At 72.0% G+C, this 54814-nt stretch carries 60 protein-coding genes and 1 pseudogene (1 of these 61 cut by a window edge); 23 read left to right on the top strand and 38 right to left on the bottom strand.

Annotated features, from left to right (window positions below; all coding sequences use genetic code 11):
* Positions 1–367 carry the 5' portion of a hypothetical protein gene (locus AB0F61_RS27190; RefSeq protein WP_357815016.1) on the bottom strand. Its footprint begins 344 nt before the window's first position, so only the first 367 of its 711 coding nucleotides appear in the window; the start codon lies at positions 365–367; the stop codon falls past the left edge of the window.
* Between the two features lie 260 nt (positions 368–627).
* Here AB0F61_RS27190 and AB0F61_RS27185 point away from each other — a divergent pair, with 260 nt between their 5' ends.
* On the top strand, positions 628–1446 hold the full coding sequence (locus AB0F61_RS27185) for an MOSC domain-containing protein (protein ID WP_357815013.1): 819 nt from the start codon (positions 628–630) through the stop codon (positions 1444–1446).
* 147 nt (positions 1447–1593) lie between these two features.
* A complete protein-coding gene (locus tag AB0F61_RS27180) occupies positions 1594–2694 on the top strand; it encodes a beta-eliminating lyase-related protein (RefSeq protein ID WP_357815010.1) in 1101 nt (366 codons plus the stop codon).
* A gap of 210 nt (positions 2695–2904) precedes the next feature.
* Here the strand turns inward: AB0F61_RS27180 and rox are convergent, their stop codons facing one another.
* Together rox and AB0F61_RS27170 are read right to left on the bottom strand one after the other, a co-directional pair.
* A complete protein-coding gene (gene rox / locus AB0F61_RS27175) occupies positions 2905–4329 on the bottom strand; it encodes a rifampin monooxygenase (RefSeq protein WP_357815076.1) in 1425 nt (474 codons plus the stop codon).
* Between the two features lie 258 nt (positions 4330–4587).
* A complete protein-coding gene (locus AB0F61_RS27170) occupies positions 4588–5316 on the bottom strand; it encodes a TetR/AcrR family transcriptional regulator (RefSeq protein WP_357815008.1) in 729 nt (242 codons plus the stop codon).
* 85 nt (positions 5317–5401) lie between these two features.
* Here AB0F61_RS27170 and AB0F61_RS27165 point away from each other — a divergent pair, with 85 nt between their 5' ends.
* Entirely contained in the window at positions 5402–6265 is an 864-nt protein-coding gene (locus AB0F61_RS27165; RefSeq protein WP_357815006.1) for an NmrA family NAD(P)-binding protein, read from the top strand.
* A 116-nt stretch (positions 6266–6381) separates the two neighbouring features.
* On the opposite strand, the gene AB0F61_RS27160 is transcribed toward AB0F61_RS27165, so the two are convergent.
* Positions 6382–6984 (bottom strand): TetR family transcriptional regulator, encoded by a 603-nt coding sequence (locus AB0F61_RS27160; protein ID WP_357815003.1) that lies wholly within the window; start codon positions 6982–6984, stop codon positions 6382–6384.
* A gap of 95 nt (positions 6985–7079) precedes the next feature.
* On the opposite strand from AB0F61_RS27160, the gene AB0F61_RS27155 reads away from it, so the two are divergent.
* The 3 genes from AB0F61_RS27155 to AB0F61_RS27145 all read left to right on the top strand — a co-directional run bounded on the left by AB0F61_RS27155 (position 7080) and on the right by AB0F61_RS27145 (position 8378).
* Entirely contained in the window at positions 7080–7499 is a 420-nt protein-coding gene (locus AB0F61_RS27155; RefSeq protein ID WP_357815001.1) for a nuclear transport factor 2 family protein, read from the top strand.
* A gap of 116 nt (positions 7500–7615) precedes the next feature.
* The gene (locus AB0F61_RS27150) at positions 7616–8092 is read left to right on the top strand and encodes a tetratricopeptide repeat protein (protein WP_357814998.1); all 477 of its coding nucleotides are present in this window, start codon (positions 7616–7618) and stop codon (positions 8090–8092) included.
* Between the two features lie 115 nt (positions 8093–8207).
* Positions 8208–8378: a hypothetical protein gene (locus AB0F61_RS27145; RefSeq protein WP_357815078.1), complete on the top strand. Its 171-nt coding sequence runs from the start codon at positions 8208–8210 to the stop codon at positions 8376–8378.
* Between the two features lie 72 nt (positions 8379–8450).
* On the opposite strand, the pseudogene AB0F61_RS27140 reads toward AB0F61_RS27145, so the two are convergent.
* A pseudogene (locus tag AB0F61_RS27140) lies at positions 8451–8561 on the bottom strand (MarR family transcriptional regulator); the annotation flags it as partial.
* A 222-nt stretch (positions 8562–8783) separates the two neighbouring features.
* On the opposite strand from AB0F61_RS27140, the gene AB0F61_RS27135 reads away from it, so the two are divergent.
* The gene (locus tag AB0F61_RS27135) at positions 8784–9422 is read left to right on the top strand and encodes an NAD(P)H-binding protein (protein WP_357814996.1); all 639 of its coding nucleotides are present in this window, start codon (positions 8784–8786) and stop codon (positions 9420–9422) included.
* Positions 9423–9502: 80 nt separating this feature from the next.
* The gene (locus tag AB0F61_RS27130) at positions 9503–10207 is read left to right on the top strand and encodes a hypothetical protein (RefSeq protein WP_357814993.1); all 705 of its coding nucleotides are present in this window, start codon (positions 9503–9505) and stop codon (positions 10205–10207) included.
* Positions 10208–10300: 93 nt separating this feature from the next.
* Here the strand turns inward: AB0F61_RS27130 and AB0F61_RS27125 are convergent, their stop codons facing one another.
* From AB0F61_RS27125 to AB0F61_RS27115, 3 genes are read right to left on the bottom strand one after another with little or no spacing between them, the layout of a single operon-like run.
* Positions 10301–11083, bottom strand: a complete 783-nt coding sequence (locus AB0F61_RS27125; protein ID WP_357814990.1) for an ABC transporter permease — start codon at positions 11081–11083, stop codon at positions 10301–10303.
* A gap of 31 nt (positions 11084–11114) precedes the next feature.
* Positions 11115–11873: an ABC transporter permease gene (locus AB0F61_RS27120; protein ID WP_357814986.1), complete on the bottom strand. Its 759-nt coding sequence runs from the start codon at positions 11871–11873 to the stop codon at positions 11115–11117.
* A 14-nt stretch (positions 11874–11887) separates the two neighbouring features.
* Complete coding sequence (locus AB0F61_RS27115; RefSeq protein ID WP_357814983.1) at positions 11888–12865, bottom strand: ABC transporter ATP-binding protein; 978 nt, start codon at positions 12863–12865, stop codon at positions 11888–11890.
* A 115-nt stretch (positions 12866–12980) separates the two neighbouring features.
* Between AB0F61_RS27115 and AB0F61_RS27110 the strand changes: the two genes are divergently transcribed.
* Positions 12981–13556: a maleylpyruvate isomerase N-terminal domain-containing protein gene (locus tag AB0F61_RS27110; RefSeq protein ID WP_357814981.1), complete on the top strand. Its 576-nt coding sequence runs from the start codon at positions 12981–12983 to the stop codon at positions 13554–13556.
* Positions 13557–13558: 2 nt separating this feature from the next.
* On the opposite strand, the gene AB0F61_RS27105 is transcribed toward AB0F61_RS27110, so the two are convergent.
* The gene (locus AB0F61_RS27105) at positions 13559–14101 is read right to left on the bottom strand and encodes a GNAT family N-acetyltransferase (protein ID WP_357814977.1); all 543 of its coding nucleotides are present in this window, start codon (positions 14099–14101) and stop codon (positions 13559–13561) included.
* Between the two features lie 41 nt (positions 14102–14142).
* Complete coding sequence (locus AB0F61_RS27100) at positions 14143–14628, bottom strand: DUF1992 domain-containing protein (protein ID WP_357814974.1); 486 nt, start codon at positions 14626–14628, stop codon at positions 14143–14145.
* A 226-nt stretch (positions 14629–14854) separates the two neighbouring features.
* Here AB0F61_RS27100 and AB0F61_RS27095 point away from each other — a divergent pair, with 226 nt between their 5' ends.
* Positions 14855–15505, top strand: a complete 651-nt coding sequence (locus AB0F61_RS27095) for a LysE family translocator (protein ID WP_357814971.1) — start codon at positions 14855–14857, stop codon at positions 15503–15505.
* An 8-nt stretch (positions 15506–15513) separates the two neighbouring features.
* On the opposite strand, the gene AB0F61_RS27090 is transcribed toward AB0F61_RS27095, so the two are convergent.
* Positions 15514–16314 carry a glucose 1-dehydrogenase gene (locus AB0F61_RS27090; RefSeq protein WP_357814968.1) on the bottom strand — a complete coding sequence of 267 codons (801 nt, stop codon included), beginning with the start codon at positions 16312–16314 and terminating at the stop codon, positions 15514–15516.
* Positions 16315–16401: 87 nt separating this feature from the next.
* On the opposite strand from AB0F61_RS27090, the gene AB0F61_RS27085 reads away from it, so the two are divergent.
* On the top strand, positions 16402–17253 hold the full coding sequence (locus tag AB0F61_RS27085; RefSeq protein ID WP_357814966.1) for a helix-turn-helix transcriptional regulator: 852 nt from the start codon (positions 16402–16404) through the stop codon (positions 17251–17253).
* A 22-nt stretch (positions 17254–17275) separates the two neighbouring features.
* Here AB0F61_RS27085 and AB0F61_RS27080 read toward each other — a convergent pair whose 3' ends face one another.
* The 3 genes from AB0F61_RS27080 to AB0F61_RS27070 are packed head-to-tail and all read right to left on the bottom strand — an operon-like array spanning position 17276 to position 20195.
* Positions 17276–18112 carry an SDR family NAD(P)-dependent oxidoreductase gene (locus tag AB0F61_RS27080; RefSeq protein ID WP_357814964.1) on the bottom strand — a complete coding sequence of 279 codons (837 nt, stop codon included), beginning with the start codon at positions 18110–18112 and terminating at the stop codon, positions 17276–17278.
* Positions 18109–19491, bottom strand: a complete 1383-nt coding sequence (locus AB0F61_RS27075; RefSeq protein WP_357814961.1) for an NAD(P)-binding domain-containing protein — start codon at positions 19489–19491, stop codon at positions 18109–18111. Before AB0F61_RS27075 ends, AB0F61_RS27080 begins: the two co-directional genes overlap by 4 nt.
* A 56-nt stretch (positions 19492–19547) precedes the next feature.
* Complete coding sequence (locus AB0F61_RS27070) at positions 19548–20195, bottom strand: TetR/AcrR family transcriptional regulator (RefSeq protein WP_357814958.1); 648 nt, start codon at positions 20193–20195, stop codon at positions 19548–19550.
* A gap of 57 nt (positions 20196–20252) precedes the next feature.
* Between AB0F61_RS27070 and AB0F61_RS27065 the strand changes: the two genes are divergently transcribed.
* From AB0F61_RS27065 to AB0F61_RS27055, 3 genes are all read left to right on the top strand, one after another.
* Complete coding sequence (locus AB0F61_RS27065; protein ID WP_357814955.1) at positions 20253–21626, top strand: MFS transporter; 1374 nt, start codon at positions 20253–20255, stop codon at positions 21624–21626.
* 29 nt (positions 21627–21655) lie between these two features.
* Entirely contained in the window at positions 21656–22831 is a 1176-nt protein-coding gene (locus tag AB0F61_RS27060; RefSeq protein WP_357814952.1) for a hypothetical protein, read from the top strand.
* 192 nt (positions 22832–23023) lie between these two features.
* A complete protein-coding gene (locus AB0F61_RS27055) occupies positions 23024–23365 on the top strand; it encodes an RNA polymerase-binding protein RbpA (RefSeq protein WP_091398247.1) in 342 nt (113 codons plus the stop codon).
* Between the two features lie 61 nt (positions 23366–23426).
* On the opposite strand, the gene AB0F61_RS27050 is transcribed toward AB0F61_RS27055, so the two are convergent.
* The 9 genes from AB0F61_RS27050 to AB0F61_RS27010 all read right to left on the bottom strand — a co-directional run bounded on the left by AB0F61_RS27050 (position 23427) and on the right by AB0F61_RS27010 (position 33639).
* A complete protein-coding gene (locus tag AB0F61_RS27050; RefSeq protein ID WP_357814948.1) occupies positions 23427–23945 on the bottom strand; it encodes an FxsA family protein in 519 nt (172 codons plus the stop codon).
* Positions 23946–24012: 67 nt separating this feature from the next.
* The gene (locus AB0F61_RS27045; RefSeq protein ID WP_357814945.1) at positions 24013–24822 is read right to left on the bottom strand and encodes a polyprenol monophosphomannose synthase; all 810 of its coding nucleotides are present in this window, start codon (positions 24820–24822) and stop codon (positions 24013–24015) included.
* 34 nt (positions 24823–24856) lie between these two features.
* The gene (gene lnt, locus AB0F61_RS27040; RefSeq protein WP_357815073.1) at positions 24857–26458 is read right to left on the bottom strand and encodes an apolipoprotein N-acyltransferase; all 1602 of its coding nucleotides are present in this window, start codon (positions 26456–26458) and stop codon (positions 24857–24859) included.
* A gap of 536 nt (positions 26459–26994) precedes the next feature.
* Positions 26995–28332, bottom strand: a complete 1338-nt coding sequence (locus AB0F61_RS27035) for a glutamate mutase L (protein WP_357814942.1) — start codon at positions 28330–28332, stop codon at positions 26995–26997.
* A complete protein-coding gene (locus AB0F61_RS27030; protein ID WP_357814941.1) occupies positions 28329–28721 on the bottom strand; it encodes a hotdog domain-containing protein in 393 nt (130 codons plus the stop codon). Before AB0F61_RS27030 ends, AB0F61_RS27035 begins: the two co-directional genes overlap by 4 nt.
* The gene (locus AB0F61_RS27025) at positions 28718–29467 is read right to left on the bottom strand and encodes an OAM dimerization domain-containing protein (RefSeq protein ID WP_357814938.1); all 750 of its coding nucleotides are present in this window, start codon (positions 29465–29467) and stop codon (positions 28718–28720) included. Before AB0F61_RS27025 ends, AB0F61_RS27030 begins: the two co-directional genes overlap by 4 nt.
* Positions 29464–31023, bottom strand: a complete 1560-nt coding sequence (locus AB0F61_RS27020; protein ID WP_357814935.1) for a lysine 5,6-aminomutase subunit alpha — start codon at positions 31021–31023, stop codon at positions 29464–29466. Before AB0F61_RS27020 ends, AB0F61_RS27025 begins: the two co-directional genes overlap by 4 nt.
* Positions 31020–32585 carry an amidohydrolase family protein gene (locus AB0F61_RS27015; protein ID WP_357814932.1) on the bottom strand — a complete coding sequence of 522 codons (1566 nt, stop codon included), beginning with the start codon at positions 32583–32585 and terminating at the stop codon, positions 31020–31022. Before AB0F61_RS27015 ends, AB0F61_RS27020 begins: the two co-directional genes overlap by 4 nt.
* 4 nt (positions 32586–32589) lie before the next feature.
* On the bottom strand, positions 32590–33639 hold the full coding sequence (locus AB0F61_RS27010; RefSeq protein WP_357815071.1) for a zinc-binding alcohol dehydrogenase: 1050 nt from the start codon (positions 33637–33639) through the stop codon (positions 32590–32592).
* 153 nt (positions 33640–33792) lie between these two features.
* Here AB0F61_RS27010 and AB0F61_RS27005 point away from each other — a divergent pair, with 153 nt between their 5' ends.
* Complete coding sequence (locus AB0F61_RS27005; protein ID WP_357814929.1) at positions 33793–35184, top strand: lysine 2,3-aminomutase; 1392 nt, start codon at positions 33793–33795, stop codon at positions 35182–35184.
* A 51-nt stretch (positions 35185–35235) separates the two neighbouring features.
* Here AB0F61_RS27005 and AB0F61_RS27000 read toward each other — a convergent pair whose 3' ends face one another.
* Positions 35236–35793, bottom strand: a complete 558-nt coding sequence (locus tag AB0F61_RS27000; protein ID WP_357814926.1) for a helix-turn-helix domain-containing protein — start codon at positions 35791–35793, stop codon at positions 35236–35238.
* A 103-nt stretch (positions 35794–35896) separates the two neighbouring features.
* Here AB0F61_RS27000 and AB0F61_RS26995 point away from each other — a divergent pair, with 103 nt between their 5' ends.
* Positions 35897–36841 carry an NADP-dependent oxidoreductase gene (locus tag AB0F61_RS26995; RefSeq protein ID WP_357814923.1) on the top strand — a complete coding sequence of 315 codons (945 nt, stop codon included), beginning with the start codon at positions 35897–35899 and terminating at the stop codon, positions 36839–36841.
* 7 nt (positions 36842–36848) lie between these two features.
* On the opposite strand, the gene AB0F61_RS26990 is transcribed toward AB0F61_RS26995, so the two are convergent.
* The 3 genes from AB0F61_RS26990 to AB0F61_RS26980 form a co-directional block, all read right to left on the bottom strand.
* Positions 36849–37523 (bottom strand): polysaccharide deacetylase family protein, encoded by a 675-nt coding sequence (locus AB0F61_RS26990; protein WP_357814920.1) that lies wholly within the window; start codon positions 37521–37523, stop codon positions 36849–36851.
* Positions 37524–37871: 348 nt separating this feature from the next.
* Positions 37872–38213, bottom strand: coding sequence for a YnfA family protein (locus tag AB0F61_RS26985; protein ID WP_357814917.1), 342 nt, complete (start codon positions 38211–38213; stop codon positions 37872–37874).
* A 73-nt stretch (positions 38214–38286) separates the two neighbouring features.
* Positions 38287–38481: a CsbD family protein gene (locus tag AB0F61_RS26980; RefSeq protein WP_357814914.1), complete on the bottom strand. Its 195-nt coding sequence runs from the start codon at positions 38479–38481 to the stop codon at positions 38287–38289.
* 156 nt (positions 38482–38637) lie between these two features.
* Here AB0F61_RS26980 and AB0F61_RS26975 point away from each other — a divergent pair, with 156 nt between their 5' ends.
* A complete protein-coding gene (locus AB0F61_RS26975) occupies positions 38638–39249 on the top strand; it encodes a histidine phosphatase family protein (RefSeq protein WP_357814912.1) in 612 nt (203 codons plus the stop codon).
* Here the strand turns inward: AB0F61_RS26975 and AB0F61_RS26970 are convergent.
* The 3 genes from AB0F61_RS26970 to AB0F61_RS26960 form a co-directional block, all read right to left on the bottom strand.
* A complete protein-coding gene (locus AB0F61_RS26970; RefSeq protein ID WP_357101411.1) occupies positions 39179–39685 on the bottom strand; it encodes an Lrp/AsnC family transcriptional regulator in 507 nt (168 codons plus the stop codon). The genes AB0F61_RS26975 and AB0F61_RS26970 overlap by 71 nt on opposite strands.
* A 104-nt stretch (positions 39686–39789) precedes the next feature.
* Positions 39790–40932, bottom strand: a complete 1143-nt coding sequence (locus tag AB0F61_RS26965; protein ID WP_357814908.1) for an acyl-CoA dehydrogenase family protein — start codon at positions 40930–40932, stop codon at positions 39790–39792.
* The gene (locus AB0F61_RS26960; RefSeq protein ID WP_357814905.1) at positions 40929–42038 is read right to left on the bottom strand and encodes a Xaa-Pro peptidase family protein; all 1110 of its coding nucleotides are present in this window, start codon (positions 42036–42038) and stop codon (positions 40929–40931) included. The genes AB0F61_RS26965 and AB0F61_RS26960 overlap by 4 nt, the downstream gene beginning before the upstream one ends.
* A gap of 201 nt (positions 42039–42239) precedes the next feature.
* Between AB0F61_RS26960 and AB0F61_RS26955 the strand changes: the two genes are divergently transcribed.
* Positions 42240–43607, top strand: coding sequence for a glycosyl hydrolase family 18 protein (locus AB0F61_RS26955; protein ID WP_357814902.1), 1368 nt, complete (start codon positions 42240–42242; stop codon positions 43605–43607).
* A 37-nt stretch (positions 43608–43644) separates the two neighbouring features.
* Here AB0F61_RS26955 and AB0F61_RS26950 read toward each other — a convergent pair whose 3' ends face one another.
* From AB0F61_RS26950 to AB0F61_RS26930, 5 genes are all read right to left on the bottom strand, one after another.
* Positions 43645–44532 (bottom strand): winged helix-turn-helix transcriptional regulator, encoded by an 888-nt coding sequence (locus AB0F61_RS26950; protein WP_357814899.1) that lies wholly within the window; start codon positions 44530–44532, stop codon positions 43645–43647.
* 139 nt (positions 44533–44671) lie between these two features.
* Complete coding sequence (locus AB0F61_RS26945) at positions 44672–45325, bottom strand: hypothetical protein (RefSeq protein WP_357814897.1); 654 nt, start codon at positions 45323–45325, stop codon at positions 44672–44674.
* A 14-nt stretch (positions 45326–45339) separates the two neighbouring features.
* The gene (locus AB0F61_RS26940; RefSeq protein WP_357814894.1) at positions 45340–46230 is read right to left on the bottom strand and encodes a WXG100 family type VII secretion target; all 891 of its coding nucleotides are present in this window, start codon (positions 46228–46230) and stop codon (positions 45340–45342) included.
* Positions 46227–46553 (bottom strand): type VII secretion target, encoded by a 327-nt coding sequence (locus AB0F61_RS26935; RefSeq protein WP_357814891.1) that lies wholly within the window; start codon positions 46551–46553, stop codon positions 46227–46229. Before AB0F61_RS26935 ends, AB0F61_RS26940 begins: the two co-directional genes overlap by 4 nt.
* Entirely contained in the window at positions 46550–46972 is a 423-nt protein-coding gene (locus AB0F61_RS26930) for a YbaB/EbfC family nucleoid-associated protein (RefSeq protein ID WP_357814889.1), read from the bottom strand. Before AB0F61_RS26930 ends, AB0F61_RS26935 begins: the two co-directional genes overlap by 4 nt.
* A gap of 185 nt (positions 46973–47157) precedes the next feature.
* On the opposite strand from AB0F61_RS26930, the gene AB0F61_RS26925 reads away from it, so the two are divergent.
* Positions 47158–47385, top strand: a complete 228-nt coding sequence (locus tag AB0F61_RS26925) for a hypothetical protein (RefSeq protein ID WP_357814886.1) — start codon at positions 47158–47160, stop codon at positions 47383–47385.
* A 58-nt stretch (positions 47386–47443) separates the two neighbouring features.
* Positions 47444–48370: a 5'-3' exonuclease gene (locus AB0F61_RS26920; protein WP_357814883.1), complete on the top strand. Its 927-nt coding sequence runs from the start codon at positions 47444–47446 to the stop codon at positions 48368–48370.
* A gap of 109 nt (positions 48371–48479) precedes the next feature.
* On the opposite strand, the gene AB0F61_RS26915 is transcribed toward AB0F61_RS26920, so the two are convergent.
* Both AB0F61_RS26915 and AB0F61_RS26910 read right to left on the bottom strand, forming a co-directional pair.
* Positions 48480–49196, bottom strand: a complete 717-nt coding sequence (locus tag AB0F61_RS26915) for an isocitrate lyase/phosphoenolpyruvate mutase family protein (protein ID WP_357814880.1) — start codon at positions 49194–49196, stop codon at positions 48480–48482.
* A gap of 42 nt (positions 49197–49238) precedes the next feature.
* Positions 49239–49778 (bottom strand): GNAT family N-acetyltransferase, encoded by a 540-nt coding sequence (locus AB0F61_RS26910; RefSeq protein ID WP_357814877.1) that lies wholly within the window; start codon positions 49776–49778, stop codon positions 49239–49241.
* On the opposite strand from AB0F61_RS26910, the gene AB0F61_RS26905 reads away from it, so the two are divergent.
* The 3 genes from AB0F61_RS26905 (at position 49671) to AB0F61_RS26895 (ending at position 53886) form a co-directional block, all read left to right on the top strand.
* On the top strand, positions 49671–50366 hold the full coding sequence (locus tag AB0F61_RS26905; RefSeq protein WP_357814875.1) for a DUF1223 domain-containing protein: 696 nt from the start codon (positions 49671–49673) through the stop codon (positions 50364–50366). The two genes, AB0F61_RS26910 and AB0F61_RS26905, sit on opposite strands and share 108 nt — an antisense overlap.
* A gap of 40 nt (positions 50367–50406) precedes the next feature.
* Positions 50407–50814, top strand: coding sequence for a hypothetical protein (locus AB0F61_RS26900; RefSeq protein ID WP_357814872.1), 408 nt, complete (start codon positions 50407–50409; stop codon positions 50812–50814).
* 156 nt (positions 50815–50970) lie between these two features.
* Positions 50971–53886, top strand: coding sequence for a glycosyl hydrolase (locus AB0F61_RS26895; protein WP_357814870.1), 2916 nt, complete (start codon positions 50971–50973; stop codon positions 53884–53886).
* An 88-nt stretch (positions 53887–53974) separates the two neighbouring features.
* Here AB0F61_RS26895 and AB0F61_RS26890 read toward each other — a convergent pair.
* Positions 53975–54814 (bottom strand): endo-1,4-beta-xylanase (locus tag AB0F61_RS26890; protein ID WP_357814867.1); only part of this gene is annotated, 840 nt, incomplete at its 5' end.

Genomic DNA, 54814 nt, shown 5'->3' with positions numbered 1-54814 from the left:
CATCGTTCGGGCGTACCGGCCAACCGATCAACACCACGTTCTCGCCGCTGACCACGAAGGACCGTTCGTACGGTCGACGCCCCCGGCTGCGCAGCGGTTGGTCCCGGTCGAGGAAGCCACCGAACTGCGCCACCACGTCGGCTCGGTCGAGCGAGGTGCCGACATGGTCGAGGAAGCGCCGCATCTCGTCGAGCCCGACCACGCGGGTCGGGGTCTCCAAGCCGATGACTGTGGCATGGACCTCCGGCATCGGGCGGGCGACGAAACCGGGTAGGAGCGACGCGGTCCGCTCCTGGACGCCCCGGATCGTTGACTCCAGCGCCCTCGGCTTGTCCCCGTAGAAGGCCACCAGGGTCGTTCGCTCCATGAGGACCAGCCTAGTTCCGTGGCGCGGCGTGCCCGGGGCACCGAATAGCCGCCACGCGGGCCGACACACCATCTTGATTCCTTACGCCCAAGAACTGTCATTATGGTGCACGCACCTTTCGTCCCTTTTGTAGGGTCGATTTATCGAATTACTGTTACTGGCAAACCAGTAATCCTTGAAACCGAGCCGCCGGTTGATGGGAAGGGCCGGAACGCGGACAGGAACGCGGTCTGGTCGGCAAGTGAGGCACCATGACCGTCATGCAGACGGTTGTCGCACTCCGGCGTTACCCGCTCAAGAGCGCCCGGGGTGAGGTTCTCACCGCCGCCGACGTCGAGCAGACCGGTCTGCGCGGCGACCGGACGTGGGCCTGCATCGACCGCGTCGACGGGACGGTCGGCAGCGCCAAGAACCCACGACGGTGGGGTCGCCTGCTCGATGTCGGTACGAGCGGGCGGGATGACGGCCCGGAGACGATGCTGACGCTGCATGTCGACGGCACATCGGTGCCGGCCGGAAGCGCCGCGGCAGATGCCGCACTCAGCAACCACCTGGGCCGCCCGGTGCGGCTGAGCCGCGAACTGCCGCCCGACGCGAGACTGCACCGGACGTTGCCTGATGACGTCGGCATGGTGCCGGATTGGATGGGCGATGCCCGGCCCGGTCAGGAAACCGTCACGGCGATCGCCGGCGCGGCGCGGGTCGGCCGGTTCGTCGACTTCGGCGCCGTTCACATCGTGACCACCGGTGCGCTGTCTCTGCTGGGAGAGCGCATGGGAGGTGTCAGCGTGGCCGCGGCGCGGTTTCGCCCGAACCTGGTCATCGACGCACCGCGTGACCCCGAACCGGGGCAGGAACTACGCCTGGGTGATGTCGTGCTCCGGGTGGTCCTGCCCACTCCGAGGTGCATCGTCCCCGGACTCGCCCAGGCCGAACTGCCGGCCGACCTCTCGGTGCTGAGCGCCCTGGCCCGGCACCACCGCATCCCGGTGGCCGAGCTCGGGCGGGCAGCCTGCTTCGGGACCTACGCCGATGTCGTCCAGCCCGGCCGACTCCGACTGGGGCAGCTCGTTCGCTGAAGACCGGGAGCTGGTCGCCGACGGCCTCTGTCACGCGGATGCGGTCGTCGTAGCGACCGCCCGGTGGAAACGTGACTGCGCGACGCTGATCGCCTGCCGCCGGAAAACCGATTGGCCCCTGTTGTGGTGACCTGCGACGATCCGCCGATGTCCCACAACACCAGGCAGCGTCGGCTTGCCGCGCTGCGTGCCTGCGACCAGATCCTTTCCGGCATCCTGCCCACGACGATGAGGGAGCGGCTCGCGGCCATGGACGCAGGCGGTGACCTGGACGGTCAGCCCGACTTCTACGGCGACGGTCCGGTGCACAAGCTGGAAGAACGCGTGGCAGACCTACTGGGAACCGAGGCCGCCGTCTTCTTCCCCACCGGCACGATGGCCCAGCAGGTCGCGCTGCGCCACGGCGCTGACCGCACCGGGCACCCGACTGTCGCTCTCCACCCGCTCGGCCACCTGGAGGTGGACGAACGGCACGCCTACGCCCACCTGAGCGGCCTGCGCAGCACCTGGCCGACCACCGCGCCCCGCAACCCCACCGCCGAGGAGATCACCGCCCTCGCCGAACCGGTGAGCACCGTCGTCATCGAACTCCCGCTGCGCGACGCCGGCTTCGTCCTCCCCTCCTGGGACGAGCTCACCGCCGCATCCGCCGCGGCGCGCGCCATCGGCGCCCGCGTACATTTCGACGGCGCCCGGATCTGGGAATCCACCCCACACCTGGCACACACCCTCAGCGAGATCGCCGACCTCGCCGACAGCACCTACGTCTCGTTCTACAAGACGATCGGCGGTATCAGCGGGGCGGCGCTCGCGGGCACCACGCAGCTCGCCTCCTACGCCCGTATCTGGCGGCACCGCTACGGCGGCGAGGTGTTCCAGCAGTGGCCAGCCGCTCTGACCGCACTCGCCGGCCTCGACAGGGAGCTACCACGCATCCCCGAGTATGTGCGGCACGCGCGAACAGTCGCCGCTGCACTCACCGCGCTTCCCGGCGCGCGGGTGTATCCAGAACCTCCGCACACCCATCGATTCCGCCTCTGGCTGCCCCATTCGGCGCAGGCGCTCAACGACGCCGCGCTGGCACTCGCCGAGGAGGACAAGGTGTGGTTTGTCGCCGGATGGCAGGAAACCGCAGTGCCGGGCATGGCGATGACCGAGGTCACCGTCGCCGCACCCGCCCTCGAATGGACCGCCGAGGACATCACCGAGGTTGGTGAACGCTTCCTCGGCCGCGTCGTCGACCATTGACCTTCAGGGTGCCTGCCACAGCGGGCGCTCGGCGAACGCGTCAATCACCGACCGGCAACCGCTGACGAATTGGCCCCGGCCCGGTCGAGCGCGGTATCCGCGCTCGACCAGGCCGGCGGTAACCCGTGACCGCTGTCCCCTGCGGTCACCGGTCGGCCTCAACCGCTTCCGTCACCGACCGCCCGGACTACCGGTCCACCTCCGGTGGGATCAGTGGGCGGGCTCGCCGAACCAGCGAGCGAGGTGCTCGTCCAGCTCCTGCTGATCGTCGCCGACCCAGGCGACGTGGCCGTCGGGGCGCAGCAGGGCGCACGGCGCATCCAGCTCCGCGCTGGGATCGGCCAGGTGATCGACCCGGTCTGACCAGCCGCCGACGGTCAGGCGTTCGGTGCGGTCCAGCAGCAGGCCCCGGCCGCGATGCAGCAGACCGTAGAGGTTGCCCTCTTTCACGGCGATGTCGCGCAGGCGGCGGCCGAGCAGGTCGGGACCGGGGCCGAAGTCGTAGCGGATGCCGACCGCGGTGATCTTCTCGATCAGGTGGCGGTTCACCTCGTCGAAGTCCATCAGTTCGGTGAGCAGCCTGCGTACGGCCCGCGGGCCCGGTTCGGTGGACAGCAGTTCCGTCTGGGCGCGGGTGTTGTCCAGTACGTCCTCGGCGACCGGATGACGTTCGGCCTGGTACGTGTCCAGCAGAGTCTCCGGCGCCCAGCCACGGACCTGTGCGGCCAGTTTCCAGCCGAGGTTGACCGCGTCCTGAACGCCCAGGTTGAGGCCCTGCCCCCCGATGGGCGGGTGGATGTGTGCGGCATCGCCGGCCAGGAGCACCCGACCGACCCGGTAACGGTCGGCCAGCCGGGTGGCATCCCCGAACCGGGACAACCAGCGCGGCGAGTGGACACCGAAATCGGTTCCCGCGACGACGCGCAACTGTTGTTGGAAATCCTCGAGGGTGGGCGGCACCTCGCGGTCGGTGACTCCCGCGGCGGGGACCACCACGCTGTAGACACCGCTGCCGAAGGGCCGGAGCCAGAAAGGGTGATGGGTTTCGCGGAACTCGGCCACCTTGGCGGCGATCTCCTCCGGCGGCGCGCCCACTTCCATCTCGCCCATCAGCGTTTCGCTGCGGGTGGGCTCGCCGGGGAAGCCGACGCCGAGCAGTTTACGTACCGTGCTGCGCCCGCCGTCACAGCCGACGAGATAGCGCGATCGCAGCCGCTCCCCGTCGGCCAGCTCGACGGTCACGCCGTCGTCGTCCTGCTCGATGCCGGCGACCGCGCAGCCGCGCCGGACCTGCGCGCCCAGTTTGATGGCATGGTCTTCGAGCAGGTCGACGATGACCGGCTGCGGGATGCCCAGCAGGTAGGCGTACGCGGAATCCAGGCCCTTGGGCACGGGTTTGGCGATGGCGGCGAAGAAGCCGGCGGCCGGACGCCGCCTTCCGTGCGGAAGGATGCGATCCAGCAGTCCGCGCATCGCCATCAGCTCGAGACTGCGAATGTGCAGACCGACGATGCGGACGAACGAGGCGGGCGCGGTTTCCCTCTCCAGAACGAGTACCCGCACGTCGTGCAGCCGTAGTTCGGCGGCCAGCATGGCACCGGTCGGCCCGCACCCGGTGATGATCACATCGAAGATGAGCGGCGGGCGATCGGGGCGGTCGTTCGACGGCTGGTCGGCTGTGGATTGCGCAGAACGCATAGGTGTTGCCCTTCGAGAGTGCCTTGTTGGCGAGGCGCTCCCGGCGACACCTACGTCAGTCGCCCGGCCATGACGGGAGGGGGAGCACCCACATCGATGCAGCGTTCATGGGTCTCACCTCCTCGGGTGGTGTCACGGTCAGCCGCAAATTACCGGCCGGGCATCATCGTGTCCAGTGCTTTTGTCGCCACGTGCTCACGCGTTCCCGTGCGGCGAGGTCAGCGATCGGTGGAGCCACTCCGTCATGAGCGCGCGTTCGGCGTCGGTGAGCCCCGGAAGGTCGGGCACCACAGTGGCGAAGGTGACCGCCACCGCGTTCACCGTCGGGTCGGGTGTCGCCGGTGCGCTCGCGAGGATGCTGCTGAGCACGGCGTCGAACATGGCGTCACCCAGACCGGGGTCGCGCTTCTGCGGTGGCGTCGCCAGGAGGGCGAGCACTGTGCCGTTGCCGGCCGCGTGGATCATCATGAGTGCCCGCTGCTCGTCGACAGCCAACAGGCCGGCCGCGGCGAGTCGCCGTACGCGGGTGCGCAGCACCTCCATGCCCGCGGCCGTCGCCGGTGACGGCCCGCCGGCCCCCCGGCCGGCGAGGAGCGCGTACAGCTCGGGATTCGCCAGTCCGAACTCGATGTGCACCCGCCATCCGAACCGCAGGTCCGCTACCGGATCGCCCTCGGCGGCGGCGTGCACCACTGTGGATTTGGCGGCGACGTAGGTGGCCATGACGTGTTCGGCGACGGCATCGATCAGGCCGTTCTTGTCACCGAAGAGGCGGTAGATGGTGGGCGCCTGCACACCGGCTGCCTGGGCGACCGCTCGTGTCGTCACCGCGTTCGAGCCCTCCTCGCGCAGCAGCCGGCTGGCTGCCGCGACGATGCCGAGCCGCACCTCGTCCCGGGATGACGTGTCCTGCGCCGCAACCATGAATCAATGCTAACAGCGGCTTGTTATCTTCATGCTATCGCTGCTAACGTTCCGGCGATAACACCGATAACAGGGAGTGGTCATCATGTTCGTCATCACCGGCGCCACCGGTCAACTCGGCTCCCGGATCGTCGATCGGTTACTCGAGCGGGTGCCCGCCGAAACCGTGGGCGTCAGCGTGCGCGACGTGACCAAGGCCGCGGGTCTCGCCGCGCGCGGTGTACGGGTTCGTGCCGGAGACTTCACCGACCCGACCACGCTGCGACACGCCTTCGAGGGCGCCGAAAAGGTCCTCGTCGTGTCCGCCGCCATCCGCGGCAGCGGCGCGGTCGCCGCGAACCGCGCCGCCATCGACGCCGCGTACGCCGCCGGGGCCAAGCGCGTGCTGTACACCAGTCACCAGGCGGCGGCCAGGGACTCGCTCTTCCCCGCCCAGCTCACGCACGCCGAGACCGAGGAGCACCTGGCCGGGCTGGGTGTCCCCTTCACCGCCCTGCGCAACGGCTTCTACGCGAGCACGCTCAGCTTCGCCATCGGCGCGGCCCTGGAGACCGCTGTGCTCGCGGCGCCAGCGGACGGTCCGGTCTCCTGGACCGCACACGCCGACCTCGCCGAGGCCGCCGCCATCGCCCTGGCCGAGGACGGCGCTCTCGACGGGGTCACGGCCCCGCTGACCGCGCCGGACATGCTCGACCTCGAGGCGGTGGCCGGCATCCTCAGTGCCGTCACGGGCCGCACCATCAGGCGCGTCGTCGTGGACGACGACGAGTGGCGGGCCGCCACCATCGCGAGTGGTGTCCCCGCGGCAGCAGCCGACTTCACTCTCGGCATGTACCGCGCGGCCCGCCGTGGCGAGTTCGCCGTCACCGACCCGACACTGGAGGCCCTCCTCGGTCACCGTCCGACGTCCGCCCGTTCGGTGCTCACGGCCATCGCCGCCCGGGCCTGAGAGGCACAAGCTCACCGGGGGTGTCTCAGCGGCTCACGGTTGGGCGGCCCGGCCCCGTCCTTCGTACGGGCGGCTGGGCCGCCGGCCAGCGCGGTGCCCACCTGACGGATCGCCGCTCAACTCGCGCTGGCGGGCCGGACCGTCGACGGCGGCATCTCGGCCGCGGCCAACGTCTGGAAGCACGGACGAAGCAGTTCGATGATCTGGTCGGGCGAGGCGTCCGCGAGTCGGCCGAGGCGAAGCAGGTAACGCTCGATGATCACACCGTGGACGATCGCGCTGAGCAGGCTGGCGCGCAGTGCGGCGTCCTCGGTGGGAATAGCTGTGGTGATCTGGCTGAGCTGGGGCTCGGCGGCGGCTCGGTACCGCTCGGCGGCGTCGGTGTTGGTGAGCATGGACCGCAGGACCGCCAGTGAGGCGACCGGTTCGCCGTCCAGGCGGCCGGAGAGCGAGGCGAGCAGGACTTCGACGATCTCTTCACCGCCGCCGCTGGGCAACTCGTCGGCCGGCAGGTCGGCGGCGCGGGAGAAGAGGTTGTCCTTGCTGTCGAAGTAGTGCATGACCAGGCCGGCGTCGACCCCGGCCGCCCTGGCCACGGCACGGATCGTGGTGCGCTCATAGCCGAGTTCGGCGAACATCTGCCGGGCCGCCGTCAGGATGCCCTCTTCGGTCTGGCGGCGTTGTTGGGCTCGAGTCAACCGCGGGCTCGGTTCGGTCACCTGGTCATTCTACGGTTGTTGACCGGCCCACTCATTCGTTCTACGCTCGTTCAATCAACGCTTGTTGAACCACTGCTGGCCGCCTGGAGGTCGCGATGACAATCTCGTCCCGCACGGTCGTCGAGAAGGTGCTGCGGGCCGGCCGCGAGGTCGACATCGACACGTTCGTGGAGTTGATGGCGCCGGACGGATACATCGAGTGGCCGTACCGACCGGCAGGCGTGCCCGGCCGACTGCGGGGGCGTGCGGAGATCCGCCGTCATCTCACGGAGACAGCAGGCACCCTCGTCACGTTCGACGAATACCGCAACCTGGTGCTGCACGAGACCGCCGACCCCGAGGTCATCATCGTGGAGTACGAGGCGTGTGGCAGCGTCGTCGCCACGGGCAGGCCGTTCGAGCAGACGGTGATCGCGGTCATTCGGGTCCGCAACGGTCAGATCCTGTCCTACCGCGACTACATCAACCCCCTGCCTCTGGTCGAGGCGCTGGCCGGCGTCAGCGCCGCAGACTGACACTGGCCGGCACGTCGACAGGACTCCCGACGACCCTCAACAGGGGACGGTGGCGCACCACCGCCACCACCGGGAGATTTGACCCTCGACCGGGTCGAGGCCCGAGCATCGGCGGCATGGACGACCATCCGGCACCCGACCCGACAATGACGCGCATCGGCGAGGCGGTGCAGCTCGGCCGATCGGGGCAGAAGGGCGCTGCCCGCGACGCCCTCACCACGTTGTGGGACGAGATCGGCCCCACCGGCGACCCCTTCCACCGCTGCACCCTCGCCCATTACCTCGCCGATCTCCAGGACACCACCGAGGCGGAGCTGAGCTGGGACGAGCGTGCCCTGGCCGCCGTGTCCGACCTGACCGACGAACGCGCCAAGCGCTACCTGTCGTCGCTCCGGGTCCAGGCGTTCCTGCCGTCGCTGTACCTGAACCTGGCCGACTGCCACCGACGTCTGGGCAACCCCGCCCAGGCCCGCGAGCACCTCGCTCGGGCCAGCGAACACCTGGTGTACCTGCCGGACGACCCGTACGGCGCGGCCATCCGCGCGGCCATCCGTGACTTCGCCGAGGACGACCCGACCGACGCTCGACGGTAACGGTCGGCGAGGGCCGAAGCGCCAGACCGAGCCGCGCGGTCGAACCCATCGGGCATGAGCGCTGCCGTACCGCTGCGAGAGTGAGTCGCTATGCGGTACCCGATGAGCCGTCGGGGTGGCGAGAACGGGCGGCCGGCTGGTGCAGGCCCGGGTGGACGCCGGCCGGGTTCCCGGTGTGCTCGGCGAGCCGTTGCAGGACAGCGACGAGCTGGGCGCGTTCGCCGGCGTCGAGCGGGGTGAGGATCTCGTCCTCGTGCTGGTCAGCGACCCGGCGAGCGCGGGGTAGTAGCTGGCGCGCGGCTTCGGTCAGGTGGATGGCGTGGGCACGACGGTCGCTGGGATGCCGCCGACGTTCGACCAGATCGCGCCGCTCGAGGTCGTCGAGCAGGCCGACCATGACCTTGCGGTGGATGCCCAGCGCGTCAGCGAGCTGTTGCTGGGTGTTGCCTTCACTTCGCTGCAAGTGCATGAGCAGCCCGAAGTGGTTCGGCGCGATGCCCAGCGGCCCCAGCCGTGCGGCGAACGTCTGCGCGACGTGGAAGCCGAGCTGTGACAGCAAGAAGTTGGCCCGGCCGACCAGCGGCCGGTCCGTGCCAGGTTCGGAGTCGTCGAACACCTCGACATTGTACGTCCTCGTTATTGTCCGCTACGGTAACAGTTACCGCCGATCCGTATTTGGAGGAGGATGAGGATGAGGATGACCGTCTTCGGTGCGACCGGCGGCATCGGCAGCCACGTCGTGCGCCAGGCACTCGACCGCGGCTTCACCGTGACCGCGGTCGTCCGCGACCCCGTCCGCCTCGACGTGCGACATCCGTCACTGGAGGTCACGACGGTCTCGACGCTCGACGACGCCGACGCACTGGGTCCCGTGGTACGGGGCAGCGACGCCGTCCTGTCCGGCGTGGGCCCGCGCGGGCGCCACGACGGGCCGGTCGCCTCCACCGCCACGCGCGCGATTCTGGGCGCGATGCACGCCGAAGGTGTCCGCCGACTCGTCGCGGTCAGCGCCGCTCCGGTCGGCCCGACACCGGAGGAGGACAGTTTCCTCAACCGCCGCGTTGTTCTGCCGGCCATCGGCGCCCTGCTCAGAGACCTGTACGCGGACCTGCGTGCCATGGAGCACGCGATGGCAAACAGCCAGGCGCAATGGACGGTGCTACGGCCGCCGAAGCTGGTGAACAAACCGATGACCGGCCGGTACCGCACCACCATCGGCGGCAACGTCGTTCGCGGCTACACGATCTCGCGGGCCGACGTGGCCGACGCCATGCTCGCCGCCGTAGGCGACCCCGCGACGATCCACCGGGCGATCGGCATCGCGTACTGACCGATCACCGTCACTCGCCCTGCCGGCCATCCACCGGCTCGTCCACGCGTCGGCGTCATGCTCGATCGAAGGAGACTTCCGTGAGCTTCCCTCGTCTTGCCGGCATCGCCGGCATGGGTTTTGTCGTCATCCTCATCGCGGCGAACCTGCTGCTGACCGAGGCGGGCTTCCCCACCCCGTCCGAAGCCGCGTCCCTCGACGAGATCACCACGGTCTTCGCCGCCGGATCCGGATCACTGCGCCTGGCATCGGCCCTGCTGCCGATGGCCTGGTTGCTGGCCACGGTCTTCGCCGTCGGGGTGTGCGTCTGCCTCCGCCGCGACGAGCGGACCCGGACGGACCCGTGGTCTCTTGTCGGTCTCGCCGGAGTGCTCATGCAGTCGGTCGTGTTTACCAGCGTCGAGGCCACCCGCCTCGCACTGATCTCCGTAGCCCCGCACGACAGTGGCAGCGTCGCCGGCCTCTGGGGCTTGCACACCGCCCTGTTCGGCTTCAACCAGGTCTTCCTGGCGACCGCACTCCTCGGGTTGTCCCTGTTCGGCATCCGCACCGGCGCCATAGCCCGATGGCACGCCGGCACCGGCCTCCTCGCCGCGACGCTGCTCTTCGTCACCGCGACGACCAGTCCGTACGGCGTCGGCAGCGTCAACCCCCTCGCCCTACTCGGCCTCACCGGCTGGCTTCTCTGGCTGGTCTGGATCGTGGCATACAGCGTCATGCTGATCCGCCGTGCGCCCACGCGTTCCGGCATACCCGACACGTCCGCCGCATCCACCGACACCTAGCAACACCAGGACCGAGGATCCGCCGGGACAAAGTTCCCGCGTCGTCTGTGCCGTCACTGTCCGTCGTCGGTGGCGCCAGCGTGCCGCTCCCGCTCAGCGCAGCATCGCCCGGGTCATTCGGCGGGTGGCGACGGCCATCGCGATCGAGCCGAACGCGAGCAGGTAGACCACTGGGATGAGCAGGTCCCAGCCGAGCCGGCCCAGCGCCGGTTCCCGAACCAGCTCGATGCTGTGGTAGAGCGGCAGCGCCTGGATCAGCGGCCGCACCGCCTCCGGGTAGACCGACAGGGGGTAGAACGTCGTCGCGAACAGGTACATCGGCAGCATGAAGAGCTGGATGTACTGGAAGTCGGGGAAGTCGCGCAGGTACGTCGTGACGGCCAACCCGCCCGCGGCGAACGCGTACGCGATCAGCACCGACGCGGGTAGGGCCAGCAGCACCCAGGCCGAGGTGACCAGCCCGCCGACCGCCATGAGGGCGAGGAATCCGATCGACGTCAGCAGCGCGTTGACCATCGCGCTGGTGACCTCGCCGACGGCGATGTCGGTGACGGACAGCGGTGTCGGCAGGATCGCCTGGTAGGTCTTCTCGATCCTCATCCGGGTGAAGACGCCGAAGCTGGTCTGGTTGAACGCGGTGTTCATCGCGGTGGTGGCCAGGATCGCCGGGGCCACGTACGCGGCGTAGGGGACATCGACCCCGGGTACGGTGCCGACGAGCAGCCCGACGCCGACGCCGATCGACAGCAGGTACAGGATCGGTTCGACGAGCGCGTTGAGCAGCGGCGTGACCGACCGACGGTAGATCATGAAGTTGCGTTCGACGAGCGCGAGAGCTCGGCGTCTCGTCCAGGCGGGAACGGCGACGGTGCTCATGCTGCCTCCACTGGGCTCGCTGGGTGGGCCGTCACGGGTGCAACCGTCGGCGGTAGGTGATCCGGGCGACCAGGAAGCCGCCGACCGCGAGCGTCAGCAGGTAGGCGATGTGGACGCAACTGCCGGTGATCGTCGCCGTGCCGAGGCTGAGGGTGCGGCACAGCTCCACCCCGTGCCACAGCGGCAGCAGGTAGGACACCGGGCGGATCCACTCCGGTAGCTGGGAGACGGCGAAGAACGTGCCGGAGAACATGTACAGCGGCATGATGACGAAGCGGAACACCGTGTCGATGTGGCGCAGCTTGCGTACCCCGACCGCCCACGCGGCGGCCGGCGCCGCGAACGCGACACCGGTCAGTGTCGCGCCGAGCAGGGCGCCGAGCGCCCACCAACCCCCGACCAACCCGAACGCGGCCATCACCGCGACGAAGGCGCCGCTGGCGATGAGCACCCGGAACGTGATGAAGAGCAGGTGCCCGGCGGCGAGTTGCTCCGGATCGAGTGGCGTCGGGGTGGCGCTCCGGTAGGCCCCGAAACCCGCCGCCCGCGCGACTCCCCCGGACCCCTCCAGGAACGCGTTCTGCATCGCCGCGGCGGCCAGCATGCCCGGGGCGAAGAACGCCGCGTAGGAGACACCGGCGATCTGGGCCGGCGCGTTGTCGTCGACGAGGGCGCCCAGGCCGGCGCCGATACCGACGAGGAACAGCAACGGGTTCAGTACGTTGATGACGATCGAGCCACGCCAGGTGCGCCGGTAGCGCATGAGCCAGTATCCGAACGCGTGCAGCACCGTGGTCTCCCCTGCTACTCGATGAGCGATCGGCCGGTGAGCGTGAGGAACACGTCCTCCAACGTCGCGCGACGGACCAGGGCGGTGAGCGGGGTGAGCGACATGGCGTGCACCGCGGCGAGGGCGGCCTCGCCGTCGGCGGTGTAGACGAGCACCCGGTCGGGAAGCGACTCGACGCGGCCGTCGGTGTCGTTGCCGCCGGTGGCCAGGGCCGAGGTCCGCAGCTTCTCCGCGACGGTGTCCCGTTCGTCGAGGCGGAACCGTAGCTCCAGGACCTCTCGGGTGGCGTACCTGGCGATCAGGTCCCGGGGGGAGCCCTGCGCGACGATCCGGCCGTGGTCGACGACGACGAGCCGGTCGCAGAGCTGCTCGGCCTCGTCCATGTAGTGGGTGGTGAGGATGAGTGTGACGCCCTCCTGTTTGAGCTGGAAGAGCCGGTCCCACAGGATGTGCCGGGCTTGCGGGTCGAGGCCGGTGGTGGGTTCGTCGAGGAGCAGGATGTCGGGTTCGTTGATCAGGGAACGGGCGATGGTCAGCCGTCGGCGCATACCGCCGGAGAGCGTCTCGACCTGGTCGCCGGCCTTCTCCTGGAGTTGGGCGAAGTCCAGCAGTCTGGTCGCGCGGTCCCGGATGACGGCCCGCGGCAGGCTGAAGTACCGCCCGTAGATGTGCAGGTTCTCCCGGACGGTCAGCTCGTTGTCGAGGTAGTCGTCCTGCGTCACGACGCCCAACCGGGCGCGGATCTCCGGCCCCTGTCGCATCGGGTCCATGCCGAGCACGCGCAGGCTGCCGCCGCTGATCGGCGACGTCGCGGCGATCATCCGCATGGTGGTGGACTTGCCGGCCCCGTTGGGGCCGAGCAGCCCGAAGGACTCCCCCCGCTGGACCTCGAAGTCGATGCCGTCGACCGCGCGGAACTCCGCTGTGGACCCGCGCGGCGGATAGATCTTGGTCAACTGTCTCGCGTGGACCAGGGGCTCTGCGATCACCATGGCAGCCTACGGAAATTCAACAGCGGACTGCAAGATCTGAGCATGCCATTGGAATTTTCGAGGCAACGATGGATTGTGGTTGCTTCGCCGGGACCAGCACTGCGAGAGTCGTCGGATGTCAGCAGTGACCGGTGCCGACCTGCTCCAGGCGGCCGACGAGATGACCAGGGTGTTGCACCCGCACCGCGAGCGCGACTGGTCCGTGCCCGCCGGCCCGCTGACCTGGAGCTGCTGGACCACCGCCGCGCACGTCGCGCACGACCTGCTGGGGTACGCCGGCCAGGTCACCGGCCGCCCCGAGGACGGCTACCTGCCGTACGACCTGCGGGTCTCCCCCGACGCGAGCCCGGCGCAGACCCTCACCGTGGCGCGGGCCTGCGCCGGGCTGCTCGCCGCCGCCGTCGACGCCGCCCCGCCGGACACGCGTGCCTGGCACTTCGGCCCCTGCGACCCGGCCGGCTTCGCCGCGATGGGGGTGGCCGAGACCCTGCTGCACACCCACGACATCACCGTCGGTCTCGGCGTGCCCTGGCAGCCGCCGCGGCGGCTGAGCACGGCGGTGCTGCGGCGGCTCTTCCCGGACGCCCCGGACGGCGTCGCGCCAGAGGTCCTGCTGTGGATGACCGGCCGCGGTGACCTGCCCGGCCGGGCACGACGCACCTCGTGGCGGTGGCGGGCGGCGGTGGACTGACGCTAGCCGGCGCTCAGCGAGTGCCGGTGACCGTCCAGCGGGAAGGGCGGCCGGGCCGGCAGCACCTCCTGGAACACGTAACCGCTCTTCTGCGCCACCCGGCAGGACGCCACATTGTCCACCTGGTGCAGCAGGTCGAGGCGCTCCAGCGCGGGGAACTGGTCGAACGCCCACCGGCTGAGCGCGGTGACCGCCCGCGGGGCGACGCCACGGCCACGCGCCCACGCCGCCGTCCAGTACCCCACCTCGGGCGCGGGCCAGTCCGCGCTCACCTTCTTGAGCACCACGTTCGCCACCAGCCGGGGCTCGTCCGCGTCGTCCTCGACCACCGCGAAGCTGTACCGCCGGCCGGCGTCCCAGTCCTGCCGCGTCCGCTTGAGCCACAGCCGGCCCTCGGCCGGGCTGGTCACCGGCAACCGGGTCCACCGGCGCAACACCGGGTCCCGGTACGCGTCCAGCAGGGCGTCCAGGTCGTCGTCGGCCCAGGGGCGCAGGGCGAGGCCCGGCGTCGAGGAGGTGCCGGACGCTCGTAGGTCGATCACCATCCGCACAGTCTGCCGGTGCCGGGCACGGCCGACCAGACGGGTCAGCGCGACCGGCGGCGCCACGGCAACCACCAGGCGCGACGCGGTTGGCGGGGCGCAACGACTGTCACCCGGTCGGTCGTCGGGGTCGGGAGGCTGGGCGCGGTGTGCTCGGCGCGCCAGCGGCGTACCACCTCGTCGGCGTTCACCGGACGCACCGCCACGCGCGGCCCCTCGGGGTTGCGCAGCCACGCGACGATCTGCGCGTTCAACTGCCCCACGAAGTCACGTACAGCCTGTTCGGTGGGCAGGTCGCGAACCTCGTCGGGGACCTGCTCGACGCGTCGGCGCAACTGCAACGGGGTGGGCAGCAGCAGGTCGCTGGGCAGTGCCTCACGCTCCAGGAAGCTCTTGATCCACCACGACTCGTCGTACGGCGCTCCCCGGCCGGGGATCGGCTTGCCCATGCCGGGCAGGTCGTCGAACTCGCCGCGTTGCACGGCTCCCCGGATCTGCGCCTCCACTGCCGCTTCCCACGCCTCGGTCACCCTGCGGCACCTCCCCCGGCCACCGTAACGCGCCGCCTCCGACCGGCGACACGAGCTTCGTACCGGGTCAGCGTCCCCACGGCGGTGACCATTCCCGGCGGGACCGGCCGTGGGGGTTTCGGCCCCGGGTGACCGGATCCAGGGCCACCATGTGTCAGGTGGCCCTGGGCCGGCCCGGTCACCCCGGCCTACGGTCGGTGCGGGGCTGCCGAACGGGGGGATCGTCATGGTGAGCACGGGGGCACTGCTGGGCATCACGCTTGTGGCGTTGGGGCTGGTGCTCACGCCCGGCCCGAACATGGTCTACCTGGTGTCCCGCTCGGTGGCGCAGGGCCGCCGCGCCGGGCTGATCTCACTGTTCGGGGTGGCCGCCGGTTTCGGGGTGTACCTGGCGGCGGCGGTCGCCGGCCTGGCCACCGTCTTCGTGCTGGTGCCGACCCTGTACGCCGTGGTGAAGCTGGCCGGGGCCGGCTACCTGCTCTGGCTGGCCTGGCGGACGCTGCGTCCGGGCGGCCACTCGCCGTTCACCCCCGCGCCGCTGCCGCCGGACCCGCCCCGGCGGCTGTTCACCATGGGTCTGGTCACCAACCTGCTCAACCCGAAGATCGCCATCCTGTACGTGTCGCTGCTACCGCAGTTCATCGACCCGACGCGAGGACACGTGGCGACGCAGAGCCTGCTGCTGGGCCTGACCCAGATCACCGTCGCGTTGAGCGTCAACGCGCTCATCGTGTTCACCGCCGGCGCGCTGGCCGGGTTCTTCGCCCGCCGACCGGTGTGGCTGCGGGTGCAGCGGTGGGTCACCGGCACGGCCCTGGCCGCGCTGGCCGTCCGGATCGCCGCCGACCGCAGCCGCGCCGCGGTCGCCACCCCCTGAGCCGGCGTTCAGGCCCGCGCACCACCGTCGACGCGCAGGACCGCCCCGGTGACGAAGGAGGCCCGATCACTGAGCAGCCAGGCAGCCGCCTGGGCGATTTCGGTGGGATCGGCAGCGCGGCGTAGCGGCGTACGCGCCACGAGTCGCTGGCCCAGACCGGGCGAGTGGGCCTCCCAGGTGCGAATCATCTCCGTCAGCGTGTGGCCGGGGGCGATCGCGTTGACCCGGATGCCTTCCGGGCCGTAGGTGATGGCGGCCGACTCGGTGAGGCTGTTGAGGGCCCGCTTCATCGCACCGTAGGCGGGCAGCTCGGGGTTGCCCATCAGACTGCCGACGCTTGAGTTGTTGACGATGGCTCCCCCGCCGGTGGTCTCCCGCATCGCGCCGACCTCGGCGACCATGGCCAACCACGGGCCCTTGAGGTTCACCGCGTAGACATGGTCGAAGTCAGGCTCCCGTACCTGGTCCATCGGGCCTGGCGGCACGAACGTCGCACCGTTGTTGAAGGCGACGTCCAGACGGCCGTGTAGCTGCACAGCACGGTCGACGGCGGCGCGCACGCTGACGGCGTCGGCCAGGTCGCACACCACGTGATCGGCGGTGCCGCCCGCTGCCCGGACCTCCTCGGTCACCGCCCTCAACTGCTCCTGGGTCCGCGCCGCGAGCACGACCCGGGCGCCCTCGGACGCGAACAGCCGTGCCGCGGCGGCACCGATACCGCGCCCGCCGCCGGTGATGAAAGCGACCTTGTCGGCGAGCAGACCCACAGGGGCGTGCGGCGTCCGGTACGTGTTCGAGGTGTTGTCCATGACAGTGAGCCTGGGTCCGTTCGGGGAGCCGATCCAGGCACTGGCGGTACCTGGATCGGTGCCGCGGATCTCGTGGACACTGGGCTGGTGGATCGACGAGAGCTGGCTGTCTTCCTGCGCAGCAGGCGTGAGCGGATCACCCCTGCCGAGGTGGGTCTGCCCGCCGGGCCGCGCCGCCGCACCCCGGGGCTGCGCCGCGAGGAGGTGGCGCAGCTCGCGTTCATCTCGACCGAGTACTACACCCGTCTGGAGCAGGGCCGCGCCCCGCGCCCGTCGCGTGAGGTGCTGGCCGGGGTGGTCCGCGCCCTGCGGCTGTCGAACGCCGAACGCGCCCACCTGCACCACCTTGCCGGTGCCACACCGGGGCCACCACCCGGCCCCGCCCGCGAGGTACGGCGCAGCGTGCTCGACCTCCTACAACGGCTGCCGCAGGCCGCCGCGATCGTGACGTCCGCGGCGTACGAGGTGCTCGCCTGGAACGACCTAGCCGCTGCCCTGATGGAGGACTTCTCCGTGCTGCCGCGGCGCGACCGCAACCTTGTGCGTCAGGTCTTCCTGGGGCCATTTCCGCAGGGGCGGCGCCTGTACGGAGTGTCGGACGCGGACGCGTTCGCCCGCACCGCGGTCCGCCGCCTGCGCGCCACCGCGGCCCGCTACCCCGACGATCCCGAGGTGCGAAGGCTGGTGCGTGACCTCCTCGCCGGAAGCGAGGACTTCGGCCGGCTGTGGGCCGCCCACGACGTGGACGCGGAGCGCACCCTGTGCAAGACCTTCCAGCACCCGCTGGTCGGGCCCGTCACCGTCAACTGCGACGTCCTCGACATCAGCGACCAGGACCAGCAGGTCGTGATCTACACCGCCGTGCCCGGCTCACCGTCGGACGAGGCGCTGAGGCTGCTGTCGGTGATCGGCACACAGCGCATGGAAGTGGACCACTAGGCGACCCTTGAGCAGCCGACGGTCAGCCGGCATCACGGTGGCGGCGGACCATGCCGGCGGCCAGCGGCGCGGCGTCCAGGTCACCGGCGGCGAGCCGGGCGGCGAGGGTACGACGGACCAGCCGGTCGGCGAGCGCGGGCGCGTGCCGGCCGACGGCCATCTCCAGCCGGCCGCGCGTCGTGGTCGCCACGTCACGGGGCGCCCGTCGGGCGGTGGCGGCGCGCAGGATCGCCGCGACCACACCTTCCACCGGCTCGGGGCGGGACACTCCCCGCAGGGACAGCCCGGCCTCGGCGGTGCTGTGGTGGATGGGCGAGGCGACCATGCTCGGGTAGACGACGCTCACCCCGACGTGGGTGCCGACCTCGTGGCGCAGCGCGTCGGCGTACGCGACGAGCGCCCGTTTGCTGACTCCGTACGCGGCGGCGAGCGGGAGGGGCAGCACCGCCATCCGACTGGACACGAAGATCACCCGTCCTCGTGCGGTGAGCAGCGGTGGCAGCGCCGCGGCGGTGGTCCGCCAGGCGGCGAGCAGGTTGACCTCCAGTTGCCGGCGAACCACCTCGTCGGGTGGCAGCTCGGCGGGGGCGGGCCCACCGACCCCGGCGTTGTTGATCAGCAGGTCCAGTCCGCCGAGCCGGTCGACCGCGGTTCGCACCGCGGGTGCCACGGCGTCCGGGTCGGTCAGGTCGCAGCCGAGCACCGGCAGGTCGCCGTCGGGACGCGCGTGCAGGTCGAGCCCCACCATCTGAGCGCCGGCGTCGGTGAACGCCGCGCCGAGATGCCGGCCGAAGGTTCCGCTCGCGCCGGTCAGCAACACCCGACGGCCAGCCAGCCCGCCGGCTGTCCGAGCCCTCACCGCTGCACCCCGACCGAGGTGGCCGAACCGCCGCCACCGGTTGCGCGGGCCGCAGCGGCACCGGTCGCGCCGGAACGGGCACGGCGGGTTCCGGCGCTCAGCTCACGGGCCAGGTCGGCCAGGTAGACGTCGAAGTCCACGCGCATCGCCGGGCGGCGCTGGCCCCAGCGGGCGGTCGCGGCCCGCAACTCGGCCCGGCACGCGGCCCGCTGTCGGTCCGGGTCCGGCAGCGCGTACCGGCCGGCGAGGTGCGCGGCGATCAGCTTGGCCTGCGCCTCGACCAGGGGGAACGCGCTTCCGGTGGACTGCATCAGCCCGACGAAGCTCAGGCCGGGGGCGTCGGTGTGGAACACGTGCCGGTACAGCGGCAGGGTGTCGGCGCCACCGCCGAGCAGCGCCGGGTCGAGGAACGGGATCTCCACCCGGTAGCCGGTGCACCAGATGATCAGATCGACGCGGTCGCTGCGGCCGTCGGTGAACTCGACCCGGTCGCCGTCGAGGGCGGCGACGCCGGGTCGGGCCTCGACGTCACCGTGGGTCAGCCGGGACAGCAGCCCGTCGGAGAGCGTCGGGTGATCCTGCAGGAAGCCGTGCGTCGGCGCGGGCAGCCCGTATCGGGCGGGACTGCCCACGGCGGCGCTCAGCGTCGCCTGGCTGATGCGTTGGCGCAGTCGCCACGGCAGCCGGCGGGCCAGGGCCCCGTTCAGGGTGTCCGAGGGGCGGCCCAGCAGGTACTTCGGCACCACCCAGACGCCCCGGCGCAGCGACAGCAGGGTGCGGGTGGCGGCGTACGAGGCGTCCACCGCGATGTCCATCGCGGAGTTGCCGCCGCCGACGACCAGGACCCTCCTGCCGGCGAGTTGCTCCGGGCCCCGGTAGTCGTGGCTGTGGAGCTGCTCGGCGGTGCACCTGCCGGGGTACGGCGGGTCGGGCAGCCGGGGCACCCGGTTGTGCCCGTTGGCGACGACCACGGCGTCGACGGTGACGGTGACCGGCCCGTCCGGTCCGCTGGCGGCGACCGTCCAGGTGCCGGTCGGGTCCTGGATGACCCGCTCGACGGTGTGCCGCAGCCGGATGTCCTCGCTCAGCCCGAAGCGGTCGGCGTAGTCGGCGAGGTAGCCGGCGACCCGGCGGTGGTCGGGGTAGTCGGGCCAGTCGGTGGGCATCGGGTGGTCGGCGAACTGGGTGCGCCCCCGGCTGGTGTTCAGATGCAGCGTGCGGTACGCGGGCGAGTCGGGCGCCCCGTACACCCAGAGGCCGCCGACCTGGTCGCCGGCCTCGAAGCCGATCGCCGGCACCGCGGCGTCGCGCAGTGCCTTGACGGCGGCGAGCCCGGCCGCGCCAGCGCCGATCACCGCCACCTGAGGTGGTACGCCCATCGCCGCCCCCACTTAATCCAACGTCTGATGGATAATCGTCGGGCGGCGGCGACGCGTCAAGGGGTCGACGGCCCGTACAACCCGTCGAGCAGGCGATGCACGAACGCCCGGAACTCACGCCGCTCCCGCGCGCCCGGCGTGCCCGCGGCCAGTGCCACCACGTGCCCGTGGGTCGCCCACACCAGGCTGCGGACGGTGATGTGCGGGGTGGGTTCCACCAGCGCCCCGGCCGCCGCCGCGGCGGTGAGCAACTCCGCGACCAGCCGGTACAACGGTTCGGCGTAGCGCGTGTCGAGGTCGGCGTGCCGGCGCGGCTCCAGCCAGCGGCGCAGCCACAGCGCGGTGGTCTCCGGGCGGTCCTCCAGGAAGTCGACGAAGACGTCGACCAGCTCGTGCAGGGCGCGCCGGGCGGCGTCCGGCCCCGCGTCGAGGGCCGCGCGGGCCTGCTCGGCGGCCCGGGTGAGCACCTCCTGCTCGGCGGCGAAGACCCGGGCGAAGCAGGCGTCGTAGAGCGCCGCCTTCGTACCCGTGTGGTGCGCGACAGTGGCGACGTCGACCCCGGCGGCGGCGGCGACCTCCCGCAACCCGACGGCGTCGAAGCCACGCTCGGCGAACAGCGCGGTCGCCGCGGTGAGCACCACCTCGCGGGTGGGCCGGGTCTCGTCGCGGCGGGGCCGACCGGGACGGCGTCGGGGCATGGTCATGCCCGCCATTCTGCCCCTAGAATCCAGCAACCGTTGGATTACCGAGAGGGTGCGGCGATGACCGGGCTCGACCGGCGGCCGGTGGCCGCCACCGACGCGACGCTTGCCCGCGGCCCCCTCGCCGGCTTCGCGGCCGGCTCGCTCGGCATGGGTGTCTGGGTGACAGTGCCCGGCCTGCTGCTGCTGTACTTCCTCACCGACGTGCTGGCGGTCGGCCCGTGGCTGGCCGGTCTGGCGCTGCTGCTGCCGAAGATCGCCGACGTGCTGCTGCACCCCTGGGTGGGGCACCGCGCCGACGTCGAGCAGACCCGCCGGGGCGACAGGCGTCGCCTGCTGCTGCTCGGCTGCGCGCTGCCGGTCGCGTTCGCCGCGCTCTTCGCGGTGCCCGGCGGGCTGACCGGCGGGCCGGCGGCCGCGTGGGTGGCGGTGTTCTTCGTCGCCGGCAACCTGCTCTTCGCCGCCTACCAGGTCCCCTACCTGTCCACCCCGGCCGACCTGCGGATCGGTTATGACGAACGCACCCGGCTGATGGCGTTCCGGATGGTCGTGCTGACCCTGGGCATCCTGCTCTCCGGGTTGCTGGCCCCGCTGCTCACCGGCGGTGACACCGCGACCCGGGGCGGCTACCAACGGATGGGCGTGATCCTCGCCGTCGGCATGCTGGCCGCCATGCTGATCGGTGTCGCCGGCATCGCCCGGCTGCGCGGCGGCGCGGCGGACCCCACCCCGGCCGGGCACGGCGGGTGGCGGGCACTGCGCACCGCGCTTCGCGACCGACAGTTCCGCTGGCTGGTGACCGCGTACCTGTCCATGTCCACCGCCACCCACCTGGTGCTCGCCGGGGTGCCCTACTACGCCGAGTACGAGCTGCGCGCACCCGGACTCACCACCGTGCTGGTGGCCGCGTTCGTGGCCCCGGCGCTGCTGGTGACCCCCGCCTGGCTGGTGGTGGCGCGCCGCGTCGGTAAGCAGCGGGCGTTGCTCGGCGCGCAGGCAGCGTTCGCCCTCGGCTCGCTGGTGCTCGCGGTGGGCCGCCCGGCCGGACTGCCGGTGCTGATCGGCGCGGTGGCGGTGCTCGGGGTGGCGTTCGCCGGTATGCAACTGCTGCCCTTCTCGATGCTGCCCGACGTGATCCGCGCCGCCGCCACCGACGTCGCGGCGGACGGGACCGTCACCGGTGCCGGCACCTACACCGGGGTGTGGACGGCCACCGAGGCCACCGGCGCGGCCCTGGGCCCGTACGCGTACGCGCTGTGCCTGGCCGTTGGTGGTTTCGTGGCCTCGACGGCCGGTGAGTCACCGGCGCAGCCCGACGGGGCGCTGGCGGCGGTCCGCTACGGCTTCGGGGTGCTGCCGGCGGTGGCGATGCTCGCGGCGCTGCTGCTGCAACGCCGCTACACCCTGGACGCGAGCGCCCGCGCCGCGAGCTGACCCCGGCGCGGCACTAGACTGCCACCTCGATGGACGCCCAGCCCACCACCACTGAGACCCGCCCGTGCGCCCACTGTGGACAGCCGGTGCCGCAGCGTGTCGGCGCGGGCCGACCGTTTCGCTACTGCCGGGACAACGACGGCGCCTGCCAGCGAGCCTCCCGCAACAGCCGGATGCGCCACCGCAACGCCCCCGGCCTGCCCGGGCAGGTGGCCCGCACCTGGGAGGCGGTGGACCGTCTCGACCAGATCGTCGAGACGTTGACCGAGTCCCTGCACGCCGAGTTGTCCCCGGTGGGTGTGCAGCGCCAGATCGCCCAGGCTCGCGCGGAGGCGGCCACCGAGGTCGCGGCGGCGCAGACCGAACGCGACGAGGCCCGCGACGACGCCGAAACCGCCGCCGCCGACGCGGCGCGTGCCCGTGAGCAGGCCCGCACGGCTCGCGCCGAGGCCGACGAGGCCCGGCGACGCGCCGAGCAGGCCCAGCAGCGCGCCACCGCCGCCGACGAACGGGCGAGCCACGCCGAGGCCGCCCGCGACCAGGCCCGCCACGACGTCAGTGCCGCCGAGGCGTTGCGCGCCCAGGCCGAACGCGACCGGGACCAGGCCCGCGTCGAGGTGCGGGACCTGCGCGCGCAACGCGACGCCGAGCGGCAGCGGGTGGCCGACCTGACCGGCGAACGCGACGCGGTCCGCGCCGACGCCGAGCGGGCCGCCCGGGTCGCCGCCGACGCGACCGAGCGGGCCGGGCGGTGGCAGGCCGAGGTGCAGGACGTGCGACGCCAGATCGAGCAGGCCCGCGCCGACGCCGCGCGCGCCCGCGCCGAGGCCGCCGACGCCACTCGCGCCCGGGAGCAGGCCGACCGGGCCCGCGACCGCGCCCAGGTCGCCGCCCGTCAGGTCGACGACGCCCGGCAGGAGGTCGCGGAGGTGGCGGCGCGGCTGCGCGCGGAGTTGGCCGCCACCACCGCGCAACGCGACGCGCTCACCGCCGAGCTGGGCGCCGCCCGGCAGGCGGCGGCCACCGCCGAGAGCCAGGTCACCGCCCTGACGGTACGGCTCGACGCCGCCGAGACCGACCGGGACCTGGCCCAGCGGCGGGTGGCGCAGCTCGGTGACCAGGTCAGCGACCTGGCGGTGGCGCTGGCCCGGCTGGGCTCGGCGCCGACGGCCGGGGCGCAACTTTCACCGCCCCCGGGCGGTTAACCTCCCCGGTGGCAGCGGATCTTCATCCCGTTGCGACAGGCCTGGGGATCACCTGGCCGGGTGCGTGTCCCGGCCGGCTACCCTTGGTCGCGGCCCACCCGTGGACGCCTCACGCCTTCGGGCGGGAATGGCTCGACGGGAACGCACCGTTACACCCAGAAGACCAGCACCACGAACGAGGGGAAGTCGATCATGGGCGAGCGTATGCTGCGCGGAAGCCGCCTTGGCGCGGTGAGCTATGAATCCGACCGCAACACGGAGCTCGCGCCGCGTCAGACCCGCGAGTACCTCTGCGCCAAGGGCCATCAGTTCGAGGTGCCGTTCGCCGTCGACGCCGAGGTCCCGACGACCTGGGAATGCAAGTTCGACGGCAGCGTCGCCCGACTCGTCGACGGCAACGAGCCGGAGCAGAAGAAGGCCAAGCCGCCGCGTACCCACTGGGACATGCTGCTGGAGCGGCGTTCGATCGCCGAGCTGGAGGACATCCTCGAGGAGCGCCTGCAGGAGGTCCGGACCCGCCGCGGCCGCGCCTGAGCCGCACGACAAACAACGCCCCCGGGGGTCATCCCCGGGGGCGTTGTCGCGTCTGCGCGGCCTACTGGCGGCCGGGTTCGACGATCTCGCCCTCGATGGCCCGACCGCCGTCGACCACCACCGGCTGCTGCGGCTGCGGGGCCGGTTGGGGCGCACCCTGGCGCACCCGCACCGTGCGGGGGCCGAACAGATCACCGGCGACCATCGACGACACCCGCCGCTCGGTGGCACGGCGCACCCCGGCGCGGGCCAGTCGACGCACCGGCGGCACCAGCAGCAGCAACCCGATCAACCCGCTGACCAGACCGGGCACCGCCAGCAACAGGGCGCCGGCCAAACCCACAAGCCCGTCGGTCACCTGCCCGCCCGGTGGCTGCCCGGCCGCCGCGGCGGAGCGGAACCCACGCCAGGCGCGCATCCCCTCCCGGCGCAGCAGCACCAGGCCCAGCAGCGACGCCGCGAACACCAGCAGCACCGCCACCCCGAACCCCAGCGCCCGCCCGACCCCGACGAACACCGCCAACTCCAGCACCACCGCCAGCAACAGGGCCAACGGCACGAACCTCAGTCCTCGGCGCATCTCACCTCATCGCCATTCCCGCGACACCATGGGCGTGTCCCGCTCATCCAGCATGACACGGCCGCGCTCACGGCCACCGCGCCTGACCGGCGGAGGCGCCCAGCAGGCCACGGCGTACCGCCTGCCGCCGGTCCCGCACCGCCCAGGCGGTGATCCGCCACAGCGCCTCGGCCACGATCCGCGGGCTCATCTTGCTGTCCCCGCGTTCCCGTTCGGCGAAGGTGATCGGCACCTCCACGATCCGCACCCCGGCCCGGTGCGCCAGCCGGGACAACTCCACCTGGAACGAGTACCCCTGCGACGTCACCGACCCCAGGTCGATGGCGTCCAACGCGCTGATCCGGTAGACCCGGTAACCGCCCGTGGCGTCCGAAACGGGCATGCCCAGGGCGAGGCGCGCATACAGGTTGCCGCCACGCGACAGCAGCAGCCGCCGCAGCGGCCAGTTGAGCACCCGCGCCCCGCTGGTCCACCGCGACCCGATCACCACGTCGGCGTCGCGGGCGGCGTCCAGCAGCGCCGGCAGGTCCTCCGGGGCGTGCGAGCCGTCGGCGTCCATCTCCACGACCGCCTGGTAGTCGCGCTCGCGTGCCCACCCGAACCCGGCCAGATACGCCGCGCCGAGGCCCTCCTTGCCGTGGCGGTGCAGCACCTGCACGTGCGCGTCACCGTCGGCGAGGGCGTCGGCGATCGCGCCGGTGCCGTCGGGGCTGTTGTCGTCGGCGATGAGGATCTTCACCGCCGGGACGGCACGCCGGACCCGGCCCACGATCGCGGCGATGTTGTCGGCCTCGTTGTAGGTGGGGATCACCACCAGCACCCGGCCCACACCCGGCACCTCGTCCGGGCGTCGGATCGTATCGGTCGCCTGGATCACGGTTCCTCCGCTCCCGCCGGCGTACCGGCTGTTGCTATCCGGGCATGACCCGCTGCCGGCGGCGCAGCACCGCCGCGCCGACCAGGGCCGCCACGGCCAGCGCGGCGAGCGTCACCTCCGGCCACCAACCGAGGCGGGTGGCGAGGGTACGTCCGTCGTCGAGCCGCAACTGCCGCACCACGACCTCCCGGGTGTTGAACCCGGTGGCATCGCTTACCCGCCCGTCGGGTGCGACGAACCCGGACACGCCGACCGTGGACGCCATCAACGCCGGCCGCCCGTGCTCCACCGCCCGCAGCCGCACCATGGCCAACTGCTGGCGGGCCTCCGCCACGTCGAAGGTGGCGTTGTTGGTCTGCACGACGAGCAGTTGCGCGCCGCCGGTGACGGTGTCGCGGACCACGTCGTCGTAGGCGACCTCGAAGCAGATCACGTCACCGAGCACGGCCGGGCCGGCGCGTACCACGCCCGGGGTGCTTCCGGCGACGAAGTCGCTGCGGATCAGGTCGACCTGCTTGCTGACCATCCGGGCGATGTCGCGCAGCGGCACGTACTCGGCGAACGGCACCGGGTGGCGTTTGGTGTACAGCTGGTCGAGGTCCGCGCCGGTGCCGGGTCGCCACAGGATGCCCGCGTTGCGGACCTGCCCGGGGCCGGGGCCGAGCAGCACCGCCCCGACGAGGATCGGCGCGCGGACGGTGTCGGCGGCCTGGGAGATCCGCGCCCCGGCGGCCGGGTTGCGCAGCGGGTCGATGTCGCTGGAGTTCTCCGGCCACACCACCAGGTCGGGTTGACGTTCCTGACCGGCGGCGACCCGCGCGGCCAGCTCGATGGTGGCGTCGGCGTGGTTGTTGAGCACCGCCTGCCGTTGGGCGTTGAAGTCCAGGCCCAGCCGCGGCACGTTGCCCTGCACGATCGCCACGACGGTGGTGGCACCCGACCCGGTGGTGGCGACCGGCACGAGCAGGCCCCCGGCGGTCAGCGCGAGGGCCACAACGGCCGGTGCGACAGCAGAAGTCCACCACGGTGCCGGTGTGACCCCGGGCCGGCCGACAGCGTCCTGGGAGCCCTCAGCGTGCCGGGCGGCGGCCCAGCCCCGCCAGGCGGCGGTGACCAGCAACCCGCCGACGAGCGCCACCGCGAAGGTCACCAGCGGTGCGCCGCCCAGCGCGGCCAGGCGCAGCAGCGGGGAGGTGTCCTGGCTGAACGCCAACCGCCCCCACGGGAACCCACCGAACGGGGTGCGGTCGCGCAGCGCCTCCTGCCCCACCCACAGCAGCCCGGTCAGCACCGGCCACGCCCAGCGGACCCGGTCGGCCAGCGGCGACACCCAGGCGGTGGCCGACCCCAGCAGGGCCAGGTAGGCGGCCTGCAGCAGCGACAGCAGCACCCACGGCAGGTAACCGGTGTGCAGGTTCGTCCAGGCCAGCAGTGGGGCGAACAACGTCACCCCGGTCAGGAAGCCCAGGCCGGCGCCGGCGCGCAACCGTCGCCGGTGTGCGGCGGCGGCCAGCAACGCCACCCCGACCGGCGCGAGCGGCCACACCCCGTACGGGGGGAACGCCACCAGCAGGGCCAGCCCGGCGGCCACGGCCAGGGGCACGGCGACCCGCAGCGGCAGCGGTCGACCGGTCACGACGGGCCGACTCGGCGCTGCCGGGCTGTGGGCGTCGTCCCGGTCCAGAATCGTCACCGCTTCACCTCGATCACGGGGCGAAGGCTACCTGGCTGGCCGGCGATCCGAGCGCATCGGGCCGGCGGGCACACACCGCCCAGCGACAATGAAATCGGGGCGCGGCTCGCGCCGCGCCCCGATGCTCCCAGGCCCTTCCCGGCCGGTGTGGCGAGGATGGGGCACGACGACCTTCGGACCGACCGGACGTGGACTGGCTGCCCCCGCCGGGCCGTTGTCTACTGGCCGTGCACCTCACCCTGCCCGTACACCGGTAACCGCGGCCGGTTCGCGCCGCCCCGCCGACCCCCGCCCGCTGGACCTGGCCGCCGCGACGATGACGCTGAAACATGTCGCTCGGCCAGCGGACGAGAGGACGAAGCGAACAACAGCCGCTTCCCGTGGTAGGACTCAAAGACGGTACGTGCCGACCCCCGTCGGTTGTCAACCCACCCCCGGCCTGTCGTGTGTTGCGCCACGGCGTGTCGGGTCGGCGAGTCTCAATGGGTGCGCAGTTGGTGGCGCAGCAGGGCCGCCGCCGCCGCCCGGTGTTCCTCGGCGAGCAACCCTCCGGCGGCCAGCACGTAGTCGGCGTCGACGACCGTGGCGGCGGCGCGGGGCAACGCCCACCCGCCGGCGTGATCGGCCAGGACCGCCGCCAACACCTGCCCGGACGTGTCCGTCGGCGCGTGCCGCAGCACCCCACCGGAACCCACGAGCAGCCGCACGTCGCGCAGGTCCCGCCCGGCTCGTTCGCCGGTGGCGGCGCCCCGGGCGTGCCGGCGCAACGCCACAGTCGCCGCGAGGGTGGCGATGCGGGCGTCGACGGCCCGCTCGACGCCGTCGACGGCCAGGAACGCCGGGTCGGCGGCACGGCGCGCCGCGGCGGCGCCCAGCTCGTCGGACTCGTCGGCGGTGAGCAGCCGCTCCTCGGCGGCGGCCCGCACCACCCCGGGGGCGCTCCACCGCATGCCCAGGTCACCCTCCACGGTGCGGGCCCGCCACAGGTTCCCGGCGACCTCCCGCCCCGGCCCGGTGGCCCGCTCGTCGGGGGTGAGCACCGAGTACACGTCGGTGGTGGCGCCACCCACGTCGACCACGGCCAGGTCACCACCGAGGGTGTCGGCGAGCACCTCCACACCGGTGAGCACCACGTCGGGGGTGGCCGCCCGCACCAGCCGCGCGAACCGGGTGCCCCTCGACAGTCGTTTCCCCCCGATGACGTGGCGCAGGAACACCGCGCGGATCGCCGCCCGCGCCGAGCCCGGGGCGAGGACCCCGATGCGGGGCAGGACGTTCTCCGCGCCCGTCACCGGCACCCCGGCGGCCTCCAGCAGCCCGGTCAGCTCCGCGCGGGCGTCGGCGTTGCCCGCGTACACCACCGGGACCCGCCACCGGGCCCGGGCCAGCCGGGTCGCGTTGTGGGTGATCGTCTCGGCGTCACCGCCGTCGGTGCCACCGACGAGCAGCACCACGTCGCATCGGGCCGCCCGCAACGCCGCCAGGTCCGCCGCACCGAGCCGACCGGCCGCCACATGCACCACGTGCGCCCCGGCGGACAACCCGACCCGCCGGCCCGCCTGCGCGGTGACGAGCGGCTCGTAGCCGATCACCGCCAGCCGCAGCCCACCACCGGCCGACGAGCACACGTACCACGGCGCGTCGCGCACACCCAGCCCGGCGGTGGCCGCCGCGACCGCGGCGTCCAGGCCGTGCAGCACGTCGGTGCCCACCGTGGTCGGCGCGGCCGCCGCGCCGACCAGCACACCGGCGCCCAGGTCCACCACCGCCACCTTGGTGTACGTGGACCCGACGTCCGCGCAGACCGCCAGGCTCACGACGCGGCGGGAACGACCACGGTGCCGGTCGCGGTGACCGCCACGATCGGCGGGTCGAGGACCTCCGCGGCGGACTCGGAGCGATCCGGGCGACCCCGGCACACCACGACGCAGGACAACTCGAGGGTGCGGCTGCGGGTGCCGACCCGCGACACCTGCGCGGTCACCTCCACCACGTCACCGGCCCGGATCGGGGCGCTGAACCGCACATCGGCGTACCCGGCGAACAGACCCTCGTCGCCGTCGGTACGGATGCACACCTCCGTGGCGACGTCCCCGAACAGGGCCAGGGCGTACGCCCCGTCGACGAGGTTGCCGGCGTAGTGGGCGTGCGAGTACGGCACATACCGCCGGTGCGTCACCGTCAACCCCAGCCGTGCGTCGGTCATGCCATCGCCTTCCGTTGCGTGATCAGGGCGTGCACGAGGTAGCTGGCCACCTCACCGGGGGTGGTGCCCCGACCGAAGATCCGGTCCACGCCCAACTCGTCGGTCATCGTCTCGTCGAACCGGGGCCCGCCCACGATCAGCAGCGGCCGCCGTCCCGCCGGCATCGCCTCCCGGAACGCCGCCGACATCTCCCGGGTGTTGTGCAGGTGCGCGTCGCGTTGGGTGACCACCTGCGACACCAGCACCGCGTCGGCCTTCTCCGCCCGGGCGGTCTCCACCAGCTCCGGCACGCTGACCTGCGCGCCCATGTTGGTGACCTTCAACTCCCGGTAGTACTCCAGGCCCTTCTCCCCCGCGATGCCCTTGACGTTGAGGATCGCGTCGATGCCCACGGTGTGCGCGTCGGTGCCGATACACGCCCCGACCACCGACAGCTTGCGCCGCAACCGCTGCTTGATCACCGTGTTGACGTCCTTCGCCGACAGCAACGCGAAGTCGCGTTCCACCACCTGCACCGCGTTGAGGTCGACCAGGTGGTTGACCCGCCCGTAGACCACGAAGAACGTGAACCCGTCACCCATCGGCTTGGCGTGCACCACCATCGCCGGGTCGATGCCCATCTTGTTGGCCAACTGCACCGCCGCGCCCTCGGCCCGCTTGTCGTGCGCCACCGGCAGCGTGAACGACACCTGCACCATCCCGTCACCGGTGGTGTCCCCGTACGGCCGCACGATCTGCTTGCTCACGCCGCCGCCTCCAGGATGTCGGTGGCCGGGTTGCAGTAGTCCGCCTCGTGCGCGGCCACCCCGGCCAGGCCCTTACCCCGGTCCGCGGGCCGCTTCATGATCCCGAACGTGCCCTCGGCGATGGCCGTGAGCAACGTCTGCTCCCCGATGCGCTCCAACAGGTCCAGCGCCTCACCGAGGACCTGGTTGGCCCGCCGGCGGATGAACCCGCCCGGCGCCGGCACGAAGTCCTCGTGCAACCCACCGGCCGCGCCCAGCACGTACCGCACGTTCTGCAACGCGATGTCCCGGTCGGACAACCACGGCGTCACCACCGCCTCGGTCATCATCCCCACCAGCAGGATCCCCTGACCGGTCAGCGCGCCCGCCAGGTTGAAGAACCCGTCGAGCAGGTTGCCCCGGAACACGTCACCGGTCATGTGCTTCGTCGGTGGCATCCACTTCAGCGGCGCGTCGGGGAACAACTCCCGGGCCAGCAGGGCGTGCGCCAACTCCAGGCGGAACGACTCCGGCACCTCCGGGTTGATCTCGAACGCGTGCCCCAGCCCCAACTGCCAGTCCGCCAACCCCGCCTCGTGGGCGAAGAACTCGTTGAGCAACTGCGACACCGTCACCGTGTGCGCCTCGTCGACGGCGTCGGCGGTGGTCAGGTAGTTGTCCTCACCGGTGTTGATGATGATCCCGGCGCGGGCGTGCACCTGCCGGGAGAACCGCTGGTCGACGAACGTGCGCACCGGGTTGATGTCGCGGAACAGGATCCCGTACATCGAGTCGTTGAGCATCATGTCCAGGCGTTCCAGCCCGGCCAGGGTCGCCATCTCCGGCATGCACAACCCGGACGCGTAGTTGGTCAACCGCACGTAGCGGCCCACCTCCCTCGACGACTCGTCCAACGCCGCGCGCATCAGCCGGAAGTTCTCCTGCGTGGCGTACGTGCCGGCGAACCCCTCCCGGGTCGCGCCCTCGGGCACGTAGTCCAGCAGCGACTGCCCGGTGGAGCGGATCACCGCGATCACGTCCGCGCCCGCCCGCGCCGCCGCCTGCGCCTGCGGAATGTCCTCGTAGATGTCCCCGGTCGCGACGATCAGGTAGATCCACGGCCGCTGCAACGGGTCACCGTGCCGCTTGATGAGCCGGTCCCGTTCGGCGCGCCGCCGGTCGATGCGCCGGATCCCCGCGCCGACCGCCCTGCGGGCCGCCGACCGGGCCGTCGTCGCGGCCCGCCCGGTGGGCAGCGCGAAGCGCACCGACCCGGCGGCGGCCTTCTGCGCCAGCAACGTCACATCCGTGATTCCCTCACGGGCGAGGGCGTCGAACACCGGCACCGCCACCCCGTGACCCAACCCCACGTCCGCGGCGACCGCGTCGACGAGCCGGTTCACCCACGGAATGCCGTCCGGGTCGGCACCGGTCACCCCGGCCAGTCGCAGCACCGCGCGCTCCACCGACACCGTGGTGTGGCTGCGCGCCAGGTCCACCACCGGCTGCCCGGCCCGACGCGCCAACTCCCGCGCCCGCGCCACCAGCACCGGATCAAGATCAAGCTTTCCGGTCATGATGACCCTTCCTCGTAGATGACCTCACCGCGCAGCACCAGCCGCCGACACACCGGCAGCGGCGTCGGGTCGTCCGGACCCCGCATCTCCGGGTCTTCGGCCTGCAACACCGGCAGACCTCGCTCCACCCCCGCCGGCGTCGACCACACCGCGAACGTCGCCGGCGCACCCAACGCGAGGACCCCCTCGACGTCCAGGTGCACCGCCCGCCACCCACCCCGGGTGTGCGCGGCGAACGCCGCCCGCACACTCATCCGCTGCGCCGGGTTGTGGTGCGCCGCCGCCGCCCGCACCGACCCCCAGGGGTCCAGCGGCGTCACCGGCGAATCCGACCCGAACGCCAACGCCACCCCCACCGAGTGCATCGCACCCATCGGGTTCGACTCCAACGACCGGTCCAACCCCAACCGCGACTCGTACATCCGGCCCGCGCCACCCCACAGCCGGTCGAACGCCGGCTGCATGCTCGCCACGACTCCGTACTCCACGAACTTGGCGATCAACCGCTTGTTCATGATCTCCGCGTGTTCGATGCGGTGCCGGGCCGCCCGCAGCCGCTCCACCCCCAGCGACTCCGCCGCCGCGGCGAACCCGTCCAGGACGGTGCCGATCGCCGCGTCACCGATGGCGTGGAACCCGCCCTGCAGGCCGTGCGCCGCGCAGTCCAGCAGGTGATCCCGCACCTGTTCCGCGGTCAGGTACCCGTGCCCGCAACCGTCACCGTCGCCGTACGCCTGCGACACGTGCGCCGTCCGCGACCCCAACGCGCCATCGGCGAACAGGTCACCACCGGCACCCACCGCACCCAACTCCCGGGCCCGCGCCGCGCCACCCAACTCACCCCAGTACCCGTACACCTCCGGCAACCCCGCACCCGAGATGCCCAGCAGCCCGGTGAAGTCCTCCTCGTCGGAGATCTCCGGACCACCACACTCGTGCACCGCCGCGATCCCCAACGACGCCGCGTGCGACAGGGCCACCCGCTGCGCGGCGACCCGCTGCGCCCGACTCACCGACCCCTGCGCCGCCGCCCGCACCACGTGATGCGCGTCCCGCCGCAACCACCCCGACGCGTCGTACCCCACCGCCCCGACCACCTCCGGGCACGCCGCCAGCAACGCCGACGACACCAACGCCGAGTGCAGCGACGCCTGCGACAGATACACCCGCCGACCACCCGCCGCCCGGCCCACCGCCGCCGCGTCCGGCAACGTCGCATCCGGCCAGCCCGACTCGTCCCAGCCGTGCCCCAGCACCACCGCGTCCGCCGGCAGACCCGCCGCGAACCCGGCCACCGCGTCCAGCAACTGCGCAGCCGTCCGCACCCCGGCCAGGTCCAGCCCGGACAACGCCAACCCGGTGTCGGTGGCGTGCACGTGCGCGTCGACGAACGCCGGCGTCACCAACGCCCCACCCAGATCCACCACCTTCTCGGCCGGCGGCGCGTCACCGTCGGTCCCCAACCAGGTGATCCGCCCACCGGACACCAGCAGCGCGGTGGCGCTCGGGTCGGCAGGACAGTGCAACACGCCGCCGCGGTACAACGTCGAGGGGTTCGTCATGACCTCAGTCTGCCGCGATCCGCGCCGCGAACAGCCGACGCACCCCCGGCTCGGCCCGCAACAGGCCCAGCGCCAACTCCGCGTGCCCCGGCACGTACCCGTTGCCCACCAGCATCGTCACGTCCGCGGCCAACCCCTCCGCGCCCAACGCCGCCGCGGAGAAGCTCGTCGCCATCGAGAAAAAGATCACCGTGCCGCCGTCCGCGGTGGCCAACACCGCACCGTGCTCACACCCCGGCACGTCCACGCAGACCACAGTGACGTCCGCCGGCGCGCCCAACGCGGTGGTCACCGCCGTGGACAACCCCACCGGGTCCCGCGCGTCGGCCAACGCCACCACCGACGCCAGACCGGCGGCCGTCAGCGCGTCGCGCTCCGCCGCCACCGGCACCACCCCGACGGTACGCGCGGCACCAGCCCGCCGCGCCGCCGCGAGCGACAGCGATCCGCTCTTGCCCGCCCCACCGATCACCGCGACCCGCACCGGCGTCGGGTCACCCGTGCGAGCGCGCTCCTCGACGTAACGCGACACCACCCGGGCCGTCAGCGCGGGCGCCCCGCACACGTCCAGCACGGCGAGGGACAACTGCGGGTCCTCGTCGTCGGGCAGCACCGCGGCGATGGACCGCGCGAACAGGATCGCCCACCCGTCGCACGGCACCTGCTCGCTGCGCCCGTCCCAGCGGGCCAACCCGTCGGTGATCACCAGGGGCGTCAACGTCAACGACACCAGGGTCGCGACCCGCTCGCCCGCCTTGAGCCCGAGCGGGGACCGCCGACCGGCCTCCTCGACCGTGCCGATCAGCATCCCACCGGACCCGGTCACCGGGTTCTGCATCTTCCCCCGCGTGGAAATGATCTCCAGGACCTCGGCGCGGACCGCGTCACCGTCACCGCCGTGCTTCTCCGACAACTGCCGGAAGCTCGCCGCGTCCAGGTTGAGCCGCTGCACCCGGATCCGCACCTCGTTGGGCGCGATCGCCGCCGACGCATCCAGCCGCCAGGCCGCCTGCGGCAGCACTCCCGCCGGTTGTACGACGCGGTGCAGTCCCACCGGTGACGTCACGCCCAACCTCCCCCTGCCGCCGCTCGAAGCCCCGGTCAAGGCTCGCGTAACGGGAAAACTTACGGCAGACTAATTTCTTCGCCGAATATTTTCCAGTAGCCTTCGGGCTCCGATGATCAGCCGCACCACCGAGGAGGGGCCGTGACCCAGACCATCCCGCAACCCCGTCACGCCCCGGTCGCCACACCGACCGCCGGGCAGCCCTACGAATACCACCGCCGCCCCCTGGTCGAACCCGACTGGACCCGCTTCCCCGGCTGGCGCCACGTCACCCGCGACCAGTGGGAATCCGCCCAGTGGCAACGCGTCAACTGCGTCAAGAACATCAAGCAGCTCCGCGCCGTCTTCGGCGACCTCATCGACGACACCTTCTACACCGACGTCGAGGCCGACCAGAAAGCCCTGGCCACCATGTCGATGCTGGTGCCACCACAAATGATCAACACGATGGTGCCGTTCGCGACCCTCACCACCGAGGCGCTGCTCGCCGACCCCATCCGCCGCTACATGATCCCGGTCGCCTCCGACCGACGCACCGACTGGCCCTCACACCCCTACGCCAGCCGCGACAGCCTCCACGAGCACGACATGTGGGTCGCCGAAGGCCTCACCCACCGCTACCCCACCAAGGTCCTCGCCGAACTGCTCTCCACCTGCCCGCAATACTGCGGCCACTGCACCCGCATGGACCTCGTCGGCAACTCCACCCCCGCCGTCGACAAACTCAAACTCACCCTCAAGCCCGTCGACCGCTACGACGCCCACATCGCCTACCTCAAGGCCCACCCCGGCGTCCGCGACGTCGTCGTCTCCGGCGGCGACGTCGCCAACGTCCCCTGGCGCAACCTCGAGTCGTACCTCATGCGCCTGCTGGAACTGGAGACGGTCCGCGACATCCGCCTCGCCACCAAGGCCCTCATGGGCCTCCCCCAACACTGGCTGCAACCCGACGTCGTCGAAGGCCTGGAACGCGTCGCCCGCACCGCCGCCCGCCGCGGCGTCAACCTCGCCATCCACACCCACGTCAACCACGCCCAGTCGCTCACCCCACTGGTCGCCAAGGCCGCCCAGACCGCCCTCGACGTCGGCGTCCGCGACGTCCGCAACCAGGGCGTCCTCATGCGCGGCGTCAACGCCACCACCCCGGAACTACTCGACCTCTGCTTCGCCCTCCAGGGCGAAGCCGGGATCCTGCCGTACTACTTCTACATGTGCGACATGATCCCCAACGCCGAACACTGGCGCGTCCCGGTCTGGCACGCCCAGCAACTCCAGCACGACATCATGGGCTACCTCCCCGGCTACGCCACCCCCCGCATCGTCTGCGACGTGCCCTTCGTCGGCAAACGCTGGGTGCACATGCTCACCGACTACGACCGTGAGCGCGGCATCTCCTACTGGACCAAGAACTACCGCACCTCCATCGAATCCGCCGACCTGGAAGCCCTCAACAAGCGCTACGCCTACTACGACCCGATCGACACCCTGCCCGCCGACGGCCAGCAGTGGTGGCACGACCACCGCGACGACTGACCCACCCACGACGACACCCCCGGGGAGACCACCCCGGGGGTGCGGCGTAGATCAGCGACGAATCCCCGCGAGGATGACACCGGCGAGCCTGCCGATCACGTGCTCGCTCCTCGACGACGGCAACTGCCGCAACGAAGCGATCGCCACCAAGGCGGCCCGCACGTCATCGGCGTCCACGCCCTCGCGAAGCACACCCGCGGCCCGCGCCCGGGCGACCAGCACGTTCAACGCCTGAGCGTGCTCCCGGCGCTCCTCCTGAAAAGCGACACCCACACCGCCGGGCCCCAGCAGCGCCTCGTTGAGCGCCCGGTCATGGACCTGCCGATCGGCGAACTCCAGGACCACACCGGACAACGCCCGCCACGGATCCGGGTCGTCGAGCGCACCCCGCATACGCACACCACAATCCTCCACCCGCTCGGCGAGAACCGTGGTGACCAACTCGGTACGGGTCGGAAAATGCCGGTACAGGGTCGCCACACCCACCCCGGCCCGCCGAGCCACCGCACGCATGGGCGCCTCCAGCCCAACCGCCGCGAACGTCTCCCGCGCCGCCGCCACCACCCGCGCACGGTTGGAGCGGGCATCGGCACGCTGGTTCTGAGACATCTCCGACCTGCCTTCCTCTCACTTCACCGCACGGCGGAACGGCTGCTCCGTTTCCGACCTACGGTACGGCTACGACCACGCCACCAAGGCAGAGGAGCCACCGATGTTCGCAGTACGGTTCGACCGGTTCGGCGGCCCAGAGGTCCTGCGCCTCGCCACCGCCGAAGCCCCACGGCCAGAACCCGGCCAGATCCGGGTACGCGTCCACGCCGCCGGGGTCTCCCCGGTCGACCTCGGCCTCCGATCCGGCCGTACTCCCATGAGCGCCCAACTGCCGCTGCCGCACATCCCCGGCGTCGACGCGGCCGGCGTCGTCGACGACATCGGCTTCGACGTCGACGGCGTCACCATCGGCGACCACGTCTTCGGCATCGTCGACCTGGCACAACTCGGCGGCGCGAGCGCGCAGTACGCGGTCCTCCAGCGGTGGGCACACAAGCCCGCCACCATGCCCTGGACCCAGGCGGGCGCGGCGGGCACCGGCATCGAAACCGCCACCCGGGCCCTCGACCTCCTCGGACTCGAACCGGGCATGACGCTCGTCGTCGACGGCGCCGCAGGCGGCGTCGGCAGCATCGCCGTCCAACTCGCCGCTGCCCGCGGCATCCGGGTCATCGGCACCGCCCGCGCCGACAACCACGACTTCCTCCACCAGCTCGCAGCGACACCGGTCGCCTACGGACCCGGCCTCGCGGACCGACTCGACGCCCTGAGCGTCACCCAGGTCGACCGCGCACTCGACGTCGCCGGGGCCGGCTCCCTGCCGGAACTGATCGACCTGACCGGGGACCCGGCGGCGGTGGTGACCCTGGCCGACTTCACCGCCCCCACGTACGGCGTCCGCCTGTCCATGGGGCAACTGGCCGGCGAGCCCGACGGCCGCCACGGCCTACCCGCCGCGGCCCAGCTGTTCACCGAGGGCCGGTTCACCGTGCCGATCGAGGCGGCCTTCCCCCTGGAGAAGGCGGCTGACGCCCACGAGACGGCCGAGCAGGGCTCCCGCCGCGGCAAGATCGTGCTGACCGTCGACGACACGCACGAGATCTGACCTCGGGTCAGCCCAACACCTCGGACAACGGCGCCGGCTCCAGCCCCCGCTCGCGCAACCCGGCCAGGATGTGCGGCAACGCCTCGTCGGTCATCGCCGCGTTCGCCTCGGTCACGTGCATGATCACCACCGAGCCGGGGCGGACGTGGTCCAACACCGCCCGCACCAGCGGCTTCCACGCGGTCGCGAACGGATCGCCGCTGACCACGTCCCCGTCGACGACCGTCACACCCAGCGGCGCCAGGGCGTCCAGCGTCGCCGCGTCATGGCACAGCCCCGGAAAGCGGAAGTACCGGGTCTGCCGACCCCCGTACGGCTTGATCACCTCGAACGTCTTCGCCACGTCCCCGGCCAGCTTGTCCACCGTCAGCGAGGGCAGGTCATAGCAGTCAGCGGTGAACGCCGCGTGCCCGTAGGTGTGGTTGGCCAACTCGAAGCGCGGGTTGCCGGCGATCCGCCGGGTCACGTCCGGATACCGCTGCACCCACTTGCCGGTCAGGAAGAACGTGGCCGCCACCTCGTCCCGCTCCAGCAGGTCGAGGATGCGCAGGTTGGCGTACGACGTCACCCGACCGGCACGCAGGTTGGCGAGCATCCCGTCGGTCATGTCCGCGTCGAAGGTCAGCGCGACCTTGTCGCCGGTCCGCGGGCCGTGATCCACCACCGGTGCCCGGGTCCCCACCCGCGTCGCCCCGGGCACCGTCGGAACTGCCGGTGACGGAGTGGCGCTGACGCCGGACGACGGCACGGCCGAGGAGGCCGACGAAGCTACGGAGACCGGCCCGTCCGGCGGCGGCACGCGGGATGCCGAGCACGCGGCGCTGCCGACGACGACCACCGCAACCAGGACGCCAGACAACGGGCGAGTCCACGCTCGAATCACGCGGCAGATCATCGCAGAAGTGAATGAGACTCACTGTCCCCCAGCGCCGCCCCGGAGCCGGCTGGATCACCGGCGCGTCGCCGCTGATCCACTCGGGTCGGGTTTACCGATACTGCGCTGTCCCACCCGCCCGGACACCCCGACGGGCTACGCGGTGCCACCGCGCGGCGCGTACATGATGACCGCGACGCCCAGCAGGCAGAGCCCCGCGCCGGCCAGGTCCCAGCGGTCCGGACGGAAGCCGTCGACCACCATCGCCCAACCCAACGAGCCGGCCACGAACACCCCGCCGTACGCGGCCAGGATCCGGCCGAAGTTCGCCTCCGGCTGGAACGTGGCGACGAAGCCGTAACAGCCAAGCGCCACCACGCCGGCAGCGATCCACCACAGCCCGCGCTGCTCCCGCCAGCCCTGCCAGACGAGCCAGGCGCCGCCGATCTCGGCGACCGCGGCCAGCACGAACAACACGAGGGAACGAAGCACCGTCACCGCAAGACCGTAGCCGCAGCACACGACGGGTCCCCGGGCGACGGTGCGCCCGGGGACCCGTGGACCGCTCAGGTCACTTCGTGAAGGCGTCCTTCACGTTGCGACCGGCGTCCTTCATGTTCTGACCGGCCTGCTTGGCGCGCGCGTCGCTCTCCTGGCTGGCGCCCTCGCCACGCATCCGCTCGTTGTCGGTCCTGTCGCCGACGCGCTCACGTGCGGCGCCGGCCATCTGCTCGACCTTGTTCCGTGCCTTCTCGGTGAAGCTCATCGCGCCTCCTCGGTCTGGCCGTTGTCCCGGCTCGCTTGCCCGCTCTCCGGGTGCCGAAACCGGTGGTGCCGGTCGGCACACCCGCTAAGGCATCCTAGGAAGATAGGTTGAGGGAGGGTCGCCTGGTGAAAGCGGTCCCGATGGTTAACTGGCCCTATGGGAGAGCTCCTACTGATCCGGCACGGCGAGACCACCTGGAGCGCCAGCCTCCGACACACCTCGTACACCGACCTGGAGCTGACCCCCGACGGCGAGCGACAGGCCCGCACCCTCGCCGCGTTCCTCGCCGGCCGGCGGTTCGCGACAGTGCTGTCCAGCCCCCGCTCCCGGGCGCTGCGCACCGCGCAGTTGGCCGGGCTCACCGTCGACGCCGTCGACGAGGACCTCAGCGAGTGGAACTACGGCGAGTACGAGGGCCGCACGACCGTGGACATCCACGCCGACCAGCCGCACTGGAACATCTGGACCGACGGCTGCCCCGGCGGCGAGTCACCCGCACAGGTGGGCGAACGGCTCGACCGGGTGCTGGCGCGGGTCACCCCACTGCTCGACCGGGGCACCGTCGCGCTTGTCGGTCACGCGCACAGCCTGCGCGTGCTCGGTGCCCGCTGGATCGGCCTGCCCCCGTCCGCCGGCGGACGACTGCGCCTGGACACCGCCACCGTCAGCGCGCTCGGTCACGAGCACGGCCGGCAGGTCATCCTGCGGTGGAACCAGCCGGCTCCTCCGGCGCCCGGGACCGCGACCGACTCGGTGCCGCAGCACTGATCTTCGGAGGCCGGTTCTCGTACGGGGTGGACAGCACCACGGTCGTCCGGGTCGTCACGTTCGCCGAGGTGCGGATCTCCTGCAGCACCCGCTCCAGATCGGTGGGGCTGGCCACCCGCACCAACAACATGTAGAAGTCCTCCCCCGCCACCGAGTAGCAGGAGTCGATCTCGGGCAGGTGCGCCAGTCGCTCCGGCGCGTCGTCCGGCTGCGACGGGTCGAACGGGCGGATCGCCACGAACGCGGTAAGCGGCAGGTCAAGCGCCTCGAACGAGACCCGGGCGGCGTACCCCTTGATCACCCCACGCTGCTCCAGCCGGCGCACCCGCTGGTGCACGGCGGACACCGACAACCCCACCTTCTCGGCCAGGTCCGTGTACGACAGTCGGCCGTCGGCGGTCAGCGCGGCGACGATAGCGCGGTCGATCTCCTCCACGGCGTGCAACCTACCGGGAAAACCGCCCGACGGCGACGAGGTACCCGCCGGGACGGGCCGGCGGGGCGGCTGCGGCCGATCCACCGCGGCCGCCCCGGCACCGCTCAGCCCTTCGCCAGCGCCCGGGAGATCACCATTCGCTGGATCTGGTTGGTGCCCTCCACGATCTGCAGGACCTTGGCCTCGCGCATGTACCGCTCCACCGGATGATCGGCCACGTAGCCGGCACCGCCGAGCACCTGCACCGCGTCGGTGGTCACCCGCATCGCCATGTCGGTGGCGAAGAGCTTCGCCTTGGCCGCCTCGATCGAGTACGGGCGGCCGGCGTCGCGCAGCCGCGCCGCGGCGAGGGTCAACGCGCGGGCCGCGGAGATCTGGGTGGCCGCGTCCGCGAGGATGAAGCCGAGCCCCTGGAAGTCGATGATGGACCGGCCGAACTGCTGGCGCTCCCGGGCGTAGGAGACCGCGTAGTCCAGGGCCGCCTGGGCCAGCCCGACCGCGCAGGCCGCGATGCCCAGCCGACCGGAGTCCAGTGCGGACATGGCGATGGTGAAGCCGGCACCCTCGTCGCCGATCAGCCGGTCCACCGGCACCCGCGCCTCGTCGAAGGCGATCTGCGCCACCGGGGAGGCGCGCAGCCCCATCGTCCGCTCGGCCGCCTGCGGGTTGATGCCGACCGTGCCCGCGTCGGCGAGCAGGCAGGAGATCCCCTTCGGTCCGGGCCCTCCCGTGCGGCAGAAGATGTTGTAGAAGTCGGCGGTCCCCGCGTGGGTGATCCACGCCTTGGTGCCGGACACCAGGTACGCGTCCCCGTCCCGAACCGCCCGGGTGCTCAGCGCGGCCGCGTCCGAGCCACCCTGCGGCTCGGAGAGGCAGTACGCGCCCAGCAGTTCGCCGCCGATCATGTCCGGCAGGAGCTTGCGCTGCTCGTCGGTGCCGAACGCGAACACCGGGTAGCAGGACAGGGTGTGCACGCTCACCGCCTCGGCGACCGCGAGCCAGCGGCTGGCCAGGATCTCCAGCACCTGCAGGTACACCTCGTAGGGCTGGGCCGCGCCACCGTACTCCTCGGGGTAGGGCAGGCCGAGCAGGCCGGCTCGGCCGAGGGTCCGGAGCACGCCGCGGGGGAATTCGGCGCGCTCCTCGAAGGCGGCGGCTTTCGGCGCGAGCTCGCCATCGGCGAGCTCGGTGGCGAGGCCCAGCAGGTCGTGGGCCTCGTCGGTGGGGAGGATCCGGTCGACAGTCATAGCGCGATGAGCTCCGTGGGGGTGGTGTTGAGCCGTTGCACGCCGTCTGTGGTGCAGACGACGATGTCCTCGATGCGGGCGCCGTGTCGGCCCGCCAGGTAGACGCCCGGCTCGACGGAGAACGCCATCCCGGCCTCGATCGGGCGGTCGTTGCCGGCCACCAGGTAGGGCTCCTCGTGACCGTCGAGACCGATGCCGTGGCCGGTGCGGTGCAGGAACGCGGGGCCGTAGCCGGCGGCGGCGATCGGGTCCCGGGCCGCGGCGTCGGCCGCCGTCGCGGTGATCCCGGGCCGCACCGCGGCGACCGCCGCGCGTTGGGCGGCGTGCAGCACCGCGTAGTAGTCGAGGAAGTCCGCCGGCGCCGGCCCGCCCACCACGTAGGTGCGGGTGCAGTCTGAGCGGTAACCCGAGGCCATCGTGCCGCCGATGTCGACAACCACCGGCTCTCCGACGCCGATCGGCCGGTCCGAGGTGCCGTGGTGCGGGCTGGCGCCGTTCGGGCCGGCCGCCACGATGACGAAGTCGACCCGGACGTGTCCGGCGGCCCGGATCGCCGCGGCGATGTCGGCGGCGACCTCGGCCTCGGTGCGCCCGGGGCGCAGCCACTGCCCCATCCGCAGGTGCACCTCGTCGATCGCCGCGCCGGCCTCGGCGAGCGCCGCCACCTCCGCCGGGGACTTGCGCACGCGCAGCGCGCCCAGCACGTCCCCGGCGAGGCGTTGCACGACGCCGGGAAGGGCGGCGCGCAACGCGAGGACCTGCTCGGCCCACATCCGGTCGGCCAGCCCGACCGCCGTGACCGGGCCGTCGAGGGCGGCGACGACAAGCGGGTACGGGTCGGAGCCGTCGAGGTGGTCGACGATGCGGACGCCGGTGGCCGGTGCCGCCTCCGCCGCCGGGCGTTCCAGTCTGGGCACGATGAGGGTCGGCTCACCCTCGGCGGGCAGCACCAGGCAGGTCAGCCGTTCCCCCGCGTGGGCGTCGTACCCGGTGAGGTACCGCAGGTCGGAGCCGGGGGTGAGCAGCAGGGCATCCAGCCCGGCAGCGGCGGTGGCGCGCTGCGCGGCGATCAGCCGATCCGGCGGGTACAGCTCGTCGAGTCCCACCCCACCAGCTTAACGGTCGTTTGGGTAAACCCCCATATTGGTGCCGGTACCGGGGAAATCCACAGATGTTGATTGACGGGGACAGTTAACACTCTTTAAGATTTGGCTGCCTCGAGGCCCACCCGTTCCTGCGTCCCGCACCGCCCACCCGCGACAACCCGCGCGGGTGGGTGTCGTCCCCCGCCCACGGGAAGGCCCCCGATGTCCTCACCACTGCGCCGCGCCCTCGCCGCCGGCCTCCTCGCGCTGGCCACCGCCGGCGCCACCCTCACCGTCACGTCCACCGCCGCGCAGGCCGTGGTGCTGCCGAACAACTTCAAGAGCGTCGGCTACATGCCCTCCTGGGCCGGCAACATCAACACCATCCAGTACAACAAGCTCACCCACATCAACTACGCCTTCATCCTGCCCAACAGCGACGGCAGCCTCCAGGGGGTCGACGGCGCTCGACTCTCCTCACTGGTCTCGCAGGGACACGCCAACAACGTCAAGGTCTCGATCGCGGTCGGCGGCTGGAACGACGGCAACGACTCGGCCTTCGAAGCCCTGGCGGCCAACTCCGGCAGCCGGACCACCTTCGTCAACAACCTGGTCAACTTCGTCAACCAGTACAACCTCGACGGCGTCGACATGGACTGGGAGTATCCCGATTCGGGCGCCTCGGCCAACAACTACACGGCGCTCATGACGCAGCTCGGCAGCGCCCTGCACAGCCGCGGCAAGCTGCTCACCGCCGCCGTGGTCTCCGAGGGCGGCAGCGTGCAGGGCGTGCAGACCGCCGTCTTCAACCAGGTCGACTGGCTCAACATCATGGCGTACGACGGCGGCAGCCCACACGCCAACTACGACTGGTCGATCAACAGCGTCAACCTGTGGAAGGCACGCGGCCTGCCGGCCAGCAAGGCGGTGCTCGGCATCCCGTTCTACAGCCGCCCGGTCTACTACAACTACTCGTACCTCGTCGGTCTGGACCCGGCGAACGCCAACCGGGACTGCGCCACCGTCGGCGGGTCGCAGCAGTGCTGGAACGGCATCCCGACGGTCAAGCGCAAGACGCAGTGGGCGTTGGCCAACGCCGGCGGCGTGATGAACTGGGAGCTGAGCCAGGACACCAGCGGCTCGACCTCACTGCTCAGCGCCATGTACGACACCATCATGGGCGGCACCACCCCACCGCCGACCGGTCGTACCGGCCGGATCACCGGCATCGGCGGCAAGTGCGTGGACGTGGCGGCGGCCAGCACCGCCAACGGCGCCGCCATCCAGCTCTACGGCTGCAACGGCACCACGGCGCAGACCTGGACGGTGGCCGGTGACAGCACGCTGCGCGCCCTCGGCAAGTGCGCCGACATCGCCAGCGGTTCCACCGCCAACGGCGCGAAGGTCCAGCTCTGGGAGTGCAACGGCAGCGGCGCGCAGGTGTGGCAGGCGCAGTCCAACGGCACGTTGCGCAACCCGCAGTCGAACAAGTGCCTGGACGCCACGGACAACAGCTCCGCCGACGGCACCCGGCTACAGATCTGGGACTGCTTCGCCGGCGCCAACCAGCGCTGGACGCTTCCCGCCTGACCGAACGGCCCGCGCGGTCCCCGGTCGACGCCAGGCGTCAGCCGGGGACGCTCGCGTGCTCGCGGGCCAGGGTGAGCATCTCCTGCACCGAGCCGGCCGGGTCGGTGACCGGGAACTGCACGGCGCGCACCACCGCCGTCGGGTCGACAAGCAGCGTCAGCCGCTTGAACCGGGTCACCCCGCCGGCCCGGAAGACCGGCAGCAGCAGCCCCGCCGCCAACCGGCCATCCTGGTCGGACAGCAGCGGAAACGGCAGTTCGGCGTACGCGGCGAAGTCGGCGAGCTGGTCCGGGCGCTGGGTGCTGATCCCGTGCACCCGCACCCCGGCGGCCTGGAAGTCGGGGTGACGCTTGGCGTACGTGCTCGACTCCAGGGTGCAGCCACGGGCACCGGGGATCTCCGCCCAGCCCGGCGGGTAGCCAGGTGTGCCCGGCGCGTACGCCCCGGGGAATAGGTAGAGGACCGCCCAGGTGTCCATCGTGGTCAACGCGACCGGCCGCCCGTCGGGACCGGGCAGGACGACCTCGGGCAGTCGTCGCCCGATCAGGTGGTGTGCTCGGCGCGCCTCGGCAGAGTCGGCGTCGGCCGTCGCGGTCAGTTCACCGTCACCCATCAGATGCCTCGTCCCCCAGTCCTGCAGGGCGATCAGCACCGGCAGCAACCCTTCGCCCTTCCCGGTCAGCAGGTAGTCGTAGCGGGGTGGGTGTCGCGAGTAGGGCCGCCGCTCCAGCACACCGTGCTCGACCAGGGCGGCGAGGCGTTCGGTGAGCGCCCGGCGGCTGACGCCCAGCTCACGTTGCAGCGCGTCGAAGCGGGTCGTCCCGCCGGCGACGTCGCGCACGATGAGGAACGTCCACCAGTCCCCCAGCACGCCGAGCGCCTGCGCGATGCCGCAGTCCGCGTCGGCGAGATCCTCTCGCCGCACCCGCCACCTCCATCGGTCCCCGCCCGACTATAGTGCGTTCCAGTTTGAAACGCGCGAACGAGGGCCGACGACAGGCGCGTCGGCGGTCGGGCCCGACCGTTCCGGCGCCGGTGGCGGCAAGCAGCGGATGCTCGACGGATCAACCGGCTCGCGACGACGCCATCCGCTGCGCGGTCGCGGCGTCCGGTGGGCCGAGCACGATCCAGGAGCCGTCGGCGAAGAGCAGCGCGAGCCGCCCGATGGCGCCACCGGGCAGCGCGTCCATCCGGACCAGCGACTCCACGCCCACCTGCCAGGCCACCTCCAGTGGCAGGCCGCGGTCCGCCGGGCCGGGCCCGTCCCAGGCCGCCCGCACCTGACGAGCCGCCGCCGAGAGGCGGTCCCGCAGGCCACCACCGGCGGCGGGCGGCTCCGCGCTGGCCGGCCGACCGCCCTGCCGGCGGAGCACCAGCACCCGGCGGTCTGTCAACGCCAGCACCTGGGCGATCCTGGGCTCGGGCAACTGCTCGTCCAGCCCGACCCCCACCGAACCCGGTGGACCGCCGAGCACCCCGTTGCGGGCCGCCTGATACCACTCCACGCCCGGCCCGGTGGAGGCGGTCACCCCGGCGGCATCCCAGGCCAGCCCCTCCGCCACCCGCAGGGGGTTCAACTCGGCACGGAGCACCTCCCCCGCCGAGCGGCGGCCCGGGACGCGGGTGAACCAGCACGCCTCCCGCAGGACCTCGCCCGGGGGCAACTGCGCCGCCACCCGACCGAGCAGCTCCGCTCGGCGCGCTGCCGACTCGTCCATCGACCCTCCCCGCGTCACGGCGCCCGGTCGGCTGCCGGGTCCGTCCACGAACTCACCGTACGCCGCCAGCGGCTGCCGTCACCGTCGTCACCGCGGCGCTGATCCTCGTACTCGTCCGCGGAGGAGTTGATGATCAGGTCACCCACCGACTCCAACCCCTCGCCGACGATCGACCCGTCCAGTGGGGTGGCGAGCTTGATGCCCACCTTGAGCCAGTGCTTCGGGCCGTACAGCTTGTTGATGGTCCAGGCGGCGATCTTGCCGACGGTGCCCAGCGCCTTGAGGGCCTCCATCATGGCCTTGTACGCCTCCAGCGCCCGGTGCAACTGCGCCAGGATCCGGGTGGTCCGACTGACCGCGATGCCGGTCTCGGCCGCCGAGGCGACGGCCGCGGCCGCCTCGGACGCGCCGGCGGTGATGATCGCCAACGCCTGGGCGGCGAGCCAGGTGATCACCAGCCACTCGACCAGCTCCCGGATGATGGTCCGGATGATCTCCTCGCAGTCGCGCAGGTCCATCGCGGTGTCGCCGAGGCTGTCGGCGGTGCGGGCCATCTCCCCGGCCGCCGTCTCCAGCCCCTCCACCAGCGCGGTGATCCGCCGGGCGTACGCCTCAGCCGCCTGGCCGGTCCACTCCGGACGCAGCGCGTCCAGGCCCTGCCGCTCCTGCTCGGCGACCTGCCGCAGTTGGGTGGCGGCGGTGCGCCAGGCACCCGCGTGCGCATCGAGCTGGTCAGGGTCGCCGACGCAGAGCTCCAGCAGTTGCAGCAGCGGCCAGACGAACGGGTAGAGCAGCGTGTCCAACCCGGTGTTGAGCGCCTCGGAGGCGGGACTGGTCACCTGGTTCCAGGTGTCCCGGACCTGCTGGTAGCCCTTGGCGACGTCGACGGCGTCCGGCTGGGTCATGACCCCTCCTGGTACCGGCTCGCCAGGTGGTCGGCGTTGCCCGAGTCGGTGTGCTCGTACGCCTCGGCGTTGGCGCGCAACCCGTCGGCCAGGTCGTGCAGGTGCTGGACGAGCGCTTCCAGCGAGGTCACCTCGTCGGTCACCCAGGTGCGGTAGCCGGCATCCAACCCGGCCATCTGCCCGATCACGCCGAAGAGGTTGCCCTGGGCGGTGGCCGACTCGACGGCACGGGCGGTCGACTCGGCGGCCCCTGCCGCGGCCTCCTGACCAGTGGCCGCCGCGCGCAGCGCCGCCGGTTGGACGGTGAAGCCGTCGCCGCTCACCGGCGCCGGCCGAACTGCTCGTCGGCGGAGTCGAGCCGATCCTCGGCCTCCCGGAACCGGCCCTTGTCGAGCGCCCGGTCGACCATCGACCGGACGTCGACCGCCCCGCCGGTAGCCGGACCGACCAGCTCCTGGACCGCCTCGGCCTGCCGACGCCCGGCCTCGGCCGCGGCCTCCCGCTGGGTCGCCACGATGCGCTCCGCCAGCTCCTCCGGGCCCAGCCGCAGCGCGGTGGCGCTCAGCGTGAGCCGGACCGGCATCCCCCCGGGTGCCACCACCGCGACGACGCCCTCCGGGGACCGGGCCTCGCCATACAGCCGCTCGGGGTCGTCGCCCAGCTCGGCCAGCCCCGCGAACCGCTCACGAGTGTCCGCCACCAGGCGGCCGAACCAGGCCCGGGTCTCGTCACTCACACTCACCGTCGCCCCCCGTCAGAATCGTACGAGCGACGAGCGTACCGATGCTGGTCCAACCTGGCTGTCCCGTCGCCCGCGGCGCGGCCCGGGTCGTCCGCGCGCACAGTGGTTTTCCCGTTCGAACGGCGGGCGGGGCCATAGCCTGGATCCGGGGATGCCCGCGCGGGCGTCGCCGCCGGGAGGATCACGTGGCACCGAACGAGCAGGACCGGGCGGCGACCCGCCGACGCCGCCGACTGTGGGCGGGGGTGCTCGCGCTCGCCGGTCTGGTCCTGCTGATCATCGGCGTCACCGTGGCCGACGGCGTCGCGGCCTGGGTCGAGGTGCTTGTCGCGATTCTGCTGCTGGTGACCAGTTACGTCGTGCAGCACCTGGCCCGGCGGGCGACCGTCTACCGGCACGACGAGCGGCGCTGACACCGCCGACGGCCGGGCGTACCCCGGATCGTCGGAGGCTTGTGCCAGGCTGTCCGGCGTGGCACACCGACCCCCGATCCTGTTGATCGACGCAGCCAGCCTCTACTTCCGGGCCTACTTCGGCATCCCGGAGTCCGCCGCCCGCACCGAGGACGGCACCCCGGTCAACGCGGTGCGTGGCTTCCTCGACATGCTCGCCACCCTCATCCGCGGTCGCGGCGCCGACCGGATGGTCTGCGCTCTGGACTACGACTGGCGGCCCGCGTGGCGGGTCGACCTGTTGCCGTCGTACAAGGCGCACCGGGTCGCCCCGCAGGGCGGCGAGATCGTTCCGGACACCCTCTCCCCGCAGGTGCCGATGATCCTTGAGGTGCTGGCCGCGGTCGGCATCACCGCTGTCGGCGCGACCGGCTACGAGGCCGACGACGTGCTCGGCACGCTCTCGGTCACCCAGCCGGGCCCGGTCGAGGTGGTCTCCGGCGACCGGGACCTGTTCCAGCTCATCGACGACGCCCGGCCGGTCCGGCTGCTCTACGTGGGACGCGGCGTCGCCAAGCTCGACGACTGCGACGACGCCGCGGTGCGGGCCCGCTACGGCGTGCCGGCCGACCGGTACGCCGACTTCGCCGCGCTGCGCGGCGACCCCAGCGACGGGCTGCCCGGCGTGGCGGGTGTCGGTGAGAAGACCGCCGCCCGGCTCATCGAGCGCTACGGCGGCATCGCCGGCATCCTGGCCGCGCTCGACGACTCCGACTCGTCCTTCGCACCGGGCCTGCGCACCAAGCTGGCCGCGGCACGCGACTACCTGGCCGTCGCGCCCACGGTGGTCCGGGTCGCGCTGGACGTGCCGCTGCCGGAGCTGCCCACCGCGCTGCCGACCGCGCCTGTCGATCCGGACCGGCTGGTCGAGCTTGCCGGCCGATGGAACCTGGCCGGCTCCACCCGCCGCCTCGTGGACGCCCTCGCCGCCCGCGCCGACGCCTGACCGCCGAGGCGGCTGCACCGGACCACCACCACGGCCGACACCCGACCGCCGAGGCGGCTGCGCCGACCGCAGGCGTGGCTGCGCCGGACCGGCGCGGTGGCGCTCGGCCTCAGGCGCGCAGCGTCGCCGCGAGGTCGCCGATCGCACCCATGGCGTAGCGCTGCATCCCCGGGCCGAAGGTGATGCGGGTCGCGCCCCGCCGACCCAGCTCGGCCACGGACTCCCGGTCCGGGCCGGCGGCCATGTTGAGCGGCCCGGCGATGCCCTCGCGCAGCACCGGCAGCACCTCCAGCGGCGCCAGGATCGGGTAGACGCAGTCGGCGCCGGCCGCCACGTACCGGCGGGCGCGTCCCACCGCGTCGGCCGGATCGCCCGTCCCGACCAGGAACGTGTCGACGCGCGCGTTGATGAAGAGGGCGTCACCCGCCTCCGCCCGCACCTCGGCCAGCCAGTCAGCGTGCCGCTGCGGGTCTTTCAGGGTGCCGTCACCCGCCGAGTCCTCCAGGTTGCACCCGACGACGCCGGCGTCCAGGAGCCGACCGACCAGCTCGGCGGGGGCGAGGCCGTAACCGCCCTCGACGTCAGCGGAGACCGGAACGGTAACGGCCCGGACGATCCGCGTCACCGCGGCGAACATCTCGTCGGGCGGGGTCGAGCCGTCCTCGTAGCCGAGCGAGGCGGCGACCCCGGCGCTCGGCGTCGCGAGCGCCGGGAACCCGGCGTCGGCGAACACCCGGGCGCTGGCGGCGTCCCACGGCCCCGGCAGGACGAGCGGGTCACCGGCGGCGCGGCCGTGGTGCAGGGCGCGGAAGGTGGCGACTGTCATCGTTCGGCTCCCCAGGATTGCGCAGGTCAGACCCGCGGAACTCTACTTGACCTTGCGGGTCGACCGGACCACGATGTCCTCGTACTCCGGATGCTTGACCAGCCAACCGGCGAGGAACGGACAGATGGGCACGACTGTCCGCTTCCTGGCCCGCGCGTCGTCCATCACCGCGCGCGCCAGGGTCGAGCCGACGCCCCTGCCCTCGAACGCCGGATCGACCTCGGTGTGGGTGTAGGCGATGATGCCGCCGGTCAGCTGGTAGGTGACAAACCCGGCGATCGTCCCCGCCTCGTCGCGCGCCTCGAATCGCTCCCGCTCCGGCGCGTCTGTCACGGTGATCTGCATCCGATCATCCAACCACCCGCCCCGCCACCGCTCACCGTGCGGCCGAGGTCGGGTGACGCGGCACGCATTGTCCCGGCGGTAACGGGAAACGCAGCGCCGCCGGGCGAGACGCGGGAGGAGGCGTGCCAGATGACGAACCCGTCGGGGGACAACGGCTTCGCCGTCGTGGAGATGTTCACCTCGCAGGGCTGCTCGAGCTGCCCACCCGCGGAGGAGGTGCTGACCGAGATCGAGCACGACGCCCGCGAGCGGGGGCAGCCGGTCTTCGCCCTCGGATTCCACGTCGACTACTGGGACGATCTGGGCTGGCCCGACCGCTTCGCGGACGCGGCGTACACCGCACGGCAGGAGGCGTACGCCCGCGCCTTCGGCACCGGGGGTCTGTACACACCGCAGATGGTCGTCAACGGCACCGTCGAGTTCGTCGGGTCCGACCGGCGGCGTGCGGCCGGCGCGATCACCTCCGCCCTGACGTCGGGCGTCACCACACCTGTCACGCTGCGGGCAGCGGACCTCGACGGGCAGCGGGTGACGGTGGACTACCAGAGCGCGTCGCCGCCGGAAGGCGCGGTGCTGCACGTGGCGATCGTGGAACGCGGCCTGGACAGCGAGATCGCCCGGGGCGAGAACGCCGGACGGACGCTCCGGCAGGACAACGTCGTACGCGCCTTCACATCGGTGGGCCTGGACGCCGAGCGGGGACGGGTGGAGCTGGTGACACCACCCGATCTCGATCCTCGCGGCGCCACCGTCGTCGGCTACGTGCAGGAGGACGGCAACCGGGCCATCCTCGGCGCCACCGCCGTCGACCTGTCCACCGCGTAATCTCGGCGCATGCGGATGGTGTGGGGAGCGGGGGACCTCGGTGGTTGACGCCGACGACATACGCCGGCTGGCGCTGGCCCTGCCGCACACGGTGGAGATCCCCAGTGACGGCTTCGACTTCCGGGTGGCCGACAAGGGCTTCGTCTGGTCCTACCCGGAGCGCGTGCCCGGAAAGCCCCGGGTGATCCGACTCGACATCGCCGTGCTGTTCGTCGGCGACGAGGCCGAGAAACAGGCGCTCCTGCTCGGCGAGCCCGACCTCTTCTTCACCACGCCCGGCTACGACGGCCTGCCCCTGGTGCTGGTGCGGCTGGCGGCGGTCGACCTCGCTCGGTTGAGCGAGCTCGTCACCGACGCGTGGCGGATGCGCGCACCCGAGGCGCTCCTGGGCGACCGCGACGACTGTGGCGCGCCGGTCGTCGCGGCGGACGCGGGCGCCGGAGGTTAGCGACATCGGCACGCAACGGGTTTGACACATTGACGAGGATCTCGGTACTCCACTACCGTTGCCGTGAGAGCGCTCTCTCGCCTGACCTTCTCCCTAATTCAGACGCAACGCGTCGGACCCGGCAAGGGCCGCACCCCGGCGCGCGATGGAGGCACCATGAAACCTCCCGTCCCCCACCGCCGCTGGGCCCTGGCCGCCACGACCGCCCTGGCCCTGGTCGTCGGTGGTCTCGCGATCCCCGTCACCCGCGCCGCCGAGGCCGCGCCCGTCGGCGCCGGCAGCTACACCACCACCCCGGTCGGCCCGCTCCCCAGTGGCTGCGGCTCGATGTCCAGCAACCCCCGGCAGTTCGCCACCGCCAACGCGCCCGCCGGGCCGATACCCACGAACGACTGGTGGTCGTCCCTGCTGTGGAAGCGCACCGACTGCTCCTTCAGCGAACCGCTGCACGCCCACCCGATCTCGTACGACACCTTCACCGACGGCCTGGGCTTCTCCGCCAACTCCACACCCGCCATCAGCGGCACCGCGACCGGCGTCGGTGAATACCACTACCCCTACGTGCAGGACATCCGGGTCGGCGTGGCCGGGCTCGGCGCACCCCAGGTCAAGGTGGACGGCTGGACCGACTGGACGGTCAGCCCACACTGGAGCGACGGCACCCGCACCATGCGCGCCACCATCGGCCACGGGCTGCCCTTCGCGTACTTCCAGACCACCGGCGGAGACGCGGTGATCGGCACCGCCGGCACCCCCGAGGTGTGGTCCGCCAACGGCGCCACCATCGGCTTCCGGGTCAACGGCCACGACTACGTCGGGTACGCGCCCAGCGGCGCCACCTGGACCGTCGCCGGCGGCCGGATCTCGTCCACCCTCGCCGGCCGGGGCTACTTCTCCGTCGCCCTGCTGCCGCCGACGTCAAGCGCGACGGAGCGCGCCGACCTGGCGGCGACCTACGGCCGGTACGCGCACGCCCACGTGACCGGCACCCAGGTGTCGTACGCGTACAACCCGGCGACAAGTGGTCTGACCACCACGTACGCGTTCACCACCACCGCCCGGGAGGGCACGGCCACGCAGACCGTGGTCAGCCTCTACCCGCACCAGTGGAAGTCGCTGAGCGGATCCACCGCCATCACCCCGACCTACCCGTCGGCGCGCGGCCGGATGCGGGTGCTCACCGGCGTCAACCAGTTCCGTACCGCCATGAAGTTCCAGGGCGTCCTTCCGGAGTTGCCCGCCGTCGGCGACGGCAGCGGAAGCGACCTGTCCACCCTCACCGGTCAACTGGCCGCCGTCCGCGCGAACCCGATGGACCAGCGCGGAAACGACACCTACTGGACCGGCAAGGGGCTCGGCCGGGCCGCCCGCATCGCCGAGATCGCCGACCTGGTCAACGACACCGCGACCCGCGACAGCGCGCTGAACGCCATCCGCGGCACGCTCACCGACTGGTTCACCGCGTCCAGCGGCAAGACCAGCCGGGTCTTCTACTACGACAACAACTGGGGCACCCTGATCGGCTACCCGGCGTCGTACGGCTCCGACCAGGAACTCAACGACCACCACTTCCACTACGGCTACTTCATCGCCGCGGCCGCCACGCTTGCCAAGTTCGACCCGACGTGGGCCACCGCCAGCCGCTACGGCGGCATGGTGGACCTGCTGATCCGCGACGCCAACAACTACCAGCGCGGCGACACCCGCTTTCCCTACCTGCGTGACTTCGACATCTACGCCGGCCACGACTGGGCGTCCGGGCACGGCTCGTTCGGCTCCGGCAACAACCAGGAGTCCTCGTCGGAGGGAATGAACTTCGCCAACGCCCTCATCCAGTGGGGGCAGGTCACCGGCAACACCGCCGTCCGCGACGCCGGTGTCTTCCTCTACACCACGCAGGCCGCCGCCATCCAGGAGTACTGGTTCGACGCCAGCGACCAGAACTTCCCCGCCGCCTTCGGGCACTCCACCGTCGGCATGGTCTGGGGCGACGGCGGCGCGTACGCCACCTGGTTCAGCGGCGAGCCGGAGATGATCCAGGGCATCAACCTGCTGCCGGTCACCGGCGGACACCTCTACCTGGGCAACAACCCGGCGTACGTGCGGACCAACTACGCCGAGCTGGTGCGCAACAACGGCGGGCAACCGACGGTGTGGCAGGACATTCTCTGGCAGTTCCAGGCCCTCGGCGACCCCGACGCGGCGCTGGCGAACCTCCGCGCGAACCCCGGCTACACCCCGGAGGAGGGCGAGAGCCGGGCACACACCTTCCACTGGATCCGCAACCTCGCGGCCCTGGGCAGTGTCGACACCACGGTGACCGGCAACCACCCGCTGTCGGCGGTGTTCTCGCGCAACGGGGCACGCACCTACGTGGCCTCGAACCCGACCGCCGCGCCGATCACCGTGACGTTCTCCAACGGCACCAGCCTCACCGTGGCGGCGGGCCGGACGGCGACCACCGGGGCGTACACCTGGAGTGGTGGCAACGCGTCCGGCGGCGTACCGCCGACGACCCCGCCGCCGACGACCCCGCCACCCACGACGGCGCCACCCACGACGGCGCCACCCACGACCCCGCCACCCACGACGACCCCGCCGACGACTGGCGGGCCCACCCGGTACCTGCTGCCGGGGGGCGGGTTGGGCGCCGCCGGCAGCGCGGCCACGGCGACGGTCGCGGCCGCCAACGGCAACCACGACGGTACGCCGACAAACCCCCAGGTCTTCACGGCGACCGGCCTGAACCTCGCCTACTCCGGCGGCCAGACCGCGTTCGACCTGTTCGTGGATGCGGGGACGGCGGTCGGTAACGGGGTGCAGGCGCGGATCTCCTACGACCTCACCGGCAACGGCAGTTGGGAACGGGTGGAGACCCTGCGCTACTTCGCCACCGACCCGGTTCCCGGCTACGAGCACTACACCCAGAGCGCCGGTCTGGCCTCGGCCACCGGCACGTTGGGTGCGCTGAGCAACGGCACGGTCCGGGTGGAGGTCTGGTCGGCGATCGGCAACAACCCCAGCACCGTGGGGATCGGCAACCAGTCGGTGCTGCGGCTGCCGTACTCCTGATCGGCTCACGTGGCGGTCGGCCGGTGCGCGGGACCAGGAACGGTCCCGCACACCGGCCGACGTGCACAGGTCGGTCAGGCGTCCTCGGTCAGGAGGCGGTGCAGGTGGGCGTCAGGCCAGCCCCACCGCCGGTGCCCTGGAAACCGAACTCGGCGACCTGGCCGGCGCTGAGCCGGCCGTTGTAGTCGACGTTCGTGAACCGCACCGTGCCGGTGGATCCACTGGCCGTGGCACTCCAGGTGTTCGTGACACTCGCGCCGCTGGGCAGCGTGACGCTCACGTTCCACCCGTTCGTGCCGGCGGACCCGGCGGTGACCTTCACGCTGGCCACGAAACCACCGGTCCACGAGTTCAGTGACACCGACGCCGTGCAACCGTCCGGGCCCGGCGGGGGCGTCGTGGGCGGCGGGGTGGTGGGCGGCGGCGTCGTGGGCGGCGGGGTGGTGGGGCCTGGCGTCGTCGGCCCGGGGGTCGTCGGCGACGGGGTGATGCTCGGGCCGGCGTTGAGGGCGTTCAGCACGCTGGTGTACGCCGCCTTCTTGTTGCCACTGCAGTCGAAGAGCAGGGCGTTGTCCGACCCGCGCCACGAGTCGCAGTCACGCACACCCCAGGTGGTGATGCCGGTGCAGCGCGAGACGTTCATGCACGCGCGGGTGACCGAGCCGAAGATGTTGGCCTGGTTGCTGCCGCCCATCACGTCCAGCTCGGTGATCTGCACATCCACGCCGAGGTCGGCGAAACGCTGCAGATTGGCCTGGTAGTCACCCGCCAACGACGTGCCCAGGTGCGACTGGAAACCCACACAGTCGATCGGCACACCACGGGACTTGAAGTCCCGCACCATGTTGTAGATCCCGGTCGACTTCGCGTTGATCCCGTCGGTGTTGTAGTCGTTGTAACACAACTTCGCACCCGGATCCGCCGCCCG

This window comes from Micromonospora sp. NPDC023888, from assembly GCF_040639415.1.
Classification (GTDB): Bacteria; Actinomycetota; Actinomycetes; order Mycobacteriales; family Micromonosporaceae; genus Micromonospora.
Note: the sequence above shows the minus strand (reverse complement) of the source record. Positions and strands in the feature narration are given on the sequence as shown.

Coding starts and splice junctions, on each gene's coding strand:
- AB0F61_RS27115 (WP_357814983.1), bottom strand. CDS start 12,865: ATGGTGATCGCAGAGCCCCTGGTCCACGCGAGACAGTTGACCAAGATC.
- AB0F61_RS27165 (WP_357815006.1), top strand. CDS start 5,402: ATGTTCGTCATCACCGGCGCCACCGGTCAACTCGGCTCCCGGATCGTC.
- AB0F61_RS27095 (WP_357814971.1), top strand. CDS start 14,855: ATGGTGAGCACGGGGGCACTGCTGGGCATCACGCTTGTGGCGTTGGGG.
- AB0F61_RS27020 (WP_357814935.1), bottom strand. CDS start 31,023: ATGACCGGAAAGCTTGATCTTGATCCGGTGCTGGTGGCGCGGGCGCGG.
- AB0F61_RS27075 (WP_357814961.1), bottom strand. CDS start 19,491: ATGGGCGTACCACCTCAGGTGGCGGTGATCGGCGCTGGCGCGGCCGGG.
- AB0F61_RS27015 (WP_357814932.1), bottom strand. CDS start 32,585: ATGACGAACCCCTCGACGTTGTACCGCGGCGGCGTGTTGCACTGTCCT.
- AB0F61_RS26940 (WP_357814894.1), bottom strand. CDS start 46,230: ATGACCCAGCCGGACGCCGTCGACGTCGCCAAGGGCTACCAGCAGGTC.
- AB0F61_RS26895 (WP_357814870.1), top strand. CDS start 50,971: ATGAAACCTCCCGTCCCCCACCGCCGCTGGGCCCTGGCCGCCACGACC.
- AB0F61_RS26980 (WP_357814914.1), bottom strand. CDS start 38,481: ATGAGCTTCACCGAGAAGGCACGGAACAAGGTCGAGCAGATGGCCGGC.
- AB0F61_RS27055 (WP_091398247.1), top strand. CDS start 23,024: ATGGGCGAGCGTATGCTGCGCGGAAGCCGCCTTGGCGCGGTGAGCTAT.
- AB0F61_RS27125 (WP_357814990.1), bottom strand. CDS start 11,083: ATGAGCACCGTCGCCGTTCCCGCCTGGACGAGACGCCGAGCTCTCGCG.
- AB0F61_RS26965 (WP_357814908.1), bottom strand. CDS start 40,932: ATGACTGTCGACCGGATCCTCCCCACCGACGAGGCCCACGACCTGCTG.
- AB0F61_RS26945 (WP_357814897.1), bottom strand. CDS start 45,325: ATGGACGAGTCGGCAGCGCGCCGAGCGGAGCTGCTCGGTCGGGTGGCG.
- AB0F61_RS27170 (WP_357815008.1), bottom strand. CDS start 5,316: ATGGTTGCGGCGCAGGACACGTCATCCCGGGACGAGGTGCGGCTCGGC.
- AB0F61_RS26955 (WP_357814902.1), top strand. CDS start 42,240: ATGTCCTCACCACTGCGCCGCGCCCTCGCCGCCGGCCTCCTCGCGCTG.
- AB0F61_RS27150 (WP_357814998.1), top strand. CDS start 7,616: ATGGACGACCATCCGGCACCCGACCCGACAATGACGCGCATCGGCGAG.
- AB0F61_RS27155 (WP_357815001.1), top strand. CDS start 7,080: ATGACAATCTCGTCCCGCACGGTCGTCGAGAAGGTGCTGCGGGCCGGC.
- AB0F61_RS27065 (WP_357814955.1), top strand. CDS start 20,253: ATGACCGGGCTCGACCGGCGGCCGGTGGCCGCCACCGACGCGACGCTT.
- AB0F61_RS27000 (WP_357814926.1), bottom strand. CDS start 35,793: ATGTCTCAGAACCAGCGTGCCGATGCCCGCTCCAACCGTGCGCGGGTG.
- AB0F61_RS26915 (WP_357814880.1), bottom strand. CDS start 49,196: ATGACAGTCGCCACCTTCCGCGCCCTGCACCACGGCCGCGCCGCCGGT.
- AB0F61_RS27135 (WP_357814996.1), top strand. CDS start 8,784: ATGAGGATGACCGTCTTCGGTGCGACCGGCGGCATCGGCAGCCACGTC.
- AB0F61_RS27185 (WP_357815013.1), top strand. CDS start 628: ATGCAGACGGTTGTCGCACTCCGGCGTTACCCGCTCAAGAGCGCCCGG.
- AB0F61_RS27110 (WP_357814981.1), top strand. CDS start 12,981: ATGTCAGCAGTGACCGGTGCCGACCTGCTCCAGGCGGCCGACGAGATG.
- AB0F61_RS27090 (WP_357814968.1), bottom strand. CDS start 16,314: ATGGACAACACCTCGAACACGTACCGGACGCCGCACGCCCCTGTGGGT.
- AB0F61_RS27070 (WP_357814958.1), bottom strand. CDS start 20,195: ATGACCATGCCCCGACGCCGTCCCGGTCGGCCCCGCCGCGACGAGACC.
- AB0F61_RS27030 (WP_357814941.1), bottom strand. CDS start 28,721: ATGACCGACGCACGGCTGGGGTTGACGGTGACGCACCGGCGGTATGTG.
- AB0F61_RS27105 (WP_357814977.1), bottom strand. CDS start 14,101: ATGGTGATCGACCTACGAGCGTCCGGCACCTCCTCGACGCCGGGCCTC.
- AB0F61_RS27180 (WP_357815010.1), top strand. CDS start 1,594: ATGTCCCACAACACCAGGCAGCGTCGGCTTGCCGCGCTGCGTGCCTGC.
- AB0F61_RS27050 (WP_357814948.1), bottom strand. CDS start 23,945: ATGCGCCGAGGACTGAGGTTCGTGCCGTTGGCCCTGTTGCTGGCGGTG.
- AB0F61_RS26905 (WP_357814875.1), top strand. CDS start 49,671: ATGACGAACCCGTCGGGGGACAACGGCTTCGCCGTCGTGGAGATGTTC.
- AB0F61_RS27060 (WP_357814952.1), top strand. CDS start 21,656: ATGGACGCCCAGCCCACCACCACTGAGACCCGCCCGTGCGCCCACTGT.
- AB0F61_RS26995 (WP_357814923.1), top strand. CDS start 35,897: ATGTTCGCAGTACGGTTCGACCGGTTCGGCGGCCCAGAGGTCCTGCGC.
- AB0F61_RS26975 (WP_357814912.1), top strand. CDS start 38,638: ATGGGAGAGCTCCTACTGATCCGGCACGGCGAGACCACCTGGAGCGCC.